The sequence below is a fragment of the Rhodococcus sp. ACPA1 genome, assembly GCF_002300195.1.
GTDB lineage: Bacteria > Actinomycetota > Actinomycetes > Mycobacteriales > Mycobacteriaceae > Rhodococcus_F > Rhodococcus_F opacus.
The window spans coordinates 1,484,407-1,541,167 of the sequence record NZ_NSDX01000003.1; the positions used below are offsets into that span (position 1 = coordinate 1,484,407).

The 56,761-nt window shown below is 68.0% G+C and carries 56 protein-coding genes (2 of these 56 running past the window's edge); 35 read left to right on the plus strand and 21 right to left on the minus strand.

Annotated elements, in window-relative coordinates; all coding sequences use genetic code 11:
• The 3 genes from CJ177_RS17440 to CJ177_RS17450 form a co-directional block, all read left to right on the plus strand.
• Positions 1 to 1,266, plus strand: the end of a protein-coding gene (locus tag CJ177_RS17440; protein ID WP_011594854.1) for a DNA-directed RNA polymerase subunit beta. Its footprint begins 2,241 nt before the window's first position; the window shows 1,266 of its 3,507 coding nt (coding positions 2,242-3,507); its start codon lies off the left edge, out of view; the stop codon is at positions 1,264 to 1,266.
• Between the two features lie 117 nt (positions 1,267 to 1,383).
• Positions 1,384 to 5,340 (plus strand): DNA-directed RNA polymerase subunit beta', encoded by a 3,957-nt coding sequence (locus CJ177_RS17445; protein WP_005252128.1) that lies wholly within the window; start codon positions 1,384 to 1,386, stop codon positions 5,338 to 5,340.
• Between the two features lie 146 nt (positions 5,341 to 5,486).
• Entirely contained in the window at positions 5,487 to 6,722 is a 1,236-nt protein-coding gene (locus CJ177_RS17450; protein ID WP_095868179.1) for a M23 family metallopeptidase, read from the plus strand.
• Here CJ177_RS17450 and CJ177_RS17455 read toward each other — a convergent pair.
• Positions 6,719 to 7,279: a TetR/AcrR family transcriptional regulator gene (locus CJ177_RS17455; protein ID WP_005252130.1), complete on the minus strand. Its 561-nt coding sequence runs from the start codon at positions 7,277 to 7,279 to the stop codon at positions 6,719 to 6,721. The genes CJ177_RS17450 and CJ177_RS17455 overlap by 4 nt on opposite strands.
• A 118-nt stretch (positions 7,280 to 7,397) precedes the next feature.
• Between CJ177_RS17455 and CJ177_RS17460 the strand changes: the two genes are divergently transcribed.
• Positions 7,398 to 7,598 carry a hypothetical protein gene (locus tag CJ177_RS17460; protein WP_005258232.1) on the plus strand — a complete coding sequence of 67 codons (201 nt, stop codon included), beginning with the start codon at positions 7,398 to 7,400 and terminating at the stop codon, positions 7,596 to 7,598.
• Between the two features lie 5 nt (positions 7,599 to 7,603).
• Here CJ177_RS17460 and CJ177_RS17465 read toward each other — a convergent pair whose 3' ends face one another.
• Complete coding sequence (locus CJ177_RS17465; RefSeq protein WP_005252132.1) at positions 7,604 to 8,116, minus strand: histidine phosphatase family protein; 513 nt, start codon at positions 8,114 to 8,116, stop codon at positions 7,604 to 7,606.
• Positions 8,117 to 8,125: 9 nt separating this feature from the next.
• Complete coding sequence (locus CJ177_RS17470; protein WP_095868180.1) at positions 8,126 to 9,139, minus strand: aldo/keto reductase; 1,014 nt, start codon at positions 9,137 to 9,139, stop codon at positions 8,126 to 8,128.
• Positions 9,140 to 9,273: 134 nt separating this feature from the next.
• Here CJ177_RS17470 and CJ177_RS17475 point away from each other — a divergent pair, with 134 nt between their 5' ends.
• Positions 9,274 to 10,110, plus strand: a complete 837-nt coding sequence (locus tag CJ177_RS17475) for a helix-turn-helix transcriptional regulator (protein WP_005252134.1) — start codon at positions 9,274 to 9,276, stop codon at positions 10,108 to 10,110.
• Here the strand turns inward: CJ177_RS17475 and CJ177_RS17480 are convergent, their stop codons facing one another.
• Positions 10,111 to 10,890: an acyl-[acyl-carrier-protein] thioesterase gene (locus tag CJ177_RS17480; protein ID WP_095868181.1), complete on the minus strand. Its 780-nt coding sequence runs from the start codon at positions 10,888 to 10,890 to the stop codon at positions 10,111 to 10,113.
• Between the two features lie 152 nt (positions 10,891 to 11,042).
• Between CJ177_RS17480 and CJ177_RS17485 the strand changes: the two genes are divergently transcribed.
• The 7 genes from CJ177_RS17485 to CJ177_RS17515 all read left to right on the plus strand — a co-directional run bounded on the left by CJ177_RS17485 (position 11,043) and on the right by CJ177_RS17515 (position 18,481).
• The gene (locus CJ177_RS17485; protein ID WP_095868182.1) at positions 11,043 to 12,704 is read left to right on the plus strand and encodes an FAD-dependent oxidoreductase; all 1,662 of its coding nucleotides are present in this window, start codon (positions 11,043 to 11,045) and stop codon (positions 12,702 to 12,704) included.
• A gap of 37 nt (positions 12,705 to 12,741) precedes the next feature.
• On the plus strand, positions 12,742 to 13,707 hold the full coding sequence (locus tag CJ177_RS17490) for an NADPH:quinone oxidoreductase family protein (RefSeq protein ID WP_095868183.1): 966 nt from the start codon (positions 12,742 to 12,744) through the stop codon (positions 13,705 to 13,707).
• Positions 13,708 to 13,814: 107 nt separating this feature from the next.
• Entirely contained in the window at positions 13,815 to 14,285 is a 471-nt protein-coding gene (locus CJ177_RS17495; RefSeq protein WP_005574387.1) for a MarR family winged helix-turn-helix transcriptional regulator, read from the plus strand.
• Positions 14,282 to 15,811, plus strand: a complete 1,530-nt coding sequence (locus CJ177_RS17500; RefSeq protein WP_095868184.1) for a DHA2 family efflux MFS transporter permease subunit — start codon at positions 14,282 to 14,284, stop codon at positions 15,809 to 15,811. Before CJ177_RS17495 ends, CJ177_RS17500 begins: the two co-directional genes overlap by 4 nt.
• Positions 15,812 to 15,956: 145 nt before the next feature.
• Positions 15,957 to 17,054: an LLM class flavin-dependent oxidoreductase gene (locus CJ177_RS17505; protein WP_095868185.1), complete on the plus strand. Its 1,098-nt coding sequence runs from the start codon at positions 15,957 to 15,959 to the stop codon at positions 17,052 to 17,054.
• Positions 17,038 to 17,484 (plus strand): MarR family winged helix-turn-helix transcriptional regulator, encoded by a 447-nt coding sequence (locus CJ177_RS17510; protein ID WP_005252154.1) that lies wholly within the window; start codon positions 17,038 to 17,040, stop codon positions 17,482 to 17,484. Before CJ177_RS17505 ends, CJ177_RS17510 begins: the two co-directional genes overlap by 17 nt.
• A gap of 19 nt (positions 17,485 to 17,503) precedes the next feature.
• Positions 17,504 to 18,481, plus strand: a complete 978-nt coding sequence (locus tag CJ177_RS17515; protein ID WP_061044593.1) for a pirin family protein — start codon at positions 17,504 to 17,506, stop codon at positions 18,479 to 18,481.
• Positions 18,482 to 18,493: 12 nt separating this feature from the next.
• On the opposite strand, the gene CJ177_RS17520 is transcribed toward CJ177_RS17515, so the two are convergent.
• Genes CJ177_RS17520 through CJ177_RS17530 form a run of 3 tightly spaced genes read right to left on the minus strand, consistent with a single transcriptional unit; the run spans position 18,494 to position 20,466 of the window.
• Positions 18,494 to 19,438: a serine/threonine dehydratase gene (locus CJ177_RS17520; RefSeq protein ID WP_095868186.1), complete on the minus strand. Its 945-nt coding sequence runs from the start codon at positions 19,436 to 19,438 to the stop codon at positions 18,494 to 18,496.
• Between the two features lie 31 nt (positions 19,439 to 19,469).
• Positions 19,470 to 19,898 (minus strand): PaaI family thioesterase, encoded by a 429-nt coding sequence (locus CJ177_RS17525; RefSeq protein WP_095868187.1) that lies wholly within the window; start codon positions 19,896 to 19,898, stop codon positions 19,470 to 19,472.
• Between the two features lie 4 nt (positions 19,899 to 19,902).
• A complete protein-coding gene (locus CJ177_RS17530; RefSeq protein ID WP_005252161.1) occupies positions 19,903 to 20,466 on the minus strand; it encodes a TetR/AcrR family transcriptional regulator in 564 nt (187 codons plus the stop codon).
• 90 nt (positions 20,467 to 20,556) lie between these two features.
• On the opposite strand from CJ177_RS17530, the gene CJ177_RS17535 reads away from it, so the two are divergent.
• Positions 20,557 to 21,759, plus strand: a complete 1,203-nt coding sequence (locus CJ177_RS17535) for an adenylate/guanylate cyclase domain-containing protein (protein WP_005252163.1) — start codon at positions 20,557 to 20,559, stop codon at positions 21,757 to 21,759.
• A gap of 82 nt (positions 21,760 to 21,841) precedes the next feature.
• Positions 21,842 to 22,147, plus strand: coding sequence for a hypothetical protein (locus CJ177_RS17540; RefSeq protein WP_005258203.1), 306 nt, complete (start codon positions 21,842 to 21,844; stop codon positions 22,145 to 22,147).
• A 2-nt stretch (positions 22,148 to 22,149) separates the two neighbouring features.
• Here the strand turns inward: CJ177_RS17540 and CJ177_RS17545 are convergent, their stop codons facing one another.
• Positions 22,150 to 22,710, minus strand: coding sequence for a TetR/AcrR family transcriptional regulator (locus CJ177_RS17545; RefSeq protein ID WP_005252168.1), 561 nt, complete (start codon positions 22,708 to 22,710; stop codon positions 22,150 to 22,152).
• 76 nt (positions 22,711 to 22,786) lie between these two features.
• Between CJ177_RS17545 and CJ177_RS17550 the strand changes: the two genes are divergently transcribed.
• On the plus strand, positions 22,787 to 24,259 hold the full coding sequence (locus CJ177_RS17550; protein WP_095868188.1) for an FAD-dependent oxidoreductase: 1,473 nt from the start codon (positions 22,787 to 22,789) through the stop codon (positions 24,257 to 24,259).
• On the opposite strand, the gene pepN is transcribed toward CJ177_RS17550, so the two are convergent.
• From pepN to CJ177_RS17570, 4 genes are read right to left on the minus strand one after another with little or no spacing between them, the layout of a single operon-like run.
• Positions 24,249 to 26,759, minus strand: a complete 2,511-nt coding sequence (gene pepN, locus CJ177_RS17555; protein ID WP_061698092.1) for an aminopeptidase N — start codon at positions 26,757 to 26,759, stop codon at positions 24,249 to 24,251. The genes CJ177_RS17550 and pepN overlap by 11 nt on opposite strands.
• 37 nt (positions 26,760 to 26,796) lie before the next feature.
• Positions 26,797 to 27,651, minus strand: coding sequence for a DMT family transporter (locus CJ177_RS17560; RefSeq protein WP_005252174.1), 855 nt, complete (start codon positions 27,649 to 27,651; stop codon positions 26,797 to 26,799).
• Positions 27,652 to 27,670: 19 nt separating this feature from the next.
• Positions 27,671 to 28,471 (minus strand): crotonase/enoyl-CoA hydratase family protein, encoded by an 801-nt coding sequence (locus CJ177_RS17565; RefSeq protein WP_005252176.1) that lies wholly within the window; start codon positions 28,469 to 28,471, stop codon positions 27,671 to 27,673.
• A gap of 57 nt (positions 28,472 to 28,528) precedes the next feature.
• On the minus strand, positions 28,529 to 29,497 hold the full coding sequence (locus CJ177_RS17570) for an SDR family oxidoreductase (RefSeq protein WP_257014573.1): 969 nt from the start codon (positions 29,495 to 29,497) through the stop codon (positions 28,529 to 28,531).
• On the opposite strand from CJ177_RS17570, the gene CJ177_RS17575 reads away from it, so the two are divergent.
• From CJ177_RS17575 to tuf, 14 genes are all read left to right on the plus strand, one after another.
• Entirely contained in the window at positions 29,475 to 30,266 is a 792-nt protein-coding gene (locus CJ177_RS17575) for a TIGR03084 family metal-binding protein (protein ID WP_005252180.1), read from the plus strand. The genes CJ177_RS17570 and CJ177_RS17575 overlap by 23 nt on opposite strands.
• Positions 30,263 to 31,969, plus strand: coding sequence for an acyclic terpene utilization AtuA family protein (locus CJ177_RS17580; protein WP_061698090.1), 1,707 nt, complete (start codon positions 30,263 to 30,265; stop codon positions 31,967 to 31,969). The genes CJ177_RS17575 and CJ177_RS17580 overlap by 4 nt, the downstream gene beginning before the upstream one ends.
• Entirely contained in the window at positions 31,966 to 33,114 is a 1,149-nt protein-coding gene (locus CJ177_RS17585) for an acyl-CoA dehydrogenase family protein (RefSeq protein ID WP_005252184.1), read from the plus strand. The genes CJ177_RS17580 and CJ177_RS17585 overlap by 4 nt, the downstream gene beginning before the upstream one ends.
• The gene (locus tag CJ177_RS17590; protein ID WP_025433113.1) at positions 33,111 to 34,709 is read left to right on the plus strand and encodes an acyl-CoA carboxylase subunit beta; all 1,599 of its coding nucleotides are present in this window, start codon (positions 33,111 to 33,113) and stop codon (positions 34,707 to 34,709) included. Before CJ177_RS17585 ends, CJ177_RS17590 begins: the two co-directional genes overlap by 4 nt.
• Before the next feature lie 8 nt (positions 34,710 to 34,717).
• Entirely contained in the window at positions 34,718 to 36,727 is a 2,010-nt protein-coding gene (locus CJ177_RS17595; RefSeq protein ID WP_095868253.1) for a biotin carboxylase N-terminal domain-containing protein, read from the plus strand.
• The gene (locus CJ177_RS17600; protein ID WP_005252190.1) at positions 36,724 to 37,884 is read left to right on the plus strand and encodes an acyl-CoA dehydrogenase family protein; all 1,161 of its coding nucleotides are present in this window, start codon (positions 36,724 to 36,726) and stop codon (positions 37,882 to 37,884) included. Before CJ177_RS17595 ends, CJ177_RS17600 begins: the two co-directional genes overlap by 4 nt.
• Positions 37,884 to 38,684, plus strand: coding sequence for an enoyl-CoA hydratase family protein (locus CJ177_RS17605; RefSeq protein ID WP_095868189.1), 801 nt, complete (start codon positions 37,884 to 37,886; stop codon positions 38,682 to 38,684). The genes CJ177_RS17600 and CJ177_RS17605 overlap by 1 nt, the downstream gene beginning before the upstream one ends.
• 59 nt (positions 38,685 to 38,743) lie before the next feature.
• Positions 38,744 to 39,373, plus strand: a complete 630-nt coding sequence (locus CJ177_RS17610; protein ID WP_005252194.1) for a TetR/AcrR family transcriptional regulator — start codon at positions 38,744 to 38,746, stop codon at positions 39,371 to 39,373.
• 38 nt (positions 39,374 to 39,411) lie between these two features.
• Positions 39,412 to 39,936, plus strand: coding sequence for a DUF3558 domain-containing protein (locus tag CJ177_RS17615; protein WP_025433110.1), 525 nt, complete (start codon positions 39,412 to 39,414; stop codon positions 39,934 to 39,936).
• Between the two features lie 11 nt (positions 39,937 to 39,947).
• Positions 39,948 to 40,487 carry a DUF3558 domain-containing protein gene (locus CJ177_RS17620; protein ID WP_005258138.1) on the plus strand — a complete coding sequence of 180 codons (540 nt, stop codon included), beginning with the start codon at positions 39,948 to 39,950 and terminating at the stop codon, positions 40,485 to 40,487.
• Between the two features lie 362 nt (positions 40,488 to 40,849).
• The gene (rpsL, locus tag CJ177_RS17625) at positions 40,850 to 41,224 is read left to right on the plus strand and encodes a 30S ribosomal protein S12 (protein WP_005252198.1); all 375 of its coding nucleotides are present in this window, start codon (positions 40,850 to 40,852) and stop codon (positions 41,222 to 41,224) included.
• Positions 41,224 to 41,694 (plus strand): 30S ribosomal protein S7, encoded by a 471-nt coding sequence (gene rpsG / locus CJ177_RS17630; RefSeq protein WP_005252199.1) that lies wholly within the window; start codon positions 41,224 to 41,226, stop codon positions 41,692 to 41,694. Before rpsL ends, rpsG begins: the two co-directional genes overlap by 1 nt.
• A 161-nt stretch (positions 41,695 to 41,855) precedes the next feature.
• The gene (fusA, locus tag CJ177_RS17635) at positions 41,856 to 43,958 is read left to right on the plus strand and encodes an elongation factor G (RefSeq protein WP_005252201.1); all 2,103 of its coding nucleotides are present in this window, start codon (positions 41,856 to 41,858) and stop codon (positions 43,956 to 43,958) included.
• Between the two features lie 89 nt (positions 43,959 to 44,047).
• Positions 44,048 to 45,238, plus strand: coding sequence for an elongation factor Tu (tuf, locus tag CJ177_RS17640; protein WP_005252203.1), 1,191 nt, complete (start codon positions 44,048 to 44,050; stop codon positions 45,236 to 45,238).
• 71 nt (positions 45,239 to 45,309) lie between these two features.
• Here tuf and CJ177_RS17645 read toward each other — a convergent pair whose 3' ends face one another.
• From CJ177_RS17645 to CJ177_RS17670, 6 genes are read right to left on the minus strand one after another with little or no spacing between them, the layout of a single operon-like run.
• Complete coding sequence (locus CJ177_RS17645) at positions 45,310 to 45,582, minus strand: YciI family protein (protein WP_061044587.1); 273 nt, start codon at positions 45,580 to 45,582, stop codon at positions 45,310 to 45,312.
• A 34-nt stretch (positions 45,583 to 45,616) separates the two neighbouring features.
• Positions 45,617 to 46,192: a hypothetical protein gene (locus CJ177_RS17650; RefSeq protein ID WP_005252212.1), complete on the minus strand. Its 576-nt coding sequence runs from the start codon at positions 46,190 to 46,192 to the stop codon at positions 45,617 to 45,619.
• Positions 46,189 to 47,169: a DUF6286 domain-containing Asp23/Gls24 family envelope stress response protein gene (locus CJ177_RS17655; RefSeq protein WP_095868190.1), complete on the minus strand. Its 981-nt coding sequence runs from the start codon at positions 47,167 to 47,169 to the stop codon at positions 46,189 to 46,191. Before CJ177_RS17655 ends, CJ177_RS17650 begins: the two co-directional genes overlap by 4 nt.
• On the minus strand, positions 47,162 to 47,341 hold the full coding sequence (locus tag CJ177_RS17660) for a hypothetical protein (RefSeq protein ID WP_005252219.1): 180 nt from the start codon (positions 47,339 to 47,341) through the stop codon (positions 47,162 to 47,164). Before CJ177_RS17660 ends, CJ177_RS17655 begins: the two co-directional genes overlap by 8 nt.
• Positions 47,338 to 47,652, minus strand: coding sequence for an Asp23/Gls24 family envelope stress response protein (locus CJ177_RS17665; protein WP_005252220.1), 315 nt, complete (start codon positions 47,650 to 47,652; stop codon positions 47,338 to 47,340). The genes CJ177_RS17660 and CJ177_RS17665 overlap by 4 nt, the downstream gene beginning before the upstream one ends.
• On the minus strand, positions 47,649 to 48,110 hold the full coding sequence (locus tag CJ177_RS17670; protein ID WP_005252221.1) for an Asp23/Gls24 family envelope stress response protein: 462 nt from the start codon (positions 48,108 to 48,110) through the stop codon (positions 47,649 to 47,651). Before CJ177_RS17670 ends, CJ177_RS17665 begins: the two co-directional genes overlap by 4 nt.
• Positions 48,111 to 48,299: 189 nt before the next feature.
• On the opposite strand from CJ177_RS17670, the gene CJ177_RS17675 reads away from it, so the two are divergent.
• The 6 genes from CJ177_RS17675 to CJ177_RS17700 all read left to right on the plus strand — a co-directional run bounded on the left by CJ177_RS17675 (position 48,300) and on the right by CJ177_RS17700 (position 52,613).
• Positions 48,300 to 48,827, plus strand: coding sequence for a hypothetical protein (locus CJ177_RS17675; RefSeq protein ID WP_025433109.1), 528 nt, complete (start codon positions 48,300 to 48,302; stop codon positions 48,825 to 48,827).
• A complete protein-coding gene (locus CJ177_RS17680) occupies positions 48,824 to 49,327 on the plus strand; it encodes a twin-arginine translocation pathway signal (RefSeq protein WP_095868191.1) in 504 nt (167 codons plus the stop codon). The genes CJ177_RS17675 and CJ177_RS17680 overlap by 4 nt, the downstream gene beginning before the upstream one ends.
• 23 nt (positions 49,328 to 49,350) lie before the next feature.
• Positions 49,351 to 49,794, plus strand: a complete 444-nt coding sequence (locus CJ177_RS17685) for a hypothetical protein (protein WP_005252226.1) — start codon at positions 49,351 to 49,353, stop codon at positions 49,792 to 49,794.
• Between the two features lie 117 nt (positions 49,795 to 49,911).
• The gene (locus tag CJ177_RS17690) at positions 49,912 to 51,087 is read left to right on the plus strand and encodes an acyl-CoA dehydrogenase family protein (RefSeq protein WP_009474615.1); all 1,176 of its coding nucleotides are present in this window, start codon (positions 49,912 to 49,914) and stop codon (positions 51,085 to 51,087) included.
• Positions 51,088 to 51,096: 9 nt separating this feature from the next.
• The gene (locus tag CJ177_RS17695; protein ID WP_095868192.1) at positions 51,097 to 52,224 is read left to right on the plus strand and encodes an acyl-CoA dehydrogenase family protein; all 1,128 of its coding nucleotides are present in this window, start codon (positions 51,097 to 51,099) and stop codon (positions 52,222 to 52,224) included.
• Positions 52,225 to 52,409: 185 nt separating this feature from the next.
• Positions 52,410 to 52,613, plus strand: a complete 204-nt coding sequence (locus CJ177_RS17700) for a hypothetical protein (protein ID WP_005252231.1) — start codon at positions 52,410 to 52,412, stop codon at positions 52,611 to 52,613.
• Between the two features lie 8 nt (positions 52,614 to 52,621).
• Here the strand turns inward: CJ177_RS17700 and CJ177_RS17705 are convergent, their stop codons facing one another.
• The 3 genes in view from CJ177_RS17705 to CJ177_RS17715 are tightly spaced (each overlapping or abutting the next) and all read right to left on the minus strand, a layout consistent with a single transcriptional unit that may run on beyond the window.
• Positions 52,622 to 53,782 carry a VWA domain-containing protein gene (locus CJ177_RS17705; RefSeq protein WP_095868193.1) on the minus strand — a complete coding sequence of 387 codons (1,161 nt, stop codon included), beginning with the start codon at positions 53,780 to 53,782 and terminating at the stop codon, positions 52,622 to 52,624.
• On the minus strand, positions 53,779 to 55,947 hold the full coding sequence (locus tag CJ177_RS17710) for a DUF5682 family protein (RefSeq protein ID WP_179443235.1): 2,169 nt from the start codon (positions 55,945 to 55,947) through the stop codon (positions 53,779 to 53,781). The genes CJ177_RS17705 and CJ177_RS17710 overlap by 4 nt, the downstream gene beginning before the upstream one ends.
• Positions 55,944 to 56,761: the 3' portion of an AAA family ATPase gene (locus CJ177_RS17715; RefSeq protein WP_061044580.1), read on the minus strand. The gene runs 286 nt beyond the window's last position; only the last 818 of its 1,104 coding nucleotides appear in the window; its start codon lies beyond the right edge, outside the window; it ends in the stop codon at positions 55,944 to 55,946. Before CJ177_RS17715 ends, CJ177_RS17710 begins: the two co-directional genes overlap by 4 nt.

The window sequence follows — 56,761 nt, forward strand, 5'->3', positions numbered from 1 at the left end:
GACACCAAGCTCGGTGCCGAGGAGATCACTCGCGACATCCCGAACGTCTCCGACGAGGTCCTCGCCGACCTCGACGAGCGCGGCATCATCCGTATCGGTGCCGAGGTTCGTGACGGCGACGTGCTGGTCGGAAAGGTCACGCCGAAGGGCGAGACCGAGCTGACCCCCGAGGAGCGCCTGCTGCGCGCCATCTTCGGTGAGAAGGCTCGCGAGGTTCGCGACACGTCGCTGAAGGTCCCCCACGGTGAGACCGGCAAGGTCATCGGCATCCGCGTGTTCTCGCGCGACGACGACGACGATCTGCCCCCCGGTGTCAACGAGCTGGTCCGCGTCTACGTGGCACAGAAGCGCAAGATCCAGGACGGCGACAAGCTCGCCGGCCGCCACGGCAACAAGGGCGTCATCGGCAAGATCCTCCCGCAGGAGGACATGCCGTTCCTGCCCGACGGCACTCCGGTCGACATCATTCTGAACACCCACGGTGTTCCGCGTCGTATGAACATCGGTCAGATCTTGGAGACCCACCTCGGGTGGATCGGCAAGACCGGCTGGAACGTTCAGATCGCCGGCGACGGCTCCCGTCCCGATTGGGCGGAGCAGCTGCCGGAGGAGATGCTGTCTGCACCTGCCGACTCCAACATCGCCACCCCGGTGTTCGACGGCGCCAAGGAAGACGAGCTCACCGGTCTCCTCGGTTCGACGCTGCCGAACCGCGACGGCGAGGTCATGGTCGCGTCCGACGGAAAGGCCACGTTGTTCGACGGCCGTTCCGGCGAGCCGTTCCCGTACCCGGTGTCGGTCGGCTACATGTACATCATCAAGCTGCACCACCTGGTCGACGACAAGATCCACGCTCGTTCGACCGGTCCGTACTCGATGATCACCCAGCAGCCGCTCGGCGGTAAGGCCCAGTTCGGTGGCCAGCGCTTCGGTGAGATGGAGTGCTGGGCGATGCAGGCCTACGGCGCGGCATACACGCTGCAGGAGCTGCTCACCATCAAGTCGGACGACGTGGTGGGTCGAGTCAAGGTGTACGAGGCCATCGTCAAGGGCGAGAACATCCCCGAGCCGGGCATCCCCGAGTCGTTCAAGGTGCTCCTGAAGGAGCTCCAGTCGCTCTGCCTCAACGTGGAGGTGCTGTCCTCGGACGGCGCGGCCATCGCGATGGCCGACGGTGACGACGAGGACCTGGAGCGGGCCGCAGCGAACCTGGGCATCAACTTGTCCCGGAACGAAGCGGCGACGGTCGACGACCTCGCGAACTAGATTTCGGTCCCCGGATCCTGAGAAATCAGGGTCCGGGGGCGTAGTTCACATTTGAATTGGCAGTCAGGTATCGGCGGCCACCGCTGATCCACAATCCCTCTGGGGAAAGGAAGTTACGTGCTCGACGTCAACTTCTTCGATGAACTCCGCATTGGCCTCGCCAGTGCAGAGGACATCCGCAATTGGTCCTACGGCGAGGTCAAGAAGCCGGAGACCATCAACTACCGCACGCTCAAGCCCGAGAAGGACGGCCTCTTCTGCGAGAAGATCTTCGGCCCCACCCGGGACTGGGAGTGCTACTGCGGTAAGTACAAGCGTGTCCGCTTCAAGGGCATCATCTGTGAGCGCTGCGGTGTCGAGGTGACCCGCGCCAAGGTTCGGCGTGAGCGCATGGGCCACATCGAACTGGCTGCCCCGGTCACGCACATCTGGTACTTCAAGGGCGTGCCCAGCCGTCTCGGCTACCTGCTCGACCTGGCGCCGAAGGATCTCGAAAAGATCATCTACTTCGCCGCGTATGTCATCGTCGGTGTCGACGAGGAACTGCGTCACAACGAGCTGTCCACTCTCGAAGCCGAGATGCAGGTCGAGAAGAAGTCCGTCGCGGATCAGCGTGACGCCGACCTCGAGGCCCGCGCTCAGAAGCTCGAAGCCGACATCGCCGAGCTGGAGGCGGAGGGCGCGAAGTCCGACGTCCGCCGCAAGGTCAAGGACGGCGGCGAGCGCGAAATGCGTCAGCTCCGTGACCGCGCGCAGCGCGAGCTGGATCGTCTCGACGAGATCTGGACCACGTTCACCAAGCTGAGTGTCAAGCAGCTCATCGTCGACGAACTGCTGTACCGCGAGCTCGTCGACCGCTACGGCGAGTACTTCACGGGCGCCATGGGTGCCGAGTCGATCCAGAAGCTCATGGAGAGCTTCGACATCGACGCCGAGGCCGAGAACCTCCGCGAGACCATCCGCAGCGGCAAGGGGCAGAAGAAGCTCCGCGCACTGAAGCGTCTCAAGGTCGTCGCAGCCTTCCAGGTCAACCAGAACTCGCCCATGGGCATGGTTCTGAACGCCGTCCCGGTGATCCCGCCGGAGCTGCGTCCGATGGTTCAGCTCGACGGTGGCCGCTTCGCCACCTCCGACCTGAACGACCTGTACCGCCGCGTGATCAACCGCAACAACCGCCTCAAGCGACTGATCGACCTCGGTGCCCCCGAGATCATCGTCAACAACGAGAAGCGGATGCTGCAGGAGTCCGTGGACGCGCTGTTCGACAACGGCCGTCGTGGCCGTCCCGTCACGGGTCCCGGTAACCGTCCGCTGAAGTCCCTGAGCGACCTGCTCAAGGGCAAGCAGGGTCGTTTCCGTCAGAACCTGCTCGGTAAGCGCGTCGACTACTCGGGTCGTTCCGTCATCGTCGTCGGCCCGCAGCTCAAGCTGCACCAGTGCGGTCTGCCGAAGCTGATGGCTCTCGAGCTGTTCAAGCCGTTCGTGATGAAGCGCCTGGTCGACCTGAACCACGCGCAGAACATCAAGTCCGCCAAGCGCATGGTGGAACGTCAGCGCGCACAGGTGTGGGACGTCCTCGAAGAGGTCATCGCCGAGCACCCCGTGCTGCTGAACCGTGCACCGACGCTGCACCGCCTGGGTATCCAGGCCTTCGAGCCGCAGCTGGTCGAGGGTAAGGCCATTCAGCTCCACCCGCTGGTGTGTGAGGCCTTCAACGCCGACTTCGACGGTGACCAGATGGCCGTGCACCTTCCGCTGTCCGCGGAGGCGCAGGCCGAGGCTCGCATCCTGATGCTGTCGTCGAACAACATCCTGTCGCCCGCGTCGGGTCGACCGCTCGCCATGCCCCGTCTGGACATGGTCACCGGTCTGTACCACCTGACCCGGTTGGACGAGGGTGCGATCGGCGAGCTCGCAGCGTCGACCAGCGACGAGGCGGAGCAGGGCGTGTACTCCTCGCCTGCCGAGGCTCAGATGGCCGTCGATCGTGGCGCGCTCGTCGTGCAGGCGAAGATCAAGGTGCGGCTCACGCAGCAGCGCCCGCCCCGCGACATCGAGTCGGAGCTGTTCCCCGAGGGCTGGAACTACGGTGACGGCTGGACCGCGGAGACGACGCTGGGTCGCGTGCTCTTCAACGAGCTGCTGCCCGCGGACTACCCGTTCGTCAACGAGCAGATGCCGAAGAAGCGTCAGGCGACGATCATCAACGATCTCGCCGAGCGCTACCCCATGATCGTGGTCGCGCAGACCGTCGACAAGCTGAAGGACGCCGGTTTCTACTGGGCCACGCGTTCGGGTGTCACGGTCTCGATCTCCGACGTCCTCGTGCCGCCGGAGAAGGCTCAGATCATGGAGTCCTTCGAGGCTCAGGCCGACCAGATCGAGAAGAAGTACCAGCGTGGTGCTCTGAACAAGACCGAGCGCAACAGCGCCCTGGTCAAGATCTGGTCCGAGGCCACCGACGAGGTCGGTAAGGCCATGGAGGCCCACTTCCCCGACGACAACCCGATCCCGATGATCGTGAAGTCCGGCGCCGCCGGCAACATGACTCAGGTTCGTTCGCTCGCCGGTATGAAGGGTCTGGTGACCAACCCGAAGGGTGAGTTCATCCCGCGTCCGATCAAGTCTTCCTTCAAGGAAGGCCTGACCGTTCTCGAGTACTTCATCAACACGCACGGTGCCCGTAAGGGTCTGGCCGATACCGCGCTCCGCACCGCCGACTCGGGCTACCTGACCCGTCGTCTGGTGGACGTCTCGCAGGACGTCATCGTCCGCGAGGTCGACTGTGGAACCGAGCGCGGCATCGTCACCACGATCGCCGAGAAGCAGGCCGACGGCACGCTGATCCGCGACGCTCACGTGGAGACGAGCACGTACGCCCGCACCCTGGCCGCCGACGCGGTCGACGAGAACGGCAACGTCATCGTCGAGCGTGGACACGACCTGGGCGACCCGGCAATCGACGCGCTGCTCGAGGCAGGTATCACGCAGGTCAAGGTCCGCTCGGTGCTCACCTGCACCACCGGCACCGGTGTCTGCGCCACCTGCTACGGCCGCTCCATGGCCACCGGCAAGCTCGTCGACATCGGTGAGGCCGTCGGTATCGTCGCCGCGCAGTCCATCGGTGAGCCCGGTACCCAGCTGACCATGCGTACGTTCCACCAGGGTGGTGTCGCCGGAGACGACATCACCGGTGGTCTGCCGCGTGTTCAGGAGCTGTTCGAGGCCCGCGTCCCCAAGGGCAAGGCCCCGATCGCCGACGTCAGTGGCCGCGTGCAGCTCGAGGACGGCGACCGCTTCTACAAGATCACCATCGTCCCGGACGACGGTGGCGAAGAGGTTGTCTACGACAAGCTCTCGAAGCGTCAGCGTCTGCGTGTCTTCAAGCACGACGACGGCACCGAACGCCTTCTGGCCGACGGTGACCACGTCGAGGTCGGTCAGCAGCTCATGGAAGGTGCTGCCGATCCGCACGAGGTGCTGCGTGTCATGGGCCCCCGTCAGGTGCAGATCCACCTCGTCAACGAGGTCCAGGAGGTGTACCGGAGCCAGGGTGTGTCGATCCACGACAAGCACATCGAGGTCATCGTGCGCCAGATGCTGCGTCGCGTGACGATCATCGACTCGGGCGCCACGGAGTTCCTGCCCGGTTCGCTGACCGAGCGTGCGGACTTCGAAGCGGCCAACCGCCGTGTCGTCGCCGAGGGTGGCGAGCCGGCAGCCGGACGTCCGGTGCTGATGGGTATCACCAAGGCATCGTTGGCGACCGACTCGTGGCTGTCCGCGGCGTCGTTCCAGGAGACCACTCGCGTGCTGACCGATGCGGCGATCAACTGCCGCTCGGACAAGCTGATCGGTCTGAAGGAAAACGTGATCATCGGAAAGCTGATCCCCGCCGGTACCGGTATCAACCGTTACCGCAACATCCAGGTTCAGCCGACCGAAGAAGCTCGCGCTGCTGCGTACGCGGTTCCGTCCTACGACGACCAGTACTACAGCCCGGACGGCTTCGGCCAGAACACCGGTGCTGCGGTGCCGCTGGACGATTACGGTTTCAGCAACGATTACCGGTAGGCGCTCCGCGCCCGTGAGCGGTTGACGAGTCCCAGGACTCGCCGAGCACTCACCAAGGACGAAGGCCCCACCCCTCTCTCTTCGGGGGTGGGGCCTTCATCTGTTTCCTTGCCTTGTCGCCGGGTGGCCGCCGTTGCTAGCGTCGGATGATGGCCCGGTCGAGGTTCGCCATCGCGCTTCTTCTCGCCGTCGTCGTGGGGGCCGCGACCTCCTGCACGGCCTCCGACGACACCCAGCAGAGCGAGGCGACGTCGTCGGCGGCGCCGGCCACGTCCGCCGGTCCCGCCGTGCTCACGCCGGTGGTCGCGGATGTGGTGGCCGCGCCGATTCCGGTGACGGGCAGCGACGGTCGCGTGCACCTGGCCTACGAACTGCGGTTGACGAACACCGGTTCGCAGCCGGCGACGATCACGTCGCTGCAGGTGAAGGGCGACGGCCGCACGCTGGTGGACCTGAGCGGTGAGGCGCTGACGCCGTGGTTCCAGGCCCTCGGCGGTGGTCCGAAGACCGGCACCGTCCTCGCCCCCGGACAGCAGGGGCTGGTGTGGATCGACGCGACACTGAACAGTCCCGACGACGTGCCCGCCAGTCTGGGCCACGTCGTGAACGTCGACTTCCCGCAGGCGACGTCGCTCGTGCCGTCCCGGCTGGCCGAGAACGTGGCGGACACGAAAGTCGACACCCGTGACGCCGTCCGGATCCGCGCTCCCCTCGACGGTCCGCGGTGGCTCGACGGCACCGGCTGCTGCACGGTCACGTCTCACCGCGCGGCCGTGCTGCCGATCAACGGGCGGATGCTCGCGGCCGAGCGCTTCGCGATCGACTTCGTCCAGCTCGACGAGCAGGGACGCATCTACGTCGGCGACAAGACTCAGCTGTCGAGCTACGAGTACTACGGCGCACCGGTCCGTGCGGTGTCGGACGGCAAGGTGATCGCCGTCGTGGGTGATCTGTCCGAACAGGTTCCGGGTGCCAGTCCGCAGGGACTGCCCCTCGGCCAGTACGGCGGAAATCACGTCGTCCAGGACATCGGGAACGGGCGGTACGCGTTCTACGCGCACCTGCAGCCCGGCAGCGTGGACGACATCAGCGTCGGCCAGGACCTGCGGGCGGGCGACCAACTCGGGCTGCTGGGCAACAGCGGAAACACCGACGCACCGCATCTGCACTTCCATCTGATGGACGGGCCGGACTACCTGGCGTCGAACGGCATTCCGTTCGAGTTCGAGAACTTCGACCTCGACGGGCGGGTGACGGGGGAGAGCTTCGAGGCCGCTGCGACCGCCGGCGCCCCGGTGGTCGACGCGACGGGAACGCAGACCGGGGCGCGCACCGACGAGATGCCGCTGTACCTCGACGTCGTGACGTTCCCGGGCAGTTAGCCGAGGAGCCCGCGCTCGACGAACCGGGTGAGAGCGGCGATGCCCTCGTCGTCGCCGCCGTCCCACAGGCCGACGAAGGCGGTCGCCACCGCGGCGAGCAGCTGGGCACTGACGTCGGGGCTCGCGGGGAGGTGCGCGCCGTCCGCCGCGAGTGCCGTGAGGAGTTCGGCCCACGGCTTCATCTGCTCGATCCCGAAGTCGTGCATCCGCTGCGCGAACGCGGGATCGACGAGGGCTGCGTCACGGAGCGCGGCCATCACGGTGCGATGCCGCGACTGTAGTTGCCAGAACACTGCGAGATGCGGGCCGAGGTCCCGCAGATCGTCCGGGGACGTGGCGATGAGTGCATCCGCGTCGTCGCCGATGTCGTCCGCGAGCGCGAGGAGCAGCGCCTCCTTGCCGTCGAAATGGTTGTAGAACGAGCCCGCGGCCTTGCCGGCCTCGGTGGTGATGTCGGTGATGGTGGCGTTCAGATACCCCTTGCGTTCGAAGACCACTTGGGCGGCGTCGAGCAAGTCCCGGCGTGTCTGGGCGGCCTTCTCCTGTCGGGTGGTCACTGCGCTTTCCTCATCTCCTCGCCGCTCGTCTGGCCTCGCTCGAAACCTGGTTCTCGTCCGTGAAGACTATCCTCGAGCACACCTGTCCGATATGCGTGGTTCGATGAACGGAGACGACATGTCCGAGAAGAAGATCGATCGCGTCAAGACCGAGTCGGCACTCGAAGTGCTGCGGGAAAGCCCCACGATCGCACTCATCACCGTGGCCCCGGCGCTGGTCGTCTTCGGGGTGGTGTGGTGGCTGTTCGGATTCTGGTCAGCCCTCGTGCTGGTCCTGATTCTGGGTGTCGTCGCCGTCGTCGGCCGGAAGCTGTTCTGAGACCGCTACCGCGGAACGTGGAACGTGGCGAGTGACGCCGCGCTCGACGTGAGTTCGTCCCAGTCGCACGGCACCGTGAGGACGGCGAGCGCGGACGTCGGGAACTTCTCCCGCATCAGGTTGGCATCCCCGGTATCGGGGTTGCCCGCCAGATCCAGTGCCGTCGACGGCATGCCGGGAACGTGCCCGACCACGAGCAGGGTGCGCACCGACGGTTCGACCCGCACGATCTCCATGAGCACCTCGGACGGGTACGCGCCGTACAGCTCCTCGGCGAACCGGGCGGGAGCGCCGACCCGGGTCGCCTCCAGCGTTTCCCGGGTGCGGCGCGCGGTCGAACACAGCACGGCGTCGATCGGCGGCTGAGTCGACCGCAGCCACTCACCGGCCAGACCCGCCTGCTTCCGTCCGCGCGGCGCCAACGGCCGCTCGTGATCCGCGACCCCCTCCGGGTACGCCGACTTGCCGTGGCGCATCAGGATCAGGGTGCGATTCCGCGACGAGCTGTGCGAGGCCATGGCTAGACGCTAGCGCCCCACGCCGGCGCGTTCACTGTCGAGCTGGGCCATCTGCGCGGGCGCGTAGCGTTCCCCGGCGACAGCGGTGTCGGGAAACGCTGCGGCGATGGCCGCGAGGTCGCCGGCACCGAGGCGGACGTCGAGTGCGCCGAGCGTCTCCTCGAGCCGGGCGACGGTGCGCGCTCCGACGACGGGCACGATGTCGTCGCCCCGGGCGAGAACCCACGCGATCGCCAGCTGCGCGACGCTCACCCCGTGCTGCGCGGCCACGGCGGCGAGCGAGTCGACGAGGGTGAGGTTCTGCCGGAGGTTCTCGCCTTGGAACCGGGGGCTGTGTGCGCGGAAGTCGTCGGCCGCGAGGGTCTGATCGGTGCGCAGCGAGTCGCTGAGCAGGCCTCGGGAGAGTACGCCGTAGGCCGTCACGCCGATCCCGAGTTCCCGGCAGAGCGGGAGGATCTCGGCCTCGATACCCCGGGAGACGAGCGAGTATTCGATCTGCAGGTCCACGATCGGGTGCACCGCCGCCGCTCGGCGAAGGGTCTCGGGACCCACCTCGGACAGGCCGATGTGGCGCACGTAGCCGGCCTCGACGAGTTCGCCGATCGTTCCGACGGTGTCCTCGATCGGCACGTCGGGGTCGAGACGGGCGGGGCGGTAGATGTCGATGTAGTCGACGCCGAGACGCTGCAGCGAGTACGCGAGGAAGTTCCGGATCGACTCGGGTCGCGTGTCGACTCCGGCCCACGTGCCGCCGGGGCCGCGCAGGCCGCCGAACTTGACGCTGAGGGTCACGTCCTCGCGTCGGCGGCCGGTGAGGGCCTTGCCGATCAGGGACTCGTTGTGGCCCGATCCGTAGAAGTCCCCGGTGTCGACGAGGTCGATCCCGGCGTCGAGCGCCGCGTGGATCGTGGCGACGGACTCCACGTCGTCCGTCTTGCCGTACATCCCGGACATGCCCATGGCGCCGAGGCCGAGCCGGCTGACGGTGGGACCGGTGGTTCCGAGTGCGGTGGTGCTGATCATGTTCTGCTCCGATGGTCGGTGGCTGTTCCGGACTGACACCAGCGTCGCCGTCGCCGGGGGCGGCAACCAGAGACCGCTCATCGGGGGACCGGCGATCCCTGGCAGCGCGCAGGTGGGTCCGGCACAGTTGATGCATGAACCGCTCCGAGTTGGCCGACTTCCTCCGCCGTCGCAGGGAACAGCTGGTTCCGGCCGACGTCGGACTGCCACCGGGAGTGCGGCGGCGGACGCCGGGGCTCCGGCGCGACGAGGTGGCGATGCTCGCGGGAATGTCGACGGACTACTACACGCGACTCGAGCAGGCGCGCGGCCCGCATCCGTCGACGCAGGTCCTGGCGTCGATCGCGCGGGCGCTGCGGCTGACCGACGATCAGCGCGACCATCTCTACCTGTTGTCGGGTCACGTTCCGCCGATGCGGGCCGCGGGCAACAAACACGTCGGACCGGGACTGCTGCATCTGCTCGACAAGCTCGACGACACGCCGGGCTGCGTCATCTCGGACCTCGGGGAAGTGCTGGTCCAGAACCGCATGCACCTGATCCTGTTCGGCGACGCGTCCCGGTATTCGGGTCTCGATCGGTACGTGCCGTGGCGGTGGTTCGCGCACCCCGGCGAGCGCGGGATGTTCCCCGCGGACGATCACGAGCGGCTCGCCGGACGTCACGTCGCGGATCTGCGGGCGACGGCCGCCCGGCGGGCCGGTGACGCCGACGTGACGGAACTGGTGGACCGCCTCTACGAGAGCAGCACCGAGTTCGCGGCGCTCTGGGACAGGCACGACGTGGCCGTCCGCCGGTCCGACACCAAGACCGTCCTCCACGCCGAGGTCGGACGTATCGACCTCGTCTGCGAGACGCTGCTGACCCCGAGCGCCTACCAGCATCTGCTCGTCTACATGCCGCAGCCGGGCTCCGACGCGCGGGCCAGGCTCGACCTGTTGCGGGTGATCGGCACTCAGCAGATGGTCTGATCAGGCGGTGAGCGGCCCGACCCGGGCCACGGCGCGCAGGGCGTCGTCGACCAGGAACCACACGGTCAGCGACGTGTCGTCCCGGCGCGAACGCAGGACGATCCGGTCGGTCGACACGATGGGCGAGAGGTATTCGAGCACGGCGCGATGGGGGTTGTCGACGAGGCGGCCGCCGCCCGGATGCTCGTGGTCGGCGAGCAGTTCTTCGACGGCCTGCCAGTAGACGGCGTTGTTGACGTGGTCGAACGGGTCGATGTCGGTGCGGCGCAGGACGAACCCGGTGTCCACGATGCCGTCCTCGTCGGCGGCCGGAGCATTCTCGACGAGCCACCGCTTCCACTTGAGCCGGTGTTCTTCCGCCGATTCCCCGAGGCGTTCGATGAACCCGTCGTCGATGCGGGTGGGCATTCCCGTTTCGCCGCTGATGTGGATCCAGAACCCTTCGGTCTCGATGAGCGCGCCCGAATCACCCTCGATCTGGACCCGCATGTTCGTCCAACGGGTCGACAGTGCCGAGCACCAGCGCCGCAGGTGCACCCGCTCGGGCCACACCGCGGGCCGGACGACGTCGATGACGGTGCGCCGGACGATCCACAGCGGGTGGCTGTCGGCGGCGTCGACCGCGTCGAGGTTGTCCAGACCGGCGTCCTGCAGGTAGCGCGCGATCCCGTCGAGACGCAGGCGCTTGGCGGCATCGATGTCGCCGGTGCGGACCGGCCAGGACGTCTCGAAGAAGCGGCCGCGTGCGGGGGGAGCGGCGAGGGGTAGGTCGAGTGCCAAGATGCGGTTCCTTCGCTCGTGGACGGAGCTTTGATTCTTCCATCCGGCGCCGGTGCTTGTTTGCGGACGCGGTTCTCAGTACAGTTCATATAACTGTTACTACGTGTAACACAAACGAGTTCGATGGTCCGGACAGGTGTGAGGAAACCGCAATGGCATATGTCATCACCCAGGCGTGCTGCAACGACGCGAGCTGCGTCTCCGCATGCCCCGTGAACTGCATCCATCCGACACCGGAGGAGCGGGAATTCGCGCAGACCGAGATGCTGCACATCGACCCGGAAACCTGCATCGACTGCGGGGCCTGCGTCGATGCCTGTCCGGTCGACGCGATCTTCCCGGAAGACAAGCTCATCGGTTCGCTCACCCGCTACAAGGACATCAACGCCGAGTACTACACGACCAACCCCATGCCGACCGGGTGGATCCCCCTCACGCCGGCGACTCCGCCGCGCCGTGACCTCGGCAAGCTCCGGGTCGCCGTCGTCGGCGCCGGCCCCGCGGCCTGCTACGCGGCGGGTGAACTGCTCGAACGTTCGGACGTCGAGGTCGAGATGTTCGAGAAGCTCCCGACCCCGTGGGGACTCGTCCGCGCCGGTGTCGCACCCGACCATCCGGGCACCAAGGAGGTGACCCGGATGTTCGAATGGAGCCTCGACCGGCCGAACTTCGAGTTCCACCTCAACGTCGAGGTCGGCAAGCACGTCACCCACGACGAGCTGCTGGAGAATCACCACGCCGTCATCTACGCCGTCGGGGCGTCGAGCGACCGGCGCCTGGGAATCCCGGGTGAGGACCTCCCCGGCGTGCACGCCGCCACCGAGTTCGTGGCCTGGTACAACGGCCACCCAGACTACGCGGAGCGCACGTTCGACCTGTCCGCGAAGCGCGCGGTGATCGTCGGCAACGGTAACGTCGCGCTCGACGTGGCCCGCATCCTCACGATGAACGTCGAGGAGCTGGAGCGGACGGACATCGCCGATCACGCCCTCGCCGCGCTGCGGCGCAGCAACATCGACGAGGTCGTGCTCCTCGGCCGCCGCGGGCCCGCGCAGGCCGCCTACAGCAACCCCGAGTTCCTGGCGCTCGGCGACCTCGAGAACGTGGACGTCGTCATCGACGACGCCGACCTCGACCTCGACCCGGCCAGTGAGGCACTGCTGGACGATCCGGCCACCGCGATGAAGGTCCGGCTGGCGCGGGAGTTCGCGCAGCGTGCCCCGCGGCCCGGTCACAAGCGAATCGTGTTCCGCTACCTGACGTCGCCGCTCGAGGTCACCGGATCCGGCAAGGCCGAGGCCTTGCGCTACGGACGCAACGAACTGGTGGTCGACGAGTCCGGCGCGTTGTCCGCCCGGGCTCGGGGCGAGGAGGGCTCGCTGGACACCTCGCTCGTGCTGCGTTCCATCGGGTACCGCGGCAATCCCGTCGGCGGTGTCGCGTTCGACGAGAAGCGCGGCGTGATCCCCAACGAGCACGGCCGGGTCACCGACCGGGTGTACGTGACCGGATGGATCAAGCGCGGTCCCAGCGGCGTCATCGGCACCAACAAGGCATGCGCGAAGGAGACGGTGTCGTCGCTACTCGCGGATTTCGAGGCCGGAAAGCTCCTCGGCACGGTCGGCACCCGCAAGGACGTGAAGAACCTGATCGAGCGGCGCCAGCCGGAACAGATCGGCTTCCCCGGCTGGCGTGCGATCGACAAGGCGGAGACCGGCCGCGCGGCGGGATCCGGCCGGCCCCGCGTGAAGATGACCGACAAGGTCGAGCTGGTGTCGGTCGCCCGCAGGCGGAAGCGGCTGTTCGCTCGTTGACGCCTGTCGCCACCCCCGCGCGTCTAATGTTTCGAGCATGCGCGCAGTGGTGGTGACGGAGCTGTCGGGGCCGGGCGGCATGACGCTGCAGGACATTCCCGAACCAGCGGCCGACGGACTCGTCCTGATCGACGTCAAGGCCAGCGGTGTGTGCTTCCCCGACCTGCTGATCAGCTACGGCAAATATCAGCTGGGCCCCGGGTTGCCGTTCGTTCCCGGTGCCGAAGTCGCGGGTGTCGTGGTGTCGGCACCGGCCGGCAGCGGATTCGAGCCCGGTCGACGTGTTCTCGCGGCGTCGCAGGTCGGCGGTTACGCCGAACGGGTCGCGGTGCCCCCGGCGCAGGTGCTGCCCATCCCGTCGACCCTGGATTTCGACGAAGCGGCCTCGCTGATCATCAACTACCAGACGATGGAATTCGCGCTGGAGCGCCGGGCTCGGCTGCGCGCAGGCGAAACCGTCGTCGTCCTCGGCGCGGCGGGTGGGGTGGGGACGTCCACCATCCAGCTGGCCAAGGCGCACGGCGCCCGCGTGATCGCGGTGGTGCGCCGGGACGGGGCCGACGACTTCCTGCGCGAACTGGGGGCCGACGAGGTCGTCCGGCTAGACGACGGCTGGGGCTCGCGGGTCCGTGAGCTGACCGGCGGCCGGGGCGCGCAGATCGTGGTCGATCCGGTCGGCGGCGGCGCGTTCGACGAGGCCGTCCGGGTGCTGGCCCCGGAAGGCCGGCTGGTCGTGATCGGTTTCGCGGGCGGGGCGATCCCCGAGGTGAAGGTGAACCGGGTGCTGTTCCGCAATATCAGCATCGTGGGTGCGGCGTGGGGTGAGTTCATCCGGACCGAGCCGAATGCGCTGGAGGAGGTGCATGCCGCGTTGATCCGGCACGTGGAGCGCGGACTGCGTCCCGTGGTCACGTCCCGGTATCCGCTCGAGCGGGCCGCGGACGCACTGCGCGATCTCGAGGCGGGCCTCGTGCTGGGCAAAGCGGTGCTCGTCCAGGACTGAACCCGCAGGTCGAGGGTGCCGCCGGGGAATGTGATACCTGACACCATTTATTCGGTTGCGCCATAGTTGCCCTTGGGCAATAGTTGCATGAGCGCTAGCATTCGAGGGTGCCCGACAAATCTCCTGATCTTCTCTTCGAACTACTCAACGATTTCTTCACCCAACTGTTGAGTGCGGGGGAGTCGGAGTCGATGGACAACCTCATCGAGCTGGACCTCACGTTCTCGCAGGTGCGCATGCTCTTCGCGCTGGTTCAGCACGGTGAGCCACTTCCGATCAACGAGGTGGCCGAGCGGTTGCGGCTCTCGGTGGCCGCAGCGGGTAGGAACGTCGATCAACTCGTGAAACTGGGTCTGGTCGTTCGCCGGGAGGACGAACGCGACCGGCGGGTCAAGCGGGTCTCCTTGTCGGAGGCCGGACATAAGGTCGCTACCCAGCACATCGAATGCAAGCGTGATCAGTTGCGACGGTTCGCATGGCGGGTTCCGGAGATCGAGCGGACTCGGCTGATCGAGGCACTACAACCGATCCTCGCGGGGGAGTCCCTGCGAGAACTCAACCAGGAGATACTCGGATGACATCGCCGACCGCCGCGAACGCGGCGCCCGACAAGCTCGACGGCACGGTCCTCAAGATCGCGTCCGTGGTGGTGCTCGGTGCCATCATGTCGATCCTCGACGTGACCGTCGTCAGCGTCGCGTTGCCGACGTTCGCCACGGAGTTCGACACCACGTACGCCACCGTCGCATGGACGATGACCGCGTACACGCTCGCCCTGGCCACGGTCATCCCTGTCACCGGGTGGGCGGCCGACCGATTCGGCACCAAGCGCCTCTACATGACGGCGCTCGTGCTGTTCGTCCTCGGCTCGGTGCTGTGTAGCTTCGCGTGGGACATCACGTCGCTCATCGGCTTCCGCGTCCTGCAGGGCCTCGGCGGCGGCATGTTGATGCCGCTCGGCATGACGATCATGACGAAGGCGGCCGGACCCGACCGTGTCGGCCGGGTCATGGCGGTTCTCGGTATCCCCATGCTGCTCGGCCCCATCGGCGGCCCGATCCTCGGCGGCTGGCTGATCGAGGCGGCGAGCTGGCACTGGATCTTCCTGATCAACGTGCCGATCGGGATCGTCGCCCTCACTGCCGCGTTCATCATCCTGCCGTCCGACAAGGCCTCGCCCTCCGAGTCCTTCGACTTCCTCGGCATGCTGCTGCTCTCGCCCGGCCTGGCTCTGTTCCTGTTCGGTGTGTCGTCCATCCCGGAGGTGGGAACCGTTGCTTCGGCTCGCGTGCTCGTGCCCGGTGCGGTCGGCCTGGCGCTGATCATCGCGTTCGTGTTCCACGCGCTGCGCAAGGATCACCCGCTGATCGACCTGCACCTGTTCAAGAACCGGCAACTGTCGGTCGCCGTCATCACGACTTCGCTGTTCATCGTCGCGTTCATGGGTGCCGGTCTGCTGTTCCCCAGCTACTTCATCCAGGTCGGCGGGCACACCACGCTCGCCGCCGGTCTGCTGATGGCTCCGCAGGGTATCGGTGCGATGCTGACCATGCCCGTGGCCGGACGACTCGTCGACAAGATCGGCCCCGGCAAGATCGTGCTGACGGGTCTGCCGCTGATCCTGATCGGTCTGGGTACCTTCACCCAGGTTGCGGCGGACTCGCCGACGTGGCTGCTGATGGGTGCCCTGTTCGTGATGGGCATGGGCATGGGCTGCACGATGATGCCGCTGATGACCGCCGCGATCGTGACGCTCTCCAACGATCAGGTCGCGCGTGGTTCGACCCTCATGAACATCGTCCAGCAAACCGCAGGCTCGATCGGTACCGCGGTCATGTCGGTGGTCCTCACCAACCAGCTGCTCGATCGCGGTCTCGACAGCCAGACGGTCGCGATGCAGCACGTGCCCGAGGTTGCCGCACAGGAGCCTCCCGGGATGGTGGACCAGGTCCTGAGTCAGGCCGCCGATGCGTTCGGCAACACGTTCCTGGTCGCCACCGTGCTGATCGCGTTGACGCTCATCCCGGCGTTCCTGCTGCCGCGCAAGAAGTCGGTCAACCCGCAGCTCGAGGCCGAAGGTGCCCCGACGGTCATGATGCACTGATCGGGCTCGTTCGATCCGAACGTCGCCGAGGGCGGCAAGCGCACTGCGCTTGCCGCCCTCGGCCGTTTCCGGAATAGGGCGAAGTGGTTGAATGTTGCAATAGGTTCATGCAAACGCATGGAGTTCTGGCGCGAGAGGAACAGCTATGCAGTTCGGAATCTTCACCGTCGGCGACGTGACCCCCGATCCCACCACCGGCCGCATCCCCACCGAGCACGAGCGCATCAAGGCGATGACGACCATCGCCAAGCATGCGGAGGACGTCGGGCTCGACGTGTTCGCTACCGGCGAGCATCACAACCCGCCGTTCGTGCCGTCGTCCCCGACCACCATGCTCGGCTACCTCGCAGCGCAGACCGAGAAGATCATCCTGTCGACGTCCACGACGCTGATCACCACCAACGACCCGATGAAGATCGCCGAGGACTACGCGATGCTGCAGCACCTCGCGGACGGCCGGGTGGATCTCATGATGGGTCGCGGAAACACGGCCCCCGTCTACCCGTGGTTCGGTCAGGACATCCGCCAGGGGATTCCGCTGGCGCTCGAGCACTACCGGCTGCTCCGCCGGCTGTGGGACGAGGACGTCGTGGACTGGCAGGGGCAGTTCCGCACCCCGCTGCAGGGCTTCACGTCGACCCCGCGTCCGCTCGACGGCATCCCGCCCTTCGTGTGGCACGGCTCGATCCGCAGCCCGGAGATCGCCGAGATCGCGGCGTTCCACGGTGACGGCTTCTTCGCCAACAACATCTTCTGGCCCAAGGAGCACTACATCGCCCTGATCAACCTCTACCGCGAACGGTACGAGCACTACGGTCACGGCCGCGCGGACCAGGCGATCGTCGGACTGGGCGGGCAGGTGTTCATGCGTAGGAACGCCAAGGACGCCGTCGACGAGTTCCGGCCCTACTTCGACAACGCCCCGGTCTACGGCCACGGGCCGAGTCTCGAGGACTTCACCGATCAGACCCCGCTGACCGTCGGCACACCGGAGCAGGTGATCGAGAAGACCCTGACGTTCGCCGACTTCTTCGGCGACTACCAGCGGCAGTTGTTCCTCGTCGACCATGCGGGGCTTCCCCTGAAGACGGTGCTGGAGCAGCTGGATCTGCTCGGCGGCGAGGTCGTGCCCGTGCTGCGCAAGGAGTTCGCCGCCCGGCGACCTGCGGGCGTGCCGGACAACCCGCCGACGCACGCGTCGACGAAGGCCGATCGCGAGCCGGTCGATGCCGCCCGTCAGTAGGACCGAACGAGCGGCCGAGGCGTGGGAGGCTCTCTTCCGCGCCCAGGTCGCGGTGATGCGCAACCTCGCCGCAGACGACGTGTGGGACGAGCTGAGCATGCGCGAATACGACGTGCTGTTCACCCTGGCCCGGGCACCCGGACACAGACTGCGCCTGCACGATCTCAACCGGGAGATCCTGCTCAGCCAACCGTCGCTGAGCCGGCTCGTCGAGCGGCTGTCCGGCTCCGGATTCGTCACGCGGGAGTGCGATCCCGGCGACCGCCGGGGGACCGTCGTCGCCCTGACGGACGAGGGTGCGCGCGTGCAGAAGTCCGTCGGACGCAGGCACGCGGCGAGCATCCGGCGGCACGTCGGCCCGGCACTGTCCGACGACGAACTCGACACACTCACCGAACTCTGCGCGAAACTGCGCGGCGCACAGGACTGACGGAAGGCACGATGGAGCAGTGAGCAATCTGGAGACGAATTCGGTGGAAGAGCGGTGCGAGTCGCACCCCGACGGCGGGGGCATCCAGGTGCTCGGCGCGCGCGAGGTCCCGCTCGGCGGTCCCCGCGCGATGCCGGTCCGGCGCACCCTCCCACAGCGGGAACGGTCGCTGATCGGAGCCTGGTGCTTCGCCGACCACTACGGTCCGGACGACGTCGGGAAAACGGGCGGGATGAACGTGCCGCCGCACCCGCACACGGGACTGCAGACGGTGAGCTGGCTGTTCACCGGCGAGATCGAACACCGCGACAGCATCGGTTCGCACGCGATGGTGCGTCCCGGTGAGCTCAACCTGATGACCGCGGGTCGGGGGATCGCGCACTCCGAGGTCTCGACACCGCAGACGCGCATCCTGCACGGCGCGCAGCTGTGGGTGGCGTTGCCGGCGTCGGCGCAGGACGCGGATCCGGCGTTCGAGACGTACGCACCCGATCCGGTCGAACTGGACGGCGCGACCGTGCGGGTGTTCCTCGGGAGCACGGCGGGCTCGACGTCACCGGTCCGCACTTTTACGCCGCTGCTCGGCGCCGAGATCCTTCTGGAGCCGGGTGCGGACGTCACGCTCGACATCGAGCGGGGCTTCGAGGTCGGGGTGCTCGTCGACGAGGGTGAGGTGCAGCTGCGGGGGACCACGCTGCGGTGGGCGGAACTCGGCTATCAGCCGCCCGGGGAATCGCTGGTGGCGCTGCGCAATACGGGCGGAACCCGGGCCCGGCTGCTGCTGCTCGGCGGTGAGCCGCTGGGCGAGCAGGTGATCATGTGGTGGAACTTCCTCGGCCGCAGCCACGAGGACATCGTCGGCTACCGCCGCGAGTGGCAGTCCGAGCTCCGGGGAGCGGCGCCCGCCGACCCCCGGTTCGGCACCGTCGAGGGCTACGACGGCGATCCGCTGCCCGCACCCGAACTGCCGAACAGCCGGCTGAAACCGCGCGGCTGAGACATCTGTGAATCAGTAGCTGGTCATCGACGTGTTGGCGCCGCAGAGCACCACGCAGAGCGGCTTGTCGTCGGCGGGGGCGAGCTGTCCGGTGACGATCGCGGCGAGCGCCGCGGCGGTGCCGTGCTCGACGACGATCCGGAACTCCTCCCACAGCAGCGTTCGCGCGTCGATGAGGGCGTCGTCGTCGACGATCAGGCTGGACACGGGCCGCGACCGGACGGTCTCCCAGGCGATGGAACCGATCTTGGTGGCGCCGAGGGAATCGCCGGCGATGCTGTCGATGTCGATGTCCACGGGCTGCCGGGCGGCGACCGCGGAGTGCAGCGTCGCCGCTCCGCTCGGTTCCACGCCGTAGATGCTGTCGTCCTCGCCGCTGCCTGCGACGACACCGGAGAGCAGTCCGCCACCGCCGACGGCGATCACGTAGGACAGCGGCTCGGCGACGTCGTCCTGGATCTCGAGTGCGATGGTGCCCGCCCCGGCGACGATGTCGGGGAGATCGTAGGCGTGCAGGGCGAGGGCGTTCGAGGACGTCGCGAGTTCCTCCGCGTACTCGGCCGCCTCGGCGTATCGAGCACCGACCTTGCGCACGTCCGCGCCGAGCGCGATCAGCTTGTCGATCTTGACGTCGGGTGCCGTGACGGGGACGACCACCGTGCACTTCACGCCCCGCAGCCGCGACGCCCAGGCCGCTCCGATGGCGGCGTTCCCGCCGGACGCGATGACGACGCCCGCATCGTCGAGCCGCCCGTCCTCCTCGGCGTGGAGCAGCGCGTTGAGGCTGCCCCGCACCTTGAACGAGCCACCGTACTGCAGGAACTCGAGTTTGAAGATCACCGGTACGAGGCCGTGCACGGTGGGCACCGTGGCACGGAACGTGGGTGTCCTGCGGATCAGGCCGGTGATGCGCTCACGCGCCCTGTCCACGGATGCGCGATCGACGGAGTGAGCCATGGTCCCATCGTTCCATCCCGTGCGGCCGCGACTACCGCGGCTGCTTGACCGTCGCCGTGCCCTGGGCGGCGGCGCACAGTACCTCCGAGCCGTCGTCCTGCACCGCGTAGATGTCGCACCGGCACAACGCCTGGCGCCGGGTCGAGGCGTCGGATCGGGCGTCCGCCCGCAGCAGCACGCCCTGGGCGGGGCGGAGGTAGGTGATCGTGAAACCCGCGGTCATGATGTTCGCGCCGAGCACGGTGCCTGCGGCGAACGTCAGAGCGTTGTCGGCGGCGTACGACAGGACGCCGCCGTGCACGAAGCCGTTCTGTTGGCGGAGTTCGTCCCGGACGGGGATCTCGAGGGTGGCGCCGCCCTCCCCGAACTGCGTCATGCGGGCGCCGACGAGCACGCTGAACGGCTGGGCCGCCAGCACGGCTTGCGCGGTGTCGGCGGTGAGTGCGACGTCCACTGTCATGCCTCTACTCCTGGTTCCGTAGCGAGTTCCACGCGGCACGCGCCAGTTCGGGCGCCACCGCGGTGGGGTCGGTGGTCATGGCGCCCGCGAGCCACTGGCGTGAGTACTCCTGAGCCGGTCCCAGCCACAACGCGTAGAGCACGTCGAAGTCGAACCGGCGGACCGTTCCGTAGTGTTCGTGGACCCGCCACCAGTGGGTGACGTCGCGGAAGAACGCCGCGTTGGTGGAATCGGCCCGCTCGTCGATGCCCGGGGGCCGGGGTGCGGCGAGGATGGTGGCCCGCTGCGGGTTGCCGGACACCCACTGCAGGTGGCGGACCACGGCGCCTTCCACCCCGGACCGGGCGTCGGCGCATTCCGAGAGTGCGGCCCGGAATCCGTCCTGATAGTCGGCGAGCGCGCGTAGCCAGACCTGGAGATACAGCTCTTCCTTGTTCGGGAAGTGGTGGTAGACGGCTCCCACACTGACACCGGCCTCGTGCCGGATGTCGGCGAGCCGGGTCGCGAGGACGCCGCGGCGGGCGAAATGTCCCTCCGCCGCGTCCAGCAACAGACTTTGAATCGGCACATACCGAATATAGTTCGGTCATGGTCACGGGGGAAGGTGAGTTCGCAGGATTACGGCGATGGGCGACGTCGTTCCTGGGACGATGAGGACGTGCGCATCCCGCGACAGCCCCGACGGATCACGCCCCGAACGGGACGTCTGGTGTCCCCGCCGCCTCGCCCGCTCCGACGCCCGGGTCCGCCACCGACGCAACTCCACGAGTTCGAGGCCGCCGGCCTCCTCGACGGACTCAGCGGGTCGGATCGTTCTGCGCGCATGGGGGTGCTGAACACCCTGATCGAGGACGGGGTGTCGATCGACGAACTCCGCGTCGCCTCGCGGGACGATCGCCTCGCGCACCTGCTGCTCGAGCACGCGCTGTCGCCGAAGGGGCGGTACGGCATCGACGAGATCTCCCGGAAGGCCGGCGTCACCGTGGAGGACACCCGGCGGTGGTTCCGGGCGATCGGCCGGGGTGCGTCGGAGGACGGGACGTTCTACGACGACGGCGACCTCGACCTCGCACGCGGACTCAAGCAGTACCGGGACCTGGGGCTCGACGAGAGCGGAATTTTCGCGGCCGCGCGGGTCCTCGGCCGCAACCTCTGGACGGTCGCCGACGCCGCGGACGCGCTGCTGCAGGAGCGACTCGAGGCGACGCGCGATCACCCCGAGGTGGCCCTGCGGTACGCGGTGGAGGTGCGTCGCATCGCGGATTTCGAGGCGCAGATCCTGGCTCACCTCATCGCCACCACTCTGCGCCACCAGTTGAGGTCCGATGCGGTGGGCATCGCCAGGGACTCGAACCTGCAGGTTCGGGGTGCGCAGGAGATCGGCGTCTGTTTCGCCGACCTCGTCGGATTCACGCTGCTCGGTGAGCAGGTGGCGCCCGCCGATCTGGGGCGGGTGGCCGAGCGGCTCGACGGGCTGGCCACCGATCTGGCGCTGGCGCCGGTGCGTCTGGTGAAGACGATCGGGGACGCCGTCATGTTGGTCTCGCCCGATCCCAACGCGCTGGCGTACACCGCGCTCGATCTCGTGCAGGCCGCGCGCACCGAGGGGCTTCCGCCGTTGCGGGCCGGGATCGCCTGGGGCACGGCCGTGCCCAGTGCAGGCGACTGGTTCGGCAGGCCCGTCAACATGGCCAGCCGCGTCGTCGCGGTCGCACCGTCCCACGAGGTGGTCGTGACCGGCGAGTTCTACGACGAACTCGACACCGACGAGTTCTGGGGCGAACCGGCGGGCAGTCACCGGCTCAAGGGAATCGATGCCCCCCAAGAGCTCTTCGGGATCGGCCGCCGGTCCGTCGCCTGAGCGGCGCGGCTCCGAAAACGTGTCGTACCCTCGCGATACCGTGATGGCACAGCTCACAGAAGCACATCGAGTGAGGCACATCATGACTGGCGATTCGGGCGCAGACTGGCATTTCTACGCGGTGGTCGAAACCGCGGTGGACGGCGGTCACACGCTCGCCGCGTTCGGGCCGCGACCGACGGCGCTCGACGCCCTCCGGCTGGCCGTGCATTCGGTCAACCACACCGCGTATTCGGTTCTGGAACAGGGGATCGCGGGCGATCCGCGTGCCGAGGCGAGCGTCGTCGAGCGGTTGCCGATCACGTCGTTCACCATCAGGCGGCACCGCCGCAGCACGAGCGAGCTCGACGCCCGCTGGATGCTGAACGGCGGCAGGCATCACCGGTAGGGCTACCGCGGTTCTGTCGTGAGGTAGTACTCGAGCACGGGCCCGACCCAGCGCATCAGCTGTTCGTGCGTCATGTCCGCCACGGGCGGCACCCGGAGTATGTAGCGGGAGAAGGCGAGTCCGAGGACCTGCGACCCGACGAGGGCCGCACGCTCGTCCGCGCGGTCCGCCGCGACCACGGCGAGCGCGGGCGCCACCTGGCGGGCGAAGACCTGCAACATCGCCTCGGCGGCGCGCGGGCTGGTCGCCGCCGCGCGGAGGAGGGGGAGGAACGCACCGTCGTTCTCCCACACCGCGAAGAAGCGCGGCATCAGCACGCTCGCGAGGTCCTCGACGGGCACGTCGTGGAGGTCGGGCAGGTGCAGATCGAATTCGGCGGCCTCGGCGAACAGTGATTCCTTGGTGCTGAAGTACCGGACCACCAGTGCGGGGTCGACGCCCACATCCGATGCGACGGCGCGCATCGTCGTGCGTTCGTAGCCGTCGGTTCCGAACCGGGCGCGGGCGGCGTCGAGTATCGCGGCGCGGGTGGCGACGGCGGAGCGGGCGCGACGTTCGGGCATTCCGCCAGTGTAAGTCAACAGCTGTTGACCTGGCGTGGGGATGCGCCTACCGTAGAAGTCAACAGTTGTTGACTTGATGGAGCATCTTTCGATCGGAGGCAGCGTCATGAAGCACATCGACGTGGTGGTGATCGGCGCGGGACCCACGGGATGCATGCTCGCGGGCGAGTTGGCGGCGGCGGGCCGGTCGGTGACGGTGCTGGACAAGCGCGCCGCGCCGTCCACCCTCAGTCGCGCATTCGGCGTCCATGCCCGCACCCTCGAACTGCTCGACGCCCGCGGCCTCGCCGACCGGCTCGTGGCCACCGGCGCCGCCTCACCCGGTCTGAAGTTGTGGCGCGGTGCAGCGCTGAACCTCGGGCGTCTGCGGTCCCGGTTCCCGTTCGTCCTCGTGACTCCGCAGCGGAACGTCGACGCCCTCCTGGAGGAGCACGCTCGGGACCGCGGCGCCGCCATCGTCCGTGGTTTCACCGTGACCGGGGTGGAGCAGGACGGAAACGGCGTCCGCGTTCACGGCCACGACGGTTCGGGTCGTGGCAGCACGTTCCACGCGACATATGCGGTCGGTGCGGACGGCGCGCACAGCGCGGTCCGGACGATGATCGGGCAACCGTTCCCCGGCAAGGCCGTGCTGCGGTCGATCATGCTCGCCGACGTCGAACTCGAGAACCCACCGGACAATCTCGTGACCGTCAACGCCGTCCGCGACGGATTCGCGTTCATCGCGCCCTACGGCGACAACCTGTTTCGGGTGATCGCCTGGAATCGGCGGCATCAGGTGGACGACACCGCGCCCGTGGACCGGGAGGAACTGCGCAGCACCATCGAAGTCGCGATGGGCACGGACTACTGTCTCGGCGACGTGCGCTGGCAGTCGCGATTCCACAGCGACGAACGGCAGGTTCCGCAGTACCGGACGGGCCGGGTGTTTCTCGCCGGCGATGCAGCCCACGTGCATTCGCCTGCAGGTGGGCAGGGCATGAACACCGGCATTCAGGACGCCGTCAATCTCGGCTGGAAACTCGCGGCCGTCCTGGACGGCGCGGACGACGCGGTGCTCGACACCTACCACTCCGAGCGGCACCCGGTGGGCCGGCTGGTTCTGCGGTCGAGCGGTGCCACGATGCGCATGATGATCATCCGGCCGTGGATCCTGCGGAAACTCCGGAACGGGGCAGTGGCGGCGCTTCTCTCCTTCCCGCCGATCGGCGACGCGGTCGCCCGGATGTTCTCGGGAATCGGAATCGGGTACGGCCACGGCGCCGGCGAGAGCGCCCTGGGCGGCCGACGCGCCGAAGACCTGCCCACCGACGCCGGGCGGCTGTACGAGGTGATGCGCTCGGGCGGTTTCGTCCTGGTCACCGAGCCCGGGGCTTCTGTCCCCGGCGATGTCCACGCGGTGACCCGGAGCGACGACGGACCCGCATTGCTCGTGCGCCCCGACGGCTACATCGCCTGGGCGGGCGACAGTAGGTCCGGCCTGTGGCGGGGTGTCCTGGAACGGTGGACGGCCCGCACGTCGAACGGTGCCCGGCCGGTCAGCCGGTGACGTCCGAACGGCTGTTGAACGCCTGCGCTCGCAGATCCCGGGCGAGGTGATCCCGTTGCTCGAGCACCAGCCGTCGTAGCGCGGCGGGCGCGTCGGCGTTGGTGCCGAGCCATCCGTCCGCCGCGTCGAGTGTCGTCTCGGACGGGAAGAGCCCGACCACGATCCGCCGCGCGATTTCGATACTGCGCTCCTCCCACACCGGACGGATCGAGGCGAAGTAGCCGGCGGCGTACCCCTCGACGAGGTCGTGCCGGGCGCCTGCGCGGAACCCGGCGATGATCGCGCCGAGATGTTCGTTGGACAGGGTGCGGTCGTGGAAAATCGATTCCCAGGCCTTCGCCTTCACGTCCGGGTCCGGTCGCGAGAAACTCGCCCGCAGGTACGCGGTGCGGCCGGAACCGGTGTCGTCGCGGCGCAGCTCACCGTCGAGGTCCGCGTCGTCGGCGTGTCCGGTGGCGGCGAGCGCGCCCCAGAACCCCCAGCGCAGATCCGGGTCGAGGGCCAGCCCGGTCGGTACCGGCCCGCCGGCCTCGAGGATCGACCGGATGTCGGCCGCGCGACTGCCGTCCATCGCAGCGGCGCCGGCAACCGCACGTGCCCAGGCGAGTTGGCTTCCCGAAGCCGCCGGGGCGTCCCACAACGTGCGCCAGGTGTGCTCGAGCCAGTCGAGACGGGCGGTGTCGCGCGAGGGCTCGGGGAGGAAGTGCTCGATCGCGTACGGGGCGTTGGCCAGCACGGAGGTGAGGAGGGTCAGGTGCGCCTCCGCCGGTGAGAACCTCCGGGCCATCGACAGATAGCGCATGGCGCCCAGGTCGCTGTCGCGGGTCGCGTTCCACAGCGACGACCAGATCAGGCCGCGCGCCAGCGGGTCCCGCAGCCGGTCGAGAGAGGTCTCGACGGTGGTCAGCGATCGGTTGTCCAGCCGCACTTTCGCGTACGTCAGGTCGGCGTCGTTGAGCAACACGAGCGGCGCGTCGGCGAGGTCGATCGGGGTGCGGGCGTCGGCGAGGTCGACCTCGACCCGTTGCACGCACACGAGGTCGCCGGTCCCGTCGAAGTCGTAGCGCCCGACGCCGAGCCGGTGCGGACGCGGATCGGTCTGCACGATCGCGGCGCGCCCGTCGGCGTCCCGTTGCAGGCTCAGTGCGGACACGCCGGTCGTCTGCAACCAGGCGCGCGCCCACCTCGTCAGGTCCCGGCCCGACGTGGCCGACAGTTCCGTCAGCAGATCCTTCAGGGTGGTGTTCCCGAAGGCGTGGGCGCGGAAGTAGCGGCGCGCCCCCTCGAAGAACGCGTCACGTCCCGCGTACGCGACGAGTTGCTTGAGGACGCTGGCGCCCTTCGCGTACGTGATGCCGTCGAAGTTCAGTTTCGCAGCCTCGAGGTCGACGATGTCTGCGACGATCGGATGCGTCGTCGGCAACTGGTCCTGCAGGTACGCCCACGCCTTGCGGCGGTTGGCGAAGGCCACCCACGCGTCGGTCCACCGGGTGGCCTCCGCGTTGGCCAGTGCGCCCATGTAGTCGGCGAACGATTCCTTGAGCCACAGGTCGTCCCACCACACCATCGTGACGAGGTCGCCGAACCACATGTGGGCCATCTCGTGCAGGATCGTGTTCGCCCGGCCCTCGTACTGGGAGTCGGTGGCGGCGCCGCGGAACACGTACGCCTCGGTGAACGTCACGCAGCCGGGGTTCTCCATGGCGCCGAGGTTGTACTCGGGGACGAACACCTGGTCGTACTTGCCGAACGGGTAGGGGTAGTCGAAACCGTCCGTGAAGAACCCCAGCCCCTGCCGGGTGATCTCGAAGATCGTGTCGGCGTCGAGGTACTGCGCGAGCGAGGCCCGGCAGAGGACGCCCAGCGGGATCGTGAGGTCGCCGCCGCACCACTCCGAGTCGACCCGGTGGTAGGGCCCGGCCACGACCGTGGTGATGTAGGTGGAGATCGGCAGTGTCGGGGCGAACGTGACCACCTGGCCGCCGGCGGTGTCCTCCCGTTCGGCGACCTGCTGGTTGGAGACCACCTCCCACTCCCGCGGCGCGGTGACGACGAACGTGAACGGCGCCTTCAGGTCCGGCTGTTCGAAGCACGCGAACACCCGCCGCGCGTCCGCCGGTTCGTACTGCGTGTAGAGGTACGTCTGCCCGTCCGCCGGGTCGAGAAACCGGTGCAGACCCTCACCGGAACGGCTGTACTCGCCCCGGGCGGCGACGGTCACGACGTTGGATTCACGCAGCCCGGACACCGCGATGCGGGCGCCGTCGTAGTCGACGGGGACGTCGGCGCCGTTGACCGTCACCGACTCCACATCGGCGCCGAGGAAGTCGAGCCAGGTCGTGGACGTGCGGGCGGCGAACTCGACGGTCGTGGTGGTCGCGAACGTCCCGGCCTCCGGGTCGACGGCGCCGAGTACGTCCAGTTCCACCCGATAGCCGAGAACGTCGATCACACGGGAACGTTCGGCGGTTTCGGCTCGGGTCAGGTTCGCGGTGCTCACGCGTCGATCCTGCCAGCCCGGCCCGCCGGCCGTGCCGCTACCGGTTGCTCAGGACGGAGCCGACGCCGGCCGCGACGACGAGCGCGATCGCGGCCAGCGACTGCAGTCCGAGTACCTGCCCGAGCACGATCACCCCGGCGAGGGTCGCGGCCGCCGGTTCCAGCGCGATGAGCACGGCGAACACCTTCTTGCTCATCACCTGCAGCGCCCGTAGCTCTAGCGAGTACGGAATCACCGAGGACAGCAGGGCCACCGCCGCACCGACGGCCAGGATTCGGGGGTCGAACAGTGCGGTGCCGCCGGACACCGCGCCGAGCGGAAGCGTCAGGGCCGCCGCGACGATGCTCGCTCCGGCGAGGCCGTCCGCGCTGGGAACCGTGGCCGCGAGGTTCGAGCCGGCGACGATGTAGCCGGCCCACGCCGCGCCTGCGGTGAGCGCGAAACACACCCCCACGAGGTCGAGGGACTCGGTGCCCGAGTTCTCGCGCAGGCCGAGCATGACCACGCCGGTCAGCGCTGCCAGCACCCACACACCGTCCCGCAGTCTTCGCGACAGCACGGCGGCGAGGGTGAGCGGACCCAGGAATTCGATGGTGACGGCGGTGCCGAGTGGGAGCCGCGCGAGGGCCTCGTAGAACGCCGAATTCATCACGGCGAGCGCCACTCCGAGTGCGAGGATGCCCTCGCGCTGCGTTCGTGTCCACCGTCGCCACCGCGGCCGCACGATCACCCCGAGGATGATCGCCGCGATCGTCAGTCGCAGCGACACCGCACCACTGGCGCCCACTTCCTCGAACAGGGTGCTAGCGAAGGCGGCGCCGAACTGGACGGAGAGCACCGATCCGAGGACCGAGACGACGGGAAGAAGCTGACTGCGCGGCTCGGCTGTCACCGGTGTGCGATGCCCGGGTTCACTGGCCGGTGAAGTTGGGGCTGCGGCGATCGAGCATCGCACCGACCGCCTCGTGATGGTCCGCGGTGTGATGGGCGAGCGACTGCATGGCCGCCGACAGTTCGAGGAGGCTCTCGAGGCTCTGGTGACGGCCTTCGCGCAGCAGCTTCTTGGTCATCCGCAGCACCTGCGGCGGATTGACCGCCACCCGGTCGGCGAGCGCCCGTGCCGCGCCGAGGAGTTCTTCGGGTTCGGTGACCTGCGAGACGAGTCCCCACTCCAGGGCTTTCGCGGCGTCGATCGCGTCGCCGGTGAACGCCATCTCGCTGGCCCGCGCCATCCCGACGGCCTGCGGCAGGAACCAGGCGCCGCCGTCGCCGGGAACGAGTCCGACCTTGACGAAGCTCTCCGCGAACACGGCGGCCGTGGAGGCGATCCGCATGTCGCACATCAGCGACAGGTCGCATCCGGCGCCGATCGCGGGTCCGTTGACGGCGGCGATGGTCGGCACCTCGCAGTGGTACAGGGCCAGCGGGATGCGCTGGATGCCGTGCCGGTAACCCTGTCGCAGGTCGGCGGGGGAGCCGCCGAACATTCCGGCGCGGTCGCGCATGTGCTTGACGTTGCCGCCGGAGGAGAACGCCGAACCCGCACCGGTGACGATCGCGACGCGCACGCTGGGATCACCGTTGACGTCGGCCACCGCATTCTCGAGCGCCTCGATCACGTCCGGCTCGGAGATCGGGTTGCGCGCCTCCGGACGGTTGAGCGTCCAGGTGACGATGTCGCCTTCGCGGGTGGTGAGCACGGCGTCGGTCATGGACGACTCCCTCGGGTGTGAGCGCGGATTCGAGACCGTCCCAGTCTGTCATTGCGCTCAGATGCCGGTGCGCCGTACCAGTGCGTCGGTGGCGGACGGCGCGAACGTGCCGAGCACCCGGAACAGTTCGGCGTAACTGGGGAGCAGTTCGATCGGCCGGGTGCGCACGGCGGTGACGAACCATTCCGCCGCCTGCTCGGGCGTCAGGGCTGCCATCGCGTCGTAGTCCGCGGTGGGCGCGATCATCGGCGTCCGGACCAAGGGAAAGTCCAGGGTGCTCACGGAGATTCCGCGGTCGCGCAGTTCGGCGCCCAGGCTCCGGCCGAACGCGCCGACGGCTGCCTTGGACGCGTGGTAGGCGGAGAACTTGGGCATGACGCCGGCAGGTACGCCCCACGTCGCGACGTTGATGATGTGGCCCTTGCGGCGCTCGATCATCGACGGGAGCAACGCGAGGGTCAGCCGCGTCGAGCCGAAGTAGTTGACGGCCATGGTGCGTTCGAAGTCGTGGAAGCGGTCCAGCGAGTCCTCGACCGTCCGCCGGATCGAGCGTCCGGCGTTGTTGACGAGAACGTCGACGGGGCCGATCTCCCCGAGCACCTGCGCGACGAGGGCGTCGACGGACTCCGGGTCCGTGAGGTCGCAGGGGACGGCGTGCGCGTCGCAACCGGACCGCAGGATGTCGTCGCGCACGGACGCGAGGGCGTCGGAGCCGCGGGCCACGAGGACGACCTCCGCGCCGAGGGCGGCGAGCCGGCGTGCGGCCGCTTCACCGACCCCCGAGGAACCACCGGTGACGAGGATCCGCTTCCCGGCGATGCGGTGGCCGGTTCCCGGTACGACTCGGGCGGCCAGTGCGCGCGGGGAGGGGAGTGGGTTGAGCGCGGCATGGGTGAGCAACTGTCGTATCACGTGACCAGCGTGGCAGCTCGCCGGACGATCCGCAGCCAAATAACAATCAATCGTGCTTGCTTTTTTATCGGGCCGGTGTGATGCTGGTCGCATGGCTGAACTGCAGAGGTTCATCGATGACTTGTGCGCCGAGAGCGATTCGCTGGATGCCCTGGTCGCCGACCTCCCCGACTCCCGCTGGGCCGATCCCACACCGGCCGAGGGCTGGACCATCGCCCACCAGATCGGACATCTGCTGTGGACCGACGAGGCCGCCCTCCTGGCGATCACCGACCCCGACGGCTTCACCGAGCAACTGACGGTGGCCGCCTCGAACCCCGCCGGCTTCGTCGACGCCGGCGCCGAGGAGCACGCCCGCAGGGAACCCACGGAACTGCTCGCCGCCTGGCGCTCGGCCCGGGCTCGACTCGCGGAGGCCCTCCTGGCGGTGCCGCCGGGACAGAAGATCCTCTGGTACGGCCCGCCGATGAAGGCGGCCTCGATGGCCACCGCCCGCCTGATGGAGACGTGGGCGCACGGTCAGGACGTCGCCGACGCTCTCTCGGTGCCGCGCACACCCACCGAGCGGTTGAAGAGCATCGCCCACCTCGGTGTCCGCACCCGCGACTTCGCCTACGCCGTCAACGAACTCGCCCCACCCGCGGAGGAGTTCCGCGTCGAACTCACCGCCCCCGACGGAGTGTCCGTCTGGACGTGGGGCCCTGAGGACGCCGCGCAGAAGGTCACCGGACCCGCCGAGGACTTCTGCCTCCTCGTCACCCAGCGCGCGAACCGAGCCGATCTCGCTCTCGAGGCCACCGGCGCGGATGCGGACGCGTGGCTGAACATCGCTCAGGCCTTCGCGGGCCCCGCGGGCGGCGGCCGTGAGGCGGAAACCCGATGACCGTGCGGATCGGCAACTGCTCCGGCTTCTACGGCGACCGGCTGTCGGCGATGCGCGAGATGCTCGAGGGCGGCGAACTCGACTATCTGACCGGCGACTACCTCGCTGAACTCACCATGCTGATCCTCGGCCGCGACCGCATGAAGGACCCGAATCGCGGCTACGCGAAGACGTTCCTCCGTCAGGCGGAGGACTGCCTCGGGCTGGCCCTGGACAAGGGTGTCCGCATCGTCGCCAACGCCGGCGGGCTCAACCCGGCCGGTCTCGCGGACGCGTTGCGGGAGGTCAACGACAAGCTGGGGTTGCAGGCGACGATCGCCCACGTCGAAGGCGACGACCTGATCGGCCGGGCTGCCGAACTGGGGCTGGGCAACCCGCTGACCGCCAACGCCTACCTCGGCGCGTGGGGCATCGTCGACTGCCTGAACGCCGGCGCCGACGTCGTCGTCACCGGGCGGGTCACCGACGCGTCCGTGATCGTGGGCCCGGCGGCCGCACACTTCCGCTGGCGGCGAGACGCCTTCGATCAGCTCGCCGGCGCCGTGGTGGCCGGGCACGTCATCGAGTGCGGCACCCAGGCGACGGGCGGCAACTACGCGTTCTTCACCGAGATCGACGACCTCGACCGTGCCGGATTCCCGATCGCCGAGATCGACTCGGACGGATCGTCCGTCATCACCAAACACCCCGGGACCGGTGGCGCCGTGAACGTCGGCACCGTCACCGCGCAGTTGCTGTACGAGATCACGGGTGGCCGCTACGCCGGTCCCGACGTGACCGCGCGAATCGATTCCGCTGCACTGTCGCAGGACGGCCCGGACCGCGTGCGCATCGGTGGCGTCGTCGGGGAGGCGCCGCCGCCGCAGCTCAAGGTGTCGCTGAACACGCTCGCGGGTTTCCGCAACGAGGCCGTGTTCGTCCTCACCGGCCTCGACATCGAGGCCAAGGCGGCCCTGGTGAAGCGGCAGCTCGAGGGGTGGCTTCCCACCCGGCCGGCCGAACTCGACTGGTCGCTCGCCCGCACCGATCACCCGGACGCCGACACCGAGGAGGCCGCGAGCGCGCTGCTGCGCTGCGTGGTCCGGGATTCGGACGCCAACGCCGTCGGACGCGGCTTCTCCTCCGTCGCAGTCGAAATGGCACTGGCGAGCTACCCCGGATTCACGCTGACGGCGCCACCCGGGCAGGGGCAGCCCTACGGCGTATTCACCCCGGGATACGTGTACGCCAAGGAGGTGCCGCACGTCGCGGTGCTGCCGGACGGAACGCGCGTCGACATCGAACCCGCCACCGACGTCCGGGAACTCGAGGACGTCGCCGAACCCGCGCTCCCGGAGCCGCGGGGCGCCGAACCCACGGTGCGGGTGGCGCTCGGGACCGTCGCCGGAGCGCGCAGCGGCGACAAGGGCGGCAACGCGAACGTCGGTGTGTGGGTGCGCACCGACGAGCAGTGGCGGTGGCTGGCCCACGCGCTGACCGTCGACGAACTGAAGCGCCTTCTCCCGGAGGCCGCCGGCCTCACCGTCACGAGATACGTGCTGCCGAAACTGCGCGCCGTCAACTTCGTGATCGAGGGAATCCTCGGGCAGGGCGTCGCGTCCCAGGCCCGGTTCGACCCGCAGGCCAAGGGTCTCGGCGAATGGCTGAGATCCCGGCACGTCGACATACCGGAAGCACTCCTTCCCGAAGGGACAACGTTGTGAGCGTGTGGGACACACCCGAGCGGCAGGAACTGCGCAAGACGGTGCGCAGCTTCGTCGAACGACAGATACTGCCGCACCTGGACGAGTGGGAGCGCGACGGCGAACTGCCCCGCGCGCTGCACCGGGAGGCCGCCGAGCTGGGTCTGCTCGGCGCCGGTTTCCCCGAATCCGTCGGGGGTGACGGCGGAGACCTCGTCGACGCGGTGCTGATCTGCGAGGAATTCCACCAGGCGGGTGCATCGGGTGGCGCGTTCGCTTCCCTGTTCACGTCGGGAATCGCGCTGCCGCACCTCGCGGCGGCCGGTGACCCGGAGCAGATCGAGAAGTGGGTCCGCCCCACCCTGCGCGGCGAGCTCATCGGCTCGCTCGCCATCACCGAACCCGGCGGCGGTTCCGACGTCGGGCATCTGCGGACCACCGCGGTCCGCGACGGCGACCACTTCGTCGTCAACGGATCCAAGACGTTCATCACGTCCGCTGTCCGGGCCGACTTCGTGGTCACCGCCGTCCGCACCGGCGGTCCCGGCGCGTCCGGGGTCTCCCTGCTCGTGATCGAGAAGGGCACACCGGGATTCGAGGTGGCACGCAAACTCGACAAGATGGGCTGGCGTGCGTCGGACACGGCCGAGTTGTCGTTCGTCGACGCCCGGGTGCCCGCCGCAAATCTGGTCGGCGAGGAGAACAGCGGGTTCGCGCAGATCGCCCAGGCGTTCCTCACCGAGCGCATCGCCCTCGCCGCGCAGGCTTATTCGAGCGCGCAACGGTGCCTCGACCTCACGCTGCAGTGGGTGCGCGACCGCGAGACGTTCGGCCGTCCGCTGATCAGCAGGCAGTCGGTGCAGAACACGGTCACGGAGATGGCGCGCAAGACCGACGTGGCCCGCGTCTACACCAGAGCGCTGGTGGAGCGTTCGCTCGTGTCGAACGAGGACTTCATCGCGGAGGTCTGCTTCGCGAAGAACACCGCCGTCGAGTCGGGCGAGTGGGTGGCCAACCAGGCCGTCCAGCTGTTCGGCGGCCTCGGCTACATGCGGGAGAGCGAAGTGGAACGGCAGTACCGCGACATGCGCATCCTCGGAATCGGTGGCGGTACCACCGAGATCCTGACGGGGCTCGCGGCCAAGCGATTGGGGTATCAGTCATGACCACGTTGAAGTCCACGCTGGACACGGGTTCCGAAGAGTACGCCGCGGCGGCGAAGGCCATGACGGACAAGCTCGCCGAGATCGACACCGAGCACGCCAAGGCGCTCGCGGGCGGCGGCGAGAAGTACACCGAGCGGCACAAGAAGCGCGGCAAGCTCCTCGCCCGGGAGCGCATCGAACTGCTCCTCGACCCCGACTCGCCGTTCCTCGAACTGTGCCCGCTCGCGGCGTGGGGCAGCGACTTCCCGGTCGGCGCCAGCACCGTCGTCGGCATCGGTGTGGTGGAAGGCGTCGAGTGCCTGATCGTCGCCAACGACCCGACGGTCCGCGGCGGCACCAGCAACCCGTGGACGTTGCGGAAGGGATTCCGCGCCAACGACATCGCCCGGCAGAACCGGCTCCCCGTCATCTCCCTCGTGGAATCCGGCGGCGCGGACCTTCCCACCCAGAAGGAAGTGTTCATACCCGGTGGCCGCATGTTCCGCGACCTCACCCAGCTCTCCGCCGCGGGTATCCCGACCATCGCCCTCGTCTTCGGCAACTCGACGGCGGGCGGCGCGTACATCCCGGGCATGTCCGATCACGTCGTCATGATCAAGGAACGATCCAAGGTGTTCCTCGCCGGACCGCCCCTCGTGAAGATGGCCACCGGTGAGGAATCCGACGACGAAACCCTCGGCGGTGCCGAGATGCATGCCCGCAAGTCGGGCCTCGCCGACTACTTCGCGGTCGACGAGCAGGACGCCATCCGGATCGGCCGCAGCATCGTCAAGCGCCTGAACTGGAAGAAGCAGGGTCCCGCGCCGCGGGCCGAGGTCATCGAACCGCTCGCGGACCCCGAGGAACTGCTCGGCATCGTCCCCGCCGACCTCAAGATCCCGTTCGATCCCCGCGAGGTGATCGCCCGCATCGTCGACGGCTCCGATTTCGACGAGTTCAAGCCGATGTACGGATCGTCACTCGTCACGGGCTGGGCCGAGCTGCACGGATATCCGGTGGGCATCCTCGCCAACGCGCGCGGTGTGCTGTTCAGCGAGGAATCGCAGAAGGCGACCCAGTTCATCCAGCTCGCCAACCGCTCGCACACCCCACTGTTGTTCCTGCACAACACGACCGGATACATGGTGGGCAAGGAGTACGAGGAGGGCGGGATGATCAAGCACGGTTCGATGATGATCAACGCCGTCTCCAACTCCACCGTCCCGCACATCTCGATCCTGCTCGGCGCGTCCTACGGCGCCGGTCACTACGGCATGTGCGGACGCGCCTTCGACCCGCGCTTCCTGTTCGCCTGGCCCAGTTCCAAATCCGCGGTCATGGGCGGGGCGCAGCTGGCCGGTGTCATCTCCATCGTCAGCCGCGCCTCCGCCGAAGCCCGCGGGCAGGCGTTCGACGAAGAGGCCGACGCCGGCATGCGCGCCATGATCGAGAACCAGATCGAGGCGGAATCCGTGCCGATGTTCCTGTCCGGTCGCCTCTACGACGACGGCGTGATCGACCCGCGCGACACCCGAACCGTGGTGGGAATGTGCCTGTCGGCCATTGCCAACGCCCCGATCGAAGGCGCCGAGAACTTCGGCGTCTTCCGGATGTGAGGCCCGAAATGATCCAGTCCGTACTGGTTGCCAATCGCGGTGAGATCGCCCGCCGCGTCTTCGCCACCTGCCGCCGCGCAGGCATCGGGACCGTCGCCGTGTTCTCGGACGCCGACGCCCTCAGCCCCCACGTCGCCGAGGCCGACACCGCGGTCCGGTTGCCGGGCAACAGTCCCGCCGACACGTACCTGCGCGGTGACCTCGTCATCGAGGCGGCACTGCTCGCCGGCGCCGATGCCATCCACCCCGGCTACGGGTTCCTCTCCGAGAATGCGGACTTCGCGCGCGCCGTCCACGACGCGGGGCTGACGTGGATCGGGCCGCCCGCGCCCGCCATCGAGATGATGGGTTCGAAGGTGGAGTCCAAGAAGATGATGGCCGCCGCCGGAGTCCCGGTGCTGGCCGAACTCGACCCGGGCGCCGTCACCGAAGCGGACCTGCCCGTTCTCGTCAAGGCGTCCGCAGGCGGCGGCGGACGCGGCATGCGTGTCGTGCGTGAGCTCGCGGACCTCCCGGAACAACTGGAAGGCGCCCGCCGCGAAGCGCAATCGGCCTTCGGTGACCCGACCGTGTTCTGCGAGCGCTACCTGGAAACGGGCAGGCACATCGAGGTCCAGGTGATGGCCGACCGGCAGGGAACCGTCTGGGCGGTGGGGGAGCGTGAATGCTCCATCCAGCGGCGGCACCAGAAGGTGGTGGAAGAGGCGCCGTCACCGTTGGTCGAAGCCGTCCCCGGGATGCGCGAGCGACTGTTCGAGGCCGCCCGGCTCGCGGCGAAGGCCATCGACTACGAGGGTGCGGGGACGGTCGAGTTCCTCGCTTCCGGTCGAGCGGAGCGAGGGGGAGATGACCCGGACGCGGGGGAGTTCTATTTTCTCGAGATGAACACCCGGCTGCAGGTGGAACACCCGGTCACCGAATGCACCACCGGCCTCGACCTCGTGGACCTGCAACTGCAGGTGGCGAACGGGCACGCGCTCGACGCCGAGTCGCCGGCGGTGTCCGGCCATTCCATCGAGGTCCGGCTGTACGCCGAGGATCCGGCGCAGAACTGGCAGCCGCAGAGCGGACCGGTCCACCGCCTGGATCTACCCGAGAACGCGGTCGAATTCGACCTTCTCCGCACCCCGGGCATCCGCCTCGACTCCGGCGTGGTCGACGGATCCACCGTCGGGGTGCACTACGACCCGATGCTGGCGAAGGTCATCTCGTTCGCGCCCACCCGCACGCAGGCGGCCACCCGTCTGGCCACGGCCCTGAGCCGTGCGCAGATCCACGGACTGCGCACCAACCGCGACCTCCTCGTCAACGTGCTCCGTCACCCGGCATTCCTCGCCGGCGACACGGACACCGCCTTCTTCGACACGCACGGGCTGGACGTGCTGGCACGTCCGCTGGCCTCGGCCGACACCGAGCGACTGTCGGCGCTGGCCGCCGCACTCGCGGACGCCGCGCACAACCGCGACGTCGCGACCGTGAACACCTCGCTGCCCAGCGGATGGCGGAACCTGGCGTCCGCGCCGCAGAGCAAGACGTTCACGGGAACCGACGGTGACATCGAGATCCGGTACCTGCTCACCCGGTACGGGCTGAAGGCCGAGGGCTTCGACGACGTCGCGCTCGTGTCGGCCACGGCGCGGCACGTCGCACTGGACGTCGCGGGGCTGCGCCGCTCGTTCGAGGTGTCCCGGTACGGGGACGACGTGTTCGTCGACTCCGCCCTGGGCCCGGTGAGCCTGCTCGCCGCACCGCGATTCACCGATCCGAGCGCCGTCATCGCCGAGGGGTCGCTGCTCGCGCCGATGCCGGGTTCCGTCATCCGCCTCGGCGCCGCGGCCGGCGACTCCGTGACCGCCGGTCAGCCGATCGTGTGGCTCGAGGCGATGAAGATGGAACACACGATCAAGGCGCCGGCTTCCGGTGTCCTCACCGAACTTTCCGTGACCGCCGGTCAGCAGGTCGACGTGGGAACGGTCCTGGCAGTAGTCGAAGCAGTGCAGCCTGAAGGAGTGTCATGAGCTTCATCGAGACAGAAGAACAGAAGGAACTCCGGGCCTCCGTGTCGAGGCTCGGGGAGCGATTCAACTACGTCGACTACGTGCTGCCCCGGGCGCGGCGCAGCGAACCGCTGACCGAATTGTGGAACGAGGCAGGTAAACTCGGCTTCCTCGGCGTCAACCTCCCCGAGGAGTACGGGGGCGGCGGCGCAGGTATCTACGAACTCGCCCTCGTCCAGGAAGAACTCGCGGCCCACGGCGCCGGCCTCCTGCTGGTGGTCGTGTCGCCGGCCATCTGCGGCACGATCATCGGCAAGTACGGCACCGAGGAGCAGAAGCAGACCTGGCTCCCCGGCATTGCCGACGGTTCGAAGATCATGGCGTTCGGCATCACCGAGGCCGACGCGGGTTCGAACTCGCACCAGATCACGACCACCGCTCGTCGAGACGGTGACGATTGGCTGCTGTCGGGGAACAAGATCTACATTTCCGGGGTCGACCAGGCCGACGCCGTGCTGATCGTCGCGCGGACCGAGGACTCGAAGACGGGCAAGCTGAAGCCCGCGCTGTTCATCGTCCCCACCGACGCCGAGAACTTCGTGAAGACGCCGATGGAGATGGACATCGTCGAGCCCGACCACCAGTTCATGCTGTTCCTCGACGACGTCCGGCTACCCGCCGACGCCCTCGTCGGTGAGGCCGATGCGGCGTTGATGCAGCTGTTCGCGGGTCTCAACCCCGAACGCATCCTCGGCGCCGCCATGGCGATCGGCATGGGCCGCTACGCGCTGGACGCCGCGGTGCGGTTCGCGAAGGAACGCACGGTGTGGAAGCAGCCGATCGGCGCGCACCAGGGCATCTCGCATCCGCTGGCGCAGATCAAGATCGAACTCGAACTCGCCAAGCTGATGATGCAGAAGGCGGCCGTCCTCTACGACACTGGCGACGACTTCGGCGCCGCCGAGGCCGCCAACATGGCCAAGTACGCCGCCGCCGAGGCCAGCATCAAGGCACTCGACCAGGCCGTCCAGACGCACGGCGGCGCAGGCCTGACCAAGGAATACGGTCTCGCGGCGATGCTCGGCGCGGCACGCATCGCCCGTGTTGCCCCGGTGAGCCGGGAAATGATCCTCAACTTCGTCTCCCAGCACTCGCTCGGGCTGCCGAAGTCGTACTGATGTCGAACGGACAGCACATGACCGACGTGGAAGCCGACCGGTACGTCCGGTACGAGGTGAACCGGGGGTTCGCCACCCTCACCCTCGATTCGCCCCACAACAGGAACGCGATCTCCGGCAGGCTCGTGGACGAACTGCTGCAGGGATTGCGGGACGCCGCCGCGGACGACGACGTCCGCGGCGTCGTCCTCACCCACACCGGCGGCACGTTCTGCGCCGGTGCGGATCTGAGTGAGACGTCCGGCGACGTCGGCTCGCGCACCCGGCAGATGGCCGACCTGCTGCGGGCCATCGTCGAGTTGCCCAAGCCGGTGATCGCCCGGATCGACGGTCACGTCCGGGCCGGGGGCATGGGCTTGGTCGGGGCCTGCGACATCGCCGTCGCCGGCCCGCGCAGCACGTTCGCGCTCACCGAGGTCCGGCTCGGACTCGCCGCGTCGATCATCTCGTTGACCGTGCTGCCCCGGATCGATTCGCGCGCCGCGAGCCGCTACCTCCTCACGGGCGAGAAGTTCGGTGCCCACGAGGCGGAGGCCATCGGGCTGATCAGCGAGTCCGCCGAGGATCCCGAGGACACCGTCGAGGAAGTGCTCGACCAGTTGCGGCAGGCGTCGCCGCAGGGCCTGGCCGAGTCGAAGACCCTGACGACGCGCGGTGTGCTCGCCGATTTCGACCGCTACACCGACGAGCTGACCGCCCAGTCGGCGAGGCTGTTCGAATCCGAGGAGGCACGGGAAGGCATGATGGCGTTCCTGCAGAAGCGGCCGCCGAGATGGGCCTCCGGCCCCGTGCGTGGTTGACGAGTCTCAGGACTCGTCGAGCACTCACGGGCGCGCAGCGCAACGAGAGGAAGTGACACATGACCCGCGAACCGAAGCAGGACCGTAGCCGGGTCACGCGCGGACACCTCCTCGAGGTCACCATCGACTGCCTCGCCGAGTTGGGCTGGGGTGCCACCACGGTGAGCCTGGTCGCGCAGCGCGCCGGGGTGTCCCGCGGCGCGACCCAGCACCACTTCCCGACCCGCGAGGACCTCATCACCGCGGCGCTCGAGGTCATGTTCGACGCCCGGATGGAGCAGGCCCGGCGCGAGGCCACCGACCTGCCGACCGGGGAGGGGCGCACCGAGGCCGTGGTGTCGCGGCTCGTCGACTACTACACGGGCACCCTGTTCAAGGCGGCGCTGCAGGTCTGGACGGCTGCGGCCGCCGACCCCGAACTCCGGGCGCGGATCGTGCCGCTCGAGGAACGGTTCGGCCGGGTCGCGCACCGCACCGCCGTCGAACACTTCGGATTCGACGACGCCGATCCGGTGGCGCACCGGCTCGTCCAGGCCACCCTGGATCTCGCCCGCGGACTCGGCCTCGCCGACGTGCTCACGGACGACTCCAAACGACGAGGGGAGATCGTGCGGCAGTGGGCGGCGCAGCTGGATGCGGCGTTACCGTCGGCACAGCCGCGGCCGCTGGACGCGGCCGTTCTCGACTGACCGGGCAAAGAGCGCGGGGATCGGTAGAGTCACCGACCATGGGCCGGAAATGGGGAGCGCTCGTCCTGATCACCGTCGCCGCCGGTCTGGCCGGCTGTGGGGGAGACGGAGACGATTCCGGTACCGATCCTGCCGCGCAGCAACTCCCGCAGGTGACCGATCCGGGCCCGTTCTTCGGTCAGTGCGGTTCGGTCACCGACGACGAGGTCGCGAAGGCGTTCGGGATGCCGCCCTTCACCGGCGTGACGCGAAATTCCGTCGGCTGCGAGTGGGAAACCGCGGGAATAGGCGGTCCCAGCGTGACGTTCTCCTGGTACCGCGGCAGTCCCATCGGCCGCGAGCGGGCAGGTTCCGAGCTGATCGGCAGGCCGGCCACCGACATCGACGTCCAGGGGCATCCCGGATTCATCGCATCGTCCGAAGGAATTCTGTGTGAACTCGGCGTGGAGTTCGGGGGCGACTTCGTCCACTGGTCGGTGATGTACGCGGACGCGCAACCCGCGGCGGACCCGTGCACGGTGGCGCGTGATCTCGCCGAACTCAGCGTGTCGAGGGCCAAATGAGCGGGGGAGTGATGAACGGCGGGACGTGGCGTGCCGTGCGGGTGCTGGCCGCGGCCACTGCGGTCGGGCTGATCGCGGGGTGCGGGTCGACGATCGAGGGCTCGCCCAGGGCGGAGGGGGCGTCCTCGTCCGGTGACACCGAACAGTTCACGGCCCTGTTGGAGGAGTGCAACGCCGTCGCCGACGAACAGATCGCCCAGACCGTCGGCGCCGACGCCATCGAACGGGGCTTCTTCGGCGCGATCTGCCGCTGGGACGCGGTCGGCGCCAACGGTCCCGTGAAGGTGACGTTCAACTGGTTCGAGACGGGTTCACTCGACACGGAGAAGTCGACCGGCGAGAAGCTCGGCTACACCGTGGAGTCCTCCACCATCCAGGGTCGCAAGGCCGTCGTGATGCGTCCCCCCGGTGATCCGGGGGCGTGCGGAGTGACGGTCGGATCACCCTCCGCGGGCGTCGTCGGCTGGTGGGTACAGTTCCAGACGGGGGCGGCAGACCCGTGTGAAGCGGCATCGACGCTTGCGGATCTGACGCTCAATCTGAGTAGTTGATGTGCCCGTGTCCGTACCGACAGCTCCGAGCAGTACCCCATATCGCAGGTCAGCCCTTACCACTGCCAGCCCACTTTGACCTTCCGGCGCGCCGCCGGGTATCGTTGTGGGTCGTGTCCGGCATGCCCGGGCCGATCTGTGTGCCTAGCGAGGTATTGCCGTGCGCGCGTTCGTGCAGATTTCTGCATGGAACGAGCATCCGGCTGCCTGTGTGGGGGTATGCGACACACCCGACCTCGGGTGCAGCTCGAGGTGCGGGTGAGGGGCAGCAGCTCTCTTGCCCCAACTGCTAGATCCCTAATTTCAGAACAGCCAAGGTTGCTTGTCCAGAGCAGTCTGTTCAACACGAAGAAAGCCGGTAAATGCCAACCATCAACCAGCTGGTCCGCAAGGGCCGCCGCGACAAGACCGCGAAGGTCAAGACGGCAGCCCTCAAGGGCAGCCCGCAGCGTCGTGGCGTGTGCACCCGCGTGTACACCACCACCCCGAAGAAGCCGAACTCGGCGCTCCGTAAGGTCGCGCGTGTGCGCTTGACCAGCTCCGTCGAGGTCACCGCTTACATCCCGGGCGAGGGTCACAACCTGCAGGAGCACTCGATGGTGCTCGTCCGCGGTGGTCGTGTGAAGGACCTCCCCGGTGTGCGCTACAAGATCATCCGTGGCTCGCTCGACACCCAGGGTGTCAAGGGCCGCAAGCAGGCCCGCAGCCGCTACGGCGCCAAGAAGGAGAAGAGCTAATGCCACGTAAGGGCCCCGCTCCGAAGCGTCCGCTCATCAACGACCCGGTCTACGGTTCGCCCCTGGTGACGCAGCTCGTCAACAAGATTCTCCTGGACGGCAAGAAGTCCACCGCCGAGCGCATCGTCTACGAAGCACTCGAGCAGGCGCGCGAGAAGACCGGTACCGATCCGGTCGTCACCCTCAAGCGCGCACTGGACAACGTCAAGCCTGCCCTCGAGGTCCGCAGCCGCCGTGTCGGTGGCGCCACCTACCAGGTGCCGGTCGAGGTCCGTCCGGGCCGCTCCACCACCCTCGCGCTCCGCTGGCTCGTGACCTTCTCCCGGCAGCGCCGCGAGAAGACCATGGTCGAGCGTCTCGCCAACGAGCTCCTCGATGCCAGCAACGGCTTGGGTGCCGCTGTGAAGCGCCGTGAGGACACTCACAAGATGGCCGAAGCCAACAAGGCATTCGCCCACTACCGCTGGTGACGTCACGTCGGAGCAGTCACCTACCGTGACTGCTCCGGCGTCGTCGCACGTCGGGCCCCTACCGGGGACCGGCTGATCTACAACTCGAGACAATGGCCCCGCTGGTGGAACACCGGGGAGGCCGACACCCGATACACGAGCTACGAGCGGGGAAGAATCCTGTGGCACAGGAAGTGCTGACCGACCTGAACAAGGTCCGCAACATCGGCATCATGGCGCACATCGATGCCGGCAAGACCACGACCACCGAGCGCATCCTGTTCTACACCGGTGTCAACTACAAGATCGGTGAGACGCACGACGGTGCCTCGACCACGGACTGGATGGAACAGGAGAAGGAACGCGGCATCACGATCACCTCTGCCGCGGTGACCTGCTTCTGGAACAACAACCAGATCAACATCATCGACACGCCGGGCCACGTCGACTTCACCGTCGAGGTGGAGCGTTCGCTCCGCGTGCTCGACGGCGCCGTCGCAGTGTTCGACGGCAAAGAGGGCGTCGAGCCCCAGTCGGAGCAGGTGTGGCGTCAGGCCGCCAAGTACGACGTTCCGCGCATCTGTTTCGTCAACAAGATGGACAAGATGGGCGCGGACTTCTACTTCACGGTCCAGACCATCATCGACCGCCTCGGCGCGAAGCCGCTCGTTCTCCAGCTGCCGATCGGCGCCGAGGACGACTTCGACGGCGTCGTCGACCTGGTCGAGATGAAGGCTGTCACCTGGCGTGGCACGGTCGCCATCGGCGCCGAGCCCACCATCGAGGAGATCCCGGCCGATCTCGCCGACAAGGCTGCCGAGTACCGCGAGAAGCTGCTCGAGACGGTCGCCGAGTCCGACGAGAAGCTCATGGAGAAGTACTTCGCCGGCGAGGAGCTCTCCGTCGAGGAGATCAAGGGCGCCATCCGCAAGATGACGGTCAACTCCGAGCTGTACCCGGTGCTGTGTGGTTCCGCGTTCAAGAACAAGGGCGTTCAGCCCATGCTCGACGCGGTCATCGACTACCTGCCGAACCCGCTGGACATCGGCGAGGTCCAGGGTCACGCCCTGGGCAACGAAGAAGAGATCCTCACGCGTAAGCCGAGCAAGGAAGAGCCGTTCTCGGCTCTGGCCTTCAAGATCGCTTCGCACCCGTTCTTCGGCAAGCTGACGTTCGTCCGCGTGTACTCCGGCCGGATCGATCCGGGCGCCCAGGTCATGAACGCGACCAAGGGCAAGAAGGAGCGCATCGGAAAGCTCTTCCAGATGCACGCCAACAAGGAGAACCCGGTCGACGAGGCCGTGGCCGGCCACATCTACGCGATGATCGGTCTGAAGGACACCACGACCGGTGACACCCTGTGTGCACAGGACGCGCCGATCGTGCTCGAGTCCATGAGCTTCCCGGACCCGGTCATCCAGGTCTCGATCGAGCCCAAGACCAAGTCCGACCAGGAGAAGCTGGGCACCGCGATCCAGAAGCTCGCCGAAGAGGACCCGACGTTCTCCGTCGAGCTCGACGAGGAGACCGGCCAGACCGTCATCGGCGGCATGGGCGAGCTCCACCTCGACATCCTCGTCGACCGTATGCGTCGCGAGTTCAAGGTCGAGGCCAACGTCGGCAAGCCGCAGGTTGCCTACCGCGAGACCATCACCAAGAAGGTCGAGAAGCACGACTTCACCCACAAGAAGCAGACGGGTGGATCGGGCCAGTTCGCCAAGGTGATCATCGCGCTGGAGCCGTTCGTCGGCGAAGACGGTGCCACCTACGAGTTCGAGAACAAGGTCTCCGGCGGCCGCATCCCTCGCGAGTACATCCCTTCCGTGGATGCAGGCGCGCAGGACGCGATGCAGTACGGCGTTCTTGCCGGCTACCCGCTGGTGAACCTGAAGCTGTCGCTGCTCGACGGTGCGTACCACGACGTCGACTCGTCGGAAATGGCCTTCAAGGTTGCCGGTTCGCAGGCGCTGAAGGAAGCCGCCCGCAAGGCCGGCCCGGTCATTCTCGAGCCGCTCATGGCTGTCGAGGTCACCACACCCGAGGAGTACATGGGTGACGTGATCGGCGACCTGAACTCCCGCCGTGGCCAGATCCAGGCCATGGAGGAACGCAGTGGTGCCCGTGTCGTGAAGGCGCTGGTTCCGCTCTCGGAGATGTTTGGTTACATCGGTGATCTGCGGTCGAAGACCCAGGGCCGGGCGAACTTCTCCATGGTGTTCGATTCCTACGCAGAGGTTCCCGCGAACGTCTCGAAGGAAATCATCGCCAAGGCGACCGGCGAGTAACCTCGGTTCCAGCCGGCCGAAGCACGACCCAGTAATAACAACCGCACTGCTGCATACCGCAAGCATCAATCAGTCCAGGAGGACACACAGTGGCGAAGGCGAAGTTCGAGCGGACGAAGCCGCACGTGAACATCGGCACCATCGGTCACGTCGACCACGGCAAGACCACGCTGACCGCGGCCATCACCAAGGTTCTGCACGACGCGTACCCGGATCTCAACGAGGCTTCGGCCTTCGACGAGATCGACAAGGCTCCTGAGGAGAAGGCTCGCGGTATCACGATCAACATCTCGCATGTTGAGTACCAGACCGAGAAGCGCCACTACGCGCACGTCGATGCTCCCGGTCACGCCGACTACATCAAGAACATGATCACCGGTGCGGCGCAGATGGACGGCGCCATCCTCGTGGTCGCGGCCACCGACGGCCCGATGCCCCAGACGCGTGAGCACGTGCTGCTCGCCCGCCAGGTCGGCGTGCCGTACATCCTCGTCGCCCTGAACAAGGCCGACATGGTGGACGACGACGAGATCATCGAGCTCGTCGAGATGGAGGTCCGTGAGCTCCTCGCTGCGCAGGAGTTCGACGAGGACGCTCCGGTTGTCAAGGTCTCCGCTCTCAAGGCGCTCGAGGGCGACCCGGAGTGGACCAAGAACATCCTCGAGCTCATGGCTGCGGTCGACGAGTCCATCCCGGACCCGGTCCGCGAGACCGAGAAGCCCTTCCTCATGCCCGTCGAGGACGTTTTCACGATCACCGGTCGTGGCACCGTCGTCACCGGTCGTATCGAGCGTGGCGTGATCAACGTCAACGAGGACGTCGAGATCGTCGGCATCAAGGAAACCAAGACCAAGACCACGGTCACGGGTATCGAGATGTTCCGCAAGCTCCTCGACTCGGGCCAGGCCGGTGACAACGTCGGTCTGCTGGTTCGTGGTATCAAGCGCGAAGATGTCGAGCGTGGACAGGTTGTCGTCAAGCCCGGCACCACCACCCCGCACACCGAGTTCGAGGGCCAGGCGTACATCCTGTCCAAGGACGAGGGCGGCCGCCACACGCCGTTCTTCAACAACTACCGTCCGCAGTTCTACTTCCGTACCACGGACGTGACGGGCGTTGTGACGCTGCCCGAGGGCACCGAGATGGTCATGCCCGGTGACAACACCGAGATGTCCGTCAAGCTGATCCAGCCCGTCGCCATGGACGAGGGCCTGCGCTTCGCGATCCGCGAAGGCGGCCGTACCGTCGGCGCCGGCAAGGTCACGAAGATCAACAAGTGATCTAGCTCCACCAACGCCAATGGCGCTCACCCCCCGGGGGTGGGCGCCATTGGCGTTTTCGGGGTACGGACTCAGCGGTAGTTCAGCGCATCCCATTCTCGGATGTCGCCGGGATGTGCGATGCCTTCGAGAACGAACGGGTCGCGGGCGATGAACTGTTCTGCTCGCTCGCGGCTGCTGAAGATCGCCATCGATCCGTTGTTCGCCGGGTCGTCGAACGGTCCGATACCGAGGAGCCCACCTTCCGCGGCGAACGCGTCGAGGTACTCCCGGTGCCGTGGATAGATCTCCGGGATCCGGGCGGCGGTGGTCGGATCGGTCGTGTAGAACACCACGTACTCCATGGCACCGAACCTACCGAGACCGGAACGCCCCGCGTCAGCTTTCGACGTGCACCGGGTGGTCGGCGCGGTCGAGGTGGAGCAGGACCTGGGTGGCGACCTCTTCACCGCCGAGGGTCGATGCGACCCACGACGCGACGTCCTCGGATTTGCGGGTGAAGTCGTAGATGTCGAGGGTGGGGTCGGCGGTCACGACGATCGACAGGGTGGGGAGGCCGCGTTCGATGACGGCGCGAGCGCGTGTCTGCCGGACTCCGGGGTACTGTGCGAGTTCACTGGCGACCCCGTTGGCGAGGGAGCCGAGATCGACGGTGACGTAGGTGCCCGATTCGCGATCCGGTACGGCGACGGGGGACGTGCGTCGCCGGGTGAGGTCCAGGGCGAGGAGCACGATCCCGAAGACCAGTCCCACGACGACCGTGGCGGCGAGCGCCCAGCCCCACCAGTCCTGGTCGGGGAGTGCGGTGACGCGCGCGCGGTCGTACCGCGACACCCATTCGCGGACGATCGGAACCTGCAGGTCCCAGGCCACGGCGTAGACGCCGAACCCGAGGAGTGCGAGCCCGACGATCAGGACGATGACCCGGTTGACGGCGGCGGTCCGATGTCTCACGGCTTCACCTGCACTCGGAGTTCGGGGGACGTGCCGAGCAGCGACAGCGTCGGTTCCACTGCCTCGCGGACGGAGATGGCCACGTCGCCGGCGGGTGTCGATTCGGTGCGCACCACGCGGACGGTGACGTGCTTGCGGTCGACTGTCGTGTGCGCCGACAGCACCCCGGGGACGGTCTTGGCGTGGCTACTGGAATTGCGTGCGAGGTCCGTGGGGCGCAGCCAGACGATCGAGGTCTCACCCACCGCGAGCGGCAGGTGGGTGCGCGGCCGCGGTTTGAGGGCCGCGACGATGAACACGACCCCCAGGACGATCGCGCCTGCCGCGACGGGGACGATCCACTCGGACCAGTGCAGGCGGCCCAGCCATTGCACGGTGTTGCGGATCCAGGGCGCGTTGGCGAAGGTGCCGCGCATGATGAGCAGCTCACGCGCCGCGACGACCGCGAGACCGAGGGCTCCGACGGCGACGATGATTGCGGCGGGCACGGCGGCCGGGGTCGCACGCGGCGTGCGTGGCCGGATGGGTGCCACCGGGGCGGGCGGCACGGCCGGGTCGCCTTGTTCGGAGTAGCGGCTTTCGGTCGAACTGTCTTCGGGGGCTGCGGATTCCGTTCCGACGACCACGATGTTGAGTTCGATGACCGGCATGCCCGTCATCTGCTCGACCTGACGGTGCACCTGCGCGCGGAGCCGGCGGTTGACGAGGTCGAGGTGGCACGGCCACTGCACCGCGATGTACAGGTTGATCGCGACGGCGCCCGCTCCCGTCGAGACGTCGGCGCGGGGCAGTTCCCGGCCCGTCAGGCGGGACAGCCCACCGGACTGCTTGACGACGCCGGGTACCTGGAGCGCCGCGGCGACGGCGATCTTCACGACGGCGCGCTCCTTGATGACCAGTTCGCCGCGCAGGGCGGTGTCGTCGAGCGCCGCGTCGTCGTGGGGACCGGCGGGGGGTGCGGTGAAGGGTTCAGCCACGGCCGCGGCTTCGGAGGATGGCGCCGAGGTCGAGGTGGCCGTCGCGGTGCGCGCCGACGGCCATACCCAGCGCGCCGAGGAGGACGGCGAAGACGAATCCGCTGAAACCACCGAGGATCCCGGCGATGGCGAGAAGTAACCCGACGATCAGGCCTGTGATTGTGCTGTTCATTGAGCTTGTCCTGTCTCTGTCAGGAGATCTTCGATGGTCACGTCGACGGGGACGTCCACCAGCGATTCCACTGCGGCCCGCACTCTTTCGGCGGTGTCGACGACGTTGGCGGGGTAGCGCGCCGCGAGGTGGACGGCACAGGACGTGGGGCCGACGGTCACCCCGGTCACCCGGCGTCCGGGCAGGTAGGTCGCGACTTCACCGAACGCGCCGCCGTGCATCGCTGCCACCCCGGGCGTTGCGAGGACGGCCGCGACGATGCGTTCGGAGATGTCCTCGGCGTGGGTATCCGGTGGAAGTGGTCCGGTCACTGCACCCTCGGTTTGCCGTCGAGTTCGGACGCGGCCTCGGATTCGTCGAACAGCATGACGTCGAAGACGGTGATGTTCACTTCGGTCACTTCGAGCCCGGTCATGCGCTCGACGGCCGCGATGACGTTGCGGCGGATGCCGACCGCGAGTTCGTGCAGTGCGACGCCGTACTCCGCGACGATGCCGATGTCGATGGCGGCCTGTTTCTCGCCGACTTCGACGGCGACGCCCTGGGCGTGGTTGACGCGGGCGCCGGGGATCCGATCGCGGAGAGCGCCGACAGCGCGTGCGGTGCCGCCGCCGACGTCGTAGACGCCGTTGATCTCACGGGTGGCGATACCGGCGATCTTGGCGACCACGGCGTCCGCGATGATGGTCCGTCCCTCGGAACTGACGAGTTCCGGCGTCGCCCCGGCACCGAACTGCACGCGGCTGCGTGCGCCTGAATCGCTGGTCATCGTGGATCCCCTTCGAGTCGCCTGCCTTCTCTTCAACAGTAATGATCACCGACCGTACGCGGGGTCTCCCACGCGCCTTTGCGCCCGCGGATCTGCCGACGGGAGGCACCGAAAAATATTTGATATGACTACCCGGTAGCATCTGACGTGATGCAGGTAACAGAGGCACGGCACGACGGAAGGAACTCCATGGCGGAAGAGCCCACCGGTGAGGACGCCGCTCCCCAGGCCCGGACGCCGGCCGTCACCGCGAGTGTGGTGGTTCTGGCCGTCCTCGCGCTCGCGTTTCTCGCGGTGAGCGGCTACTTCGGCTACACGCACCGGCAGGCGGAGCAGGAGGCGCAGCAGAGATCCGAAATCCTCGATGCAGCGCGCCAGGGCGTCGTGAATCTGACGACGATGGACTTCGAGCGGGCCGACGAAGACGTGCAGAAGGTGCTCGACGGTTCGGCCGGAGAATTTCGCGACGAATTCGACGCTCGGTCCGCTGACCTGATCGCGGTCATGCAGGAGGCGAAGGTCAAGTCCCAGGGGGAGGTGCGCCAGGCTGCGATCGAGGCGCAGAACGGCGACTCCGCGGACGTGCTCGTGGCGGTCGCGCAGAAGGTGTCCAACGCGGGCGGCGCTGCCGAGGAACCGCGCGGTCAGAGAATGCGCGTGACGATGCAACTCGAGGACGGCACATACAAGATCGTGAAGGCAGGGTTCGTGCAGTGAGTACCGACGCATCGCCGAAGTCGCGCAGACTCCTCCTGATCCTGGGCGCGCTCACCGCGGTCGTGGCCGTGCTGGCGGGGGTCCTGTACTTCACGCTCTACCGGCCCGACCGGCGTGTCGACGACACCGTCCGCGCCGCCGTCACCGATACCGCTTCGCAGGGCGCGATCGCCCTGCTGTCGTACAAGCCGGACACGGTGGAGAACGACGTCGGTGCCGCGAAGGAACGCCTGACGGGGGAGTTCCTCGACTACTACACCCAGTTCACGACGGACGTCGTCGTGCCGGCGGCCAAGGAGAGTCAGGTGGCCACCCAGGCGACGGTGGCCGCGTCCGGTCCGGTCGAGGTGGCGGCCGACACCGCGACCGTGCTGCTGTTCGTCAACCAGACCACCACCAGTGCGGCGAAACCGGAACCGGCGGTGACGGCGACGAGCATCAACGTCGAGCTGACCAAGTCCGGCGAGAACTGGCTGATTTCCGGCTTCGATCCGGTCTAGTCGCACGGGTAGCGTTGGCGCCCATGAGTACTCTTCGAGAGGTCGGCGACCGCGAGTCGTGGCGTTGCTGGCTGTGTGACGAACCGGTGGATCCCGACATGTCGGTCAACGATCCGCGCGGCCCCAGCATCGACAGCGTCGTCACCGCGAAGAAAGCCAAGGCGAAGGGCGGCGTCGAACGCCTCGCCCACCGCGCGTGCAACACCAAGAAGGGTGCCGTCAAACCGGTCGTGCCGTGGCCCGACCGGTTGTTCGTCGTCGATCCCGCTCCGATCATCGGTGTGGTCGAACAGCTCGGCCGCAAGGGTGGCCGGGTGGCGGTGGCGCGGTGCCCGGGCAAATCGGACGCCGAGGACGCGGCGGAGTGGTTGCTCGACAGGTTGTCCCGTCTCGCACCGGAACTGAACGTCGAGACGCAGATCGACGCCGCCGGAGGTGCGTACCTGCTCGTCCTCCGCACGGCCTGACCCGTGAGTACTTGTCAACCGCGGGCGGTTGACAAGTACTCACGGGCGGCGGAGCCGCACGAGGGAGTAACGTCGGGACCAGAACATGAATCCGACCTCGAGTGCGAAGGAATTCCGATGAATCTGGCCTTGACCGACGAGGAGCTGGCGTTCCGCGACGAGATGCGAACGTTCTTCACCACGCAGATTCCGGCGGAGATCCGCGAGCGGTATGCGCGTGGAGAGGAAGTGGGGAAGGAAGGGTTCATCGAGTCCCAGCGGATTCTGAACGCCAACGGTCTCGCGACGCCGCACTGGCCGGTCGAGTGGGGCGGCCGCGACTGGACGCCGGTGCAGAAGCACATCTGGCTCGACGAACTGCAGCTCGCGTCGGTACCCGAGCCGCTTGCGTTCAACACCAGCATGGTCGGCCCCGTCATCGCGGCATTCGGTTCGCAGGAGCAGAAGGAGAAGTTCCTTCCCCCGACCGCCAACCTCGACATCTGGTGGTGCCAGGGATTCTCCGAACCCGAGGCCGGCTCCGACCTCGCGTCGCTGAAGACCCGCGCCGTCCGCGACGGCGACGACTACGTGATCAACGGCCAGAAGACGTGGACCACCCTGGCGCAGCACGCCGACTGGATCTTCGTCCTCGCCCGCACCAACCCGGACGCTCCCAAGAAGCAGGCCGGTATCTCGTTCATCCTCGTCGACATGAAGACGCCCGGCGTCACGGTGCGCCCGATCAAGCTGATCGACGGCGGCTACGAGGTCAACGAGATCTTCTTCGAGGACGTGCGCGTGCCGGCCGAGAACCTCGTGGGCGAGGAGAACCAGGGCTGGAGCTACGCCAAGTTCCTGCTCGGCAACGAGCGCACCGGTGTGACCCGGCTGGGATTCTCCAAAGTCCGTCTCGCGCAGGCGAAGGAACGCGCCGCCGAGATCTCGGTCGGCGAGGGGACGCTGCTCGACGACCCGCTGTTCGCCGCCCGGATCGCCGAGCTGGAGAACGAGATCATCGCGCTCGAACTCACCCAGCTGCGGGTGGTCGCCAGTTCGGCCGACGGCAAGCCGAACCCGGCGTCGTCGCTGCTGAAGCTGCGCGGGTCCGAACTGCAGCAGGCCACCCTCGAACTGCTGACCGACGTCGCGGGACCCGACTCCCTGCCCTTCGCCGCCGGTGACGGCATCTCCTCGCCGCTCTGGGCGCAGCGGACGGCTCCGACCTACCTGAACTACCGCAAGGTTTCCATCTACAGCGGATCGAGCGAAGTGCAGCGCAGCATCATCGCCTCCTCGATCCTCGGATTGTGAGGGCGTGACATGGACTTCGAACTGACCGACGAACAGAAACTGCTGCGCGACACCACCCGCGAACTGCTCGGCCGCAGCTACGACGCGGAGAAGCGCAACGCCGTCACCGACACGGAGCTGGGGTGGAGCCCGCAGGTGTGGAAGCAACTCGCCGAGGTGGGACTGCTGGGTCTGAGCTTCGACGAGGAAGACGGCGGAATGGGCGCCGGACCGGTCGAGGTCGCATCGGTGATGACCGAGATCGGCCGCCGCCTCGCGCCCGAACCCGTCCTCGACGCCGTGCTCGTCCCCGGCGGTCTGATCGCTGCGGCCGGCAGCACGGAGCAGCGCCGCCGGATTCTGCCCGACGTGTCGGAGGGCAACCTCCTCCTGGCCGTCGCGGATCGGGAACCGGGTGTGCGCTGGCCGTCCACCCAGGTGTCCACGACCGCGAAGAAGGACGGCGACGCGTGGACCCTCACGGGCACCAAGAACCCCGTTCCGCACGGCGGCAGCGCGAACACCCTGGTCGTCACGGCGGCACTCCCGGACGGTGGGGTCGGACTGTTCCTCGTCGACGCCGACGCCGGCGGCCTGACCCGCACCGCCTACGCGACCCACGACGGACTGCGGGCCGCGCAGGTCGAACTGTCGGACACCCCGGCTGAGCCCCTCGGCGAGGGCGGCGACGCGTCGTCGGCGATCGAGAGCGCGCAGATCCGGGCACAGGCGGCACTGTGCGCGGAGGCCGTCGGTGCGATGGAGGAAGCGCTGCGGCTGACCACCGAGTACCTGAAGACCCGCAAGCAGTTCGGTGTCCCGATCGCGAAGTTCCAGACGCTCACGCACCGTGCCGCCGACATGTACGTGCTGCTGGAACTGGCTCGCAGCATGAGTCTCTACGCGACCATGTCGCTGGCCGACGGAACCGTCGATCCGGTGGTCGCCTCCCGCGCCAAACTGCAGATCGGCCGCTCCGCCCGCACGATCGGGCAGGAAGCGATCCAGATGCACGGCGGCATTGGCATGACGGCGGAGTATCCGGTCGGGCACTACATGAGCCGGCTGACCGCCATCGAGCACACCCTTGGCGGGTCCGACGACCACCTGCGGGTGCTCGCGTCGGCGACCACCCAGGGGACCATCAGCATCATCTAGCCGCCCCGTGAGTACTTCTCAACCGCCTGCGGTTGAGAAGTACTCACGGGTCCAGGTCTCGGATTGGTATCGGAAAGAGCGTTTTCGACGTGTCGCACAGGGACCCCAGTGTGACGCGGCTAACGTTCTGCGCGCACACCAGAACTCACGGGGGATGTACGTAATCTCGGTGAAGGAGCATTGCCATGGGGTCCGGTCCAGTCAAAGCGATCATGTGGAGCCTGCTTTTCGTGGGACTCGTCGGTGCGGGAGTCGGGATCTCCGAACTGCACGTTCCCTGGACGGTCGCATCGCTGATCGTCGCCTCGGTCTCCGGACTGGTCCTGCTCAGGATCCGCGCCGACGCGCACCCCGAACTGCACAGCGACCGCCGGATGGCCGCCGGCTGACCCCCCGGTTACTCCGTCTGGAGACTGGCCGCCCACCTGCCGATGTCGCCGCGTTCCAGTGCGAGCGCCAGCAGTTCCGGGAACTTGTCCGGAGTGCAGGCGAACGCGGGAATGCCGAGCCCACCCAGGGCCGCTGCGTTGTCGTGATCGAACGACGGGGCGCCGTCGTCGGACAGTGCCAGCAGAACAACCACCTGGACGCCTGCGTTCTTCATCGCCGCCATCCGCCGCAGCATCTCCGCGCGGATCCCGCCCTCGTACAGGTCCGAGATCAGCACGAACAGCGATTCCGTCGGCCTGTCGATCAGTGACTGGCTGTAGGCGATGGCCCGGTTGATGTCGGTGCCGCCGCCGAGTTGCGTGCCGAACAGCACGTCGACCGGATCGGACAGCTTGTCGGTGAGGTCGACGACCGCAGTGTCGAACACGACCAGCGACGTCTTCAGCGCGCGCATCGAGGCGAGCACCGCGCCGAACACGGACGCGTACACGACGCTCGACGCCATCGACCCGGACTGGTCGATGGCGAGGACGACGTCGCGGTGCACGGCCTGCGATCGGCGGCCGTATCCGAGCAGTCGCTCCGGCACCACCGTCTTGTACTCGGGCAGGTAGTGCGCGAGGTTGGCGCGGATGGTGCGGTTCCAGTCGATGTCGCGGTACTTGGGGTTGGTGATGCGGGCCGACCGGTTCAGGGCACCGGTGACGGCGGTCCTGGTCTTCTGCGCGATCCGTTCCTCCACCTCCCGGACCACTTTCTCGACGACCATCCGGGCGGTGGCTTTGCTGGTCTCGGGCATCACCCGGTTCAGGCTCAGGAGCGTGCCGACGAGGTGGACGTCCGGTTCGACGGCGTCGAGCAGTTCGGGTTCGAGGAGCAGCTGGGTGAGGCCGAGCCGGTCGATGGCGTCCTTCTGCATCACCTGCACGACGGTGCTCGGGAAGTAGGTGCGGATGTCGCCGAGCCAGCGCGCGACCTTCGGCGCCGATCCGCCGAGACCCGCGCCGCGACGGCGGCTCTTCGACCCTTCACTGCTGGTGTCGTACAGGGCGGCCAGAGCGCCGTCCATCGCCGCGTCCGTCTTGGACGCGAGACCGCCGGTGGACTCCTCGGCGGCGTTGCCGAGCAGCAGCCGCCACCGTCGGAGCCGCTCCGCGTCCTCTGTCACGACCTCACCCCCAGAATGTCCGCGACGGTCCGGATCGCGATCGTGCCCCGACGAGCGTCGACCTCGGCGCGGGCATCTTCCGCGGACCCGCCCTCCACGGACTGCCCGATCGCCCGGCGTTCCCCGGTTTCGAACCCGCCGAACGTGCGCCGCAGCAATGGGAGCACGTCGACGAAGTCCTGCTCGCGCAGTCCCGACACCCAGCCGTCGAGCAGTCGCAGCAGCTGCCGGTCGTGGACCAGCAGCAGCCCTCCGCCGCCGAGGAAGCCGTCGACCCACCCCGCCTTGGCGGAGGGATCGGCGCCGACGGACAGCGCCCGCGACAGTCGGGTGGCGGACTCGGTTTCGCTGACGGTGCCTGCGTCGCGGAGCAATCTGACCATGCGTCCGATCACGAGACCGTTCACGTCGCTGCGGTCGACGAGGCCGGCGAGCGTGCCGAGCCACCGCGCCGACGCACGATCGTCGTCGCGCAGCATCACCGCCGCGTGGACGCCGTCGACGGCGCGGCGCAGGTCGAGTGCGCTGTCGTCGTCCAGACCCGACAGCGCGGAGGGCAGTCCCGCGCAGATGCGGACGAGCAGGCTGTCGGTGACGCGAGTGAGGGACGAGACGTCGGTGCCGCGGACGTCGCCGTATCGCAGCGTGCGGGTGAGCGCGGGCAGGGCATCCATCAGGTGCATCACGTCGTGGTCGAGCGTGGCCGCGGTCTCCAGCGCGCGCAGCAACTCGGCGAGTGCATCCCCGAGATCCGACAGCAAGGCCTGCTCCAGCAGCCCGGTGAGCTGGGCGAGGGAGACGTCACCGGACGACGCCTCCTCGCGCACCTTCGCTGTCGCCGCGGCCTCGACGGTGGTGCCCCACAGCGACGCCTCGATGATCGACACCGCCAGTTCGGGTTTCCAGGTGAGGGACCACGTCTCGCGGAACGTGCCGGTGCCGCGGACGTCGCTGTCGGCCGGCGTGCCCCAGCCGACACCGAGGATCTGCAGGCGATGCAGGAGCCGGGACCGCGCGACGTCGTTGTCTCGGCGCAGGTCGAGGTCGATGGTCTTCTCGGTGGCCTGCTGCTCGAGCCGCAGAGTTTTCGCCCGCGCCCTCAGGTCGGCGTCGAGGGGAACTGTCGGGGTGTCGTCCGGGACGGCGCCGAGTGCCTCGCCGACGACGAGTCGCCGCGTGATCAGGTCGAGCAGCACGTCGTCGCCGTCGCACATCACGGCGCGGGTGGCCTCGGTGACCTCGGAGAGACCGGCCAGCGGCCGCGCACGCATCGCTGCCAACGTGTCTGCGAGACGGACGGATTCGATGACATGCGCACTCGATACGGGAAGGTCCTCGTCCCGCAGCACCCGCGCGACCTTCGTGAGCCATCGGGTGATCGTCCGGTCCGGTGCGGTGAACAGGTGGTGATACCAGCCGGGGGAGGTGATCCCGGCGCCGTACCCCGACGCCGCGGACAGTCGTGAGTGTGTCCACGGCACCCACGTGAGCGAGGTCTTGATCTTGGGGATTCCCTTGAGGATTCGCGCGTCCGAGGTGGCCGGTCCGAGAGGACCGGCGAGTGCCGGGGCGTGCCAGGCGCCGCACACCACCGCGATCCGTTGCGCGCCGCCCTTGATCACCTTCCGCAGCGTCTGGCGCATGTACGCCTCGCGCCTGCTGGTGGATTCGTCGAGTTCGACGGTGTCCCGCAGGGCGGTCATGGCCTCGGTGATCGCGTCGAACGAGTCGGGACCCGAACCTGATTCGATGACGGCGTCCCACCAGCGTTCGGTGTCGTCGTAGCCCGCCGCGGCGGCCAACTGGGTCAGCGGATCCTCGGAGCGGGGCTCGGAGTCGTCGGCGGCGAGGGTGTTGGCGGCGGGAAGGTCGCAGAAGCGGACGTCGACGCCGCGTCCGGCCGCCCACGACAGCGCCTGCCACTCCGGGGAGAACACGGCGAACGGCCAGAATGCCGCCGTCCTGGGCTCCCCGGTGGCATACGCGAGCAGGGCTACCGGAGGTTCCATGGTGTCGGAGACGGTCAACGCGACCAGTGGATCGGCGTCCGCGGGCCCTTCGATGAGGACGGCGTCGGGGACGAATTCGTCGAGGGCGCGACGCACCGATCGTGCCGAACCGGGCCCGTGGTGGCGGATGCCGAAGACACGGACGTCGGAGTTCACCCGGTGACCTCGCGGCACGCCCGGTAGAAGTCGGCCCAGTCCTCCCGTTCGCGGACCACGGCCTCGAGGTATTCGGTCCACACCACCTTGTCGGCCACCGGGTCCTTCAGCACCGACCCGAGGATGCCGGCGGCGACGTCGGACGGACGGAGCACCCCGTCGCCGAAGTGCGCGGCGAGGGCGAGTCCGTTGGTGACGACCGAGATCGCCTCCGCCGTCGACAGCGTTCCGGACGGCGACTTCAGTGTGGTGCGGCCGTCGCCGGTGACGCCCGACCGGAGTTCGCGGAACACGGTGACCACACGCCGGATCTCGTCGACGGTCGCCGGGACCTTCGGCAGTTCCAGCGAGGACCCGAGTTGCTCGACGCGCCGCGCGACGATGGCGACCTCGTCCTCCTCGTTGGCGGGCAGGGGCAGTACCACCGTGTTGAACCGCCTGCGCAGCGCGGAGGACAGTTCGTTGACCCCGCGGTCGCGGTCGTTCGCGGTGGCGATCAGGTTGAAACCCTTGGCGGCCTGCACCTCGGTGCCCAGTTCGGGGATGGGCAGCGTCTTCTCCGACAGCACGGTGATGAGTGCGTCCTGCACATCGGCGGGAATGCGGGTGAGTTCCTCGACCCGTGCGATCCGCCCGCCCTGCATGGCCGTCATGACGGGGGACGGGACGAGTGCGCCCGCTGTCGGGCCCTCGGCGAGAAGCCGGGCGTAGTTCCAGCCGTACCGGATGGCCTCCTCCGGTGTCCCCGACGTTCCCTGGACGAGCAGGGTCGACTCGCCGGAGACCGCCGCCGACAGGTGTTCGGACACCCACG

Coding starts and splice junctions, on each gene's coding strand:
- CJ177_RS17450 (WP_095868179.1), top strand. CDS start 5,487: ATGATGGCCCGGTCGAGGTTCGCCATCGCGCTTCTTCTCGCCGTCGTC.
- CJ177_RS17460 (WP_005258232.1), top strand. CDS start 7,398: ATGTCCGAGAAGAAGATCGATCGCGTCAAGACCGAGTCGGCACTCGAA.
- CJ177_RS17465 (WP_005252132.1), bottom strand. CDS start 8,116: ATGGCCTCGCACAGCTCGTCGCGGAATCGCACCCTGATCCTGATGCGC.
- CJ177_RS17470 (WP_095868180.1), bottom strand. CDS start 9,139: ATGATCAGCACCACCGCACTCGGAACCACCGGTCCCACCGTCAGCCGG.
- CJ177_RS17475 (WP_005252134.1), top strand. CDS start 9,274: ATGAACCGCTCCGAGTTGGCCGACTTCCTCCGCCGTCGCAGGGAACAG.
- CJ177_RS17485 (WP_095868182.1), top strand. CDS start 11,043: ATGGCATATGTCATCACCCAGGCGTGCTGCAACGACGCGAGCTGCGTC.
- CJ177_RS17490 (WP_095868183.1), top strand. CDS start 12,742: ATGCGCGCAGTGGTGGTGACGGAGCTGTCGGGGCCGGGCGGCATGACG.
- CJ177_RS17500 (WP_095868184.1), top strand. CDS start 14,282: ATGACATCGCCGACCGCCGCGAACGCGGCGCCCGACAAGCTCGACGGC.
- CJ177_RS17505 (WP_095868185.1), top strand. CDS start 15,957: ATGCAGTTCGGAATCTTCACCGTCGGCGACGTGACCCCCGATCCCACC.
- CJ177_RS17510 (WP_005252154.1), top strand. CDS start 17,038: ATGCCGCCCGTCAGTAGGACCGAACGAGCGGCCGAGGCGTGGGAGGCT.
- CJ177_RS17520 (WP_095868186.1), bottom strand. CDS start 19,438: ATGGCTCACTCCGTCGATCGCGCATCCGTGGACAGGGCGCGTGAGCGC.
- CJ177_RS17525 (WP_095868187.1), bottom strand. CDS start 19,898: ATGACAGTGGACGTCGCACTCACCGCCGACACCGCGCAAGCCGTGCTG.
- CJ177_RS17540 (WP_005258203.1), top strand. CDS start 21,842: ATGACTGGCGATTCGGGCGCAGACTGGCATTTCTACGCGGTGGTCGAA.
- CJ177_RS17545 (WP_005252168.1), bottom strand. CDS start 22,710: ATGCCCGAACGTCGCGCCCGCTCCGCCGTCGCCACCCGCGCCGCGATA.
- CJ177_RS17550 (WP_095868188.1), top strand. CDS start 22,787: ATGGAGCATCTTTCGATCGGAGGCAGCGTCATGAAGCACATCGACGTG.
- CJ177_RS17565 (WP_005252176.1), bottom strand. CDS start 28,471: ATGACCGACGCCGTGCTCACCACCCGCGAAGGCGACATCGTCACCTGG.
- CJ177_RS17575 (WP_005252180.1), top strand. CDS start 29,475: ATGGCTGAACTGCAGAGGTTCATCGATGACTTGTGCGCCGAGAGCGAT.
- CJ177_RS17570 (WP_257014573.1), bottom strand. CDS start 29,497: ATGAACCTCTGCAGTTCAGCCATGCGACCAGCATCACACCGGCCCGAT.
- CJ177_RS17580 (WP_061698090.1), top strand. CDS start 30,263: ATGACCGTGCGGATCGGCAACTGCTCCGGCTTCTACGGCGACCGGCTG.
- CJ177_RS17590 (WP_025433113.1), top strand. CDS start 33,111: ATGACCACGTTGAAGTCCACGCTGGACACGGGTTCCGAAGAGTACGCC.
- CJ177_RS17595 (WP_095868253.1), top strand. CDS start 34,718: ATGATCCAGTCCGTACTGGTTGCCAATCGCGGTGAGATCGCCCGCCGC.
- CJ177_RS17600 (WP_005252190.1), top strand. CDS start 36,724: ATGAGCTTCATCGAGACAGAAGAACAGAAGGAACTCCGGGCCTCCGTG.
- CJ177_RS17605 (WP_095868189.1), top strand. CDS start 37,884: ATGTCGAACGGACAGCACATGACCGACGTGGAAGCCGACCGGTACGTC.
- CJ177_RS17610 (WP_005252194.1), top strand. CDS start 38,744: ATGACCCGCGAACCGAAGCAGGACCGTAGCCGGGTCACGCGCGGACAC.
- CJ177_RS17615 (WP_025433110.1), top strand. CDS start 39,412: ATGGGCCGGAAATGGGGAGCGCTCGTCCTGATCACCGTCGCCGCCGGT.
- CJ177_RS17620 (WP_005258138.1), top strand. CDS start 39,948: ATGAACGGCGGGACGTGGCGTGCCGTGCGGGTGCTGGCCGCGGCCACT.
- rpsL (WP_005252198.1), top strand. CDS start 40,850: ATGCCAACCATCAACCAGCTGGTCCGCAAGGGCCGCCGCGACAAGACC.
- rpsG (WP_005252199.1), top strand. CDS start 41,224: ATGCCACGTAAGGGCCCCGCTCCGAAGCGTCCGCTCATCAACGACCCG.
- CJ177_RS17645 (WP_061044587.1), bottom strand. CDS start 45,582: ATGGAGTACGTGGTGTTCTACACGACCGATCCGACCACCGCCGCCCGG.
- CJ177_RS17660 (WP_005252219.1), bottom strand. CDS start 47,341: ATGAACAGCACAATCACAGGCCTGATCGTCGGGTTACTTCTCGCCATC.
- CJ177_RS17670 (WP_005252221.1), bottom strand. CDS start 48,110: ATGACCAGCGATTCAGGCGCACGCAGCCGCGTGCAGTTCGGTGCCGGG.
- CJ177_RS17675 (WP_025433109.1), top strand. CDS start 48,300: ATGGCGGAAGAGCCCACCGGTGAGGACGCCGCTCCCCAGGCCCGGACG.
- CJ177_RS17685 (WP_005252226.1), top strand. CDS start 49,351: ATGAGTACTCTTCGAGAGGTCGGCGACCGCGAGTCGTGGCGTTGCTGG.
- CJ177_RS17690 (WP_009474615.1), top strand. CDS start 49,912: ATGAATCTGGCCTTGACCGACGAGGAGCTGGCGTTCCGCGACGAGATG.
- CJ177_RS17695 (WP_095868192.1), top strand. CDS start 51,097: ATGGACTTCGAACTGACCGACGAACAGAAACTGCTGCGCGACACCACC.
- CJ177_RS17700 (WP_005252231.1), top strand. CDS start 52,410: ATGGGGTCCGGTCCAGTCAAAGCGATCATGTGGAGCCTGCTTTTCGTG.